Source organism: Fibrobacter sp. UWCM (assembly GCF_900129735.1).
Taxonomy (GTDB): Bacteria; Fibrobacterota; Fibrobacteria; order Fibrobacterales; family Fibrobacteraceae; genus Fibrobacter.
In genome coordinates this window covers 1-57,671 of record NZ_FQWR01000020.1, presented here as the reverse complement: position 1 = coordinate 57,671, position 57,671 = coordinate 1, and the positions used below count along the sequence as shown (strand labels likewise).

Here is a 57,671-nt window from a genome sequence, read left to right as displayed (position 1 = left end):
GTTACTGTCAATAATATATATGTGGCTGCTAGGTGATGCAGTCAGCTAAGGCGGTGGTGCCGGTGAGGCTCCGAAAAACCGTATGGTAAAAATCTCGTTCATTTTCATACTTCTAAATATAGTTTAAACCGGATGTCAAAAGCTGACAGTTTGTCAAATTTTTCTTGATGTTTTGTAAACTTTTGTTTACGTGTTGGCGTTTTTAGCTCAAAATGGAATGCTGAGCTAGTCTTCGTCTTCGCCGTTTTCCCAGTCCTCTTCCGCGTCGGACTTGGGAATCTCGATTTCATCGAGGTTTTTGCCCTTGGTTGCCTGGATGTAGGCCTCTGCCTCGTCCCAGCCGGTACGCATCACGTAGATGAGGTAGCGGAGTCCCTCGTAGCACTCGATGCCCTTGTGGTCCTCGAACAGTTCGTCGTAGTTCTCGCCCTCGTACACCGAGCCTGCGTCCTGCAGGTCGTCGAGTTCGCTCTCGTATGCGTCGGGTTCCATCCACCAGTCAAAAACGGATTGTTCCGTCTTGTAGACCATCGGCGCGCCCTCGCATTCGACGAGGGTATAGAAGAACGGCGCGCCCTTCGCGGGTTTCAGTTCTACTTCGGCCACCAGGATGGCGATATCCGGGCCCCCGCTGGCCTGGTCCACCCGGGCGTTAACGATCTGGTATTTCGTGTCCTTGATGACTGCGTGTCCCATAAGGGCCTCCTTAAAAAGCGTTCACTATATATATCGTAAGGAGGCTGGCGAATGTAAAGTGGAATCGGCAAATTTTTACCTTACCACTTTTCCTCCTCCATATCCTCCTCTTCCATATCGAGCATGTCGAGCTCGGTCTGGGTGGAGCATATCTCCTCCTCGGTGGCACTGTTGATGTGCATGAGGAGCATCACGTCTACGCAGTTGTTGTCGAGCCTGCTCAAAAAGCGGAGCAGGCGTTCGCGCGCCTCGGGGCCGATGGAGTTTATGTGCAGGTTGATGTTGCGGTCCGGTTCGGACTCTTCGCTGTCGGGGAACAACGGCCTGTGCTTTACCCCGAGCGTACCCTCGATCTGCTTCTTGAGTTCTGCCTGCAGGTGCTCTAGGCTCCGTATGTTCAGCGTGCTCTTCGTCTTGAATATGGCGGTGCTCTTCTCTACATATTCCTTGATGCGCGGCAGGTCTGCGACGGTGAGCCGCCCGTACACGCCGAGCGAGTGTTCGTTGAAAAAGTGCTGGTACGCGATGGAGATGGACTGCACCCTACTTTCGTGAATGTCGGCGAGGAATTTGCCTTCGTTGTTGCGGAACTGGAGCTGCAGGTTTTTCCCGCCCATGTTGACCGTGTAATATATGGCATACGCCGGGCTTACGCTCATCAGGTAGTCGATGACGGGCTGGTCTATCCAGGTTGTGGGCTTTTTCTTGAGAAAGTTGAACATGTGGCCTCCTTGTAGTTCGTTATCGCCGCAGGGGAGGCTTTTGTAAAGAAAATGGCTATTTTTTGCCGTGGTCGGTTTGACAGTCCGCCCTTCCGGTGCGATAAGATGGTGTAACTTCTTCCAGGAGGCTCCGATGCTCACTCTCCCCACGATGTCGCAGGTCATAGCATGGTTTGGCTGGGGGCACGGTGTGGGTGCCCTGGCGGGCATCAGCGCCATATTGACCGTGGTGGTGATTGTCGCGCCCGTGATTGCGGGGTTGCTCCTTTACGGCCTGGAACGAGCGCAGGTGGAACTTATCGGGCAGGTAAACCGCGATTTTGCCTACTTTTTCGTGAACTTCGTGACGTTCCCGGGAACTTTCGTACACGAGATGGCGCACCTGTGCTTCGGCGTGATTACGGGTGCCGAGGTTAACGAAATATGCATGTTCGAAAGCGGTCACGGCCAACTGGGGCATATCAGTTACTATGCCCGTGGTCCCTGGTTCATACGTGCGGTACAGCATGCCCTCATAGGGGTGGCGCCTACGGTGGTGGGCTTTACGCTGGGCTACTTCCTGCTCCGGTATATCTTTAGCGGTGGCCATTCCGTGCTGGAGTATATCGGGCTCTGGTACCTGGTGATTTCGCTTATCGACCATTCCACCATGAGCGATTCCGACCTGGAGGGCTACTTCCAGGGGGTGTGGATTTTTATTCTCCCCTTGTTCCTGCTGTTTTTCGGTCTGGGCTATTTTTAGCTAGCAAATTGCCGTTTTTGTGCAAATTTCGCCATTTTTGTTGTTGTGATTTACCCAACATCTTTTTGCCGTGACCCCAAAAAAGGGTGCCGGTACACCCCCTATTAATATATATTCAAGGGAAACAAAAAAAGGATGTGTATGAAAATCACAAAATTTGCATGGATGTTTGGTCTCGCCGCCGCGGTATCCGCTAGCGCGGCTGTCAGCGCTACTCCCGTTACCGAAGGGGCAACCGAGGGCGCGCAGAAGCTCTACAACTTCCTCGCCATGAACTACGGCGTCAAGACCGTCTCGGGCGTGATGACGGGCGACGTGAGTTCCGCTACCGTCAAGGAACTCCCCGACGTGATTTCGTTCCAGGAACATACGGGCAAGCTCCCGGCCCTCGTGGGGTTCGACTTCCTGTTCGCGACCGGCGTGAAGGCCAGCGATTCCTGGTACCAGAGCTACACGCAGATGGCCCTCGATGCGGCCAAGGACCTGTGGAGCCAGGGCGGCATTCCAGCTTTCACCTGGCACTGGAAGGATCCGAGCGACCAGATTGACGCGTTCTACACCAAGTCTGGCAACGACAAGGAATACACCGAATTCGACTTTACCAAGGGCTTTGCAGACCCCGCCTGCACGGCGAACTGCACCTGGAACAAGGAAAGCGAAACCTACAAGCAGCTCGTGAGCGACATCGACGAAATCGCCGACATGTTCCTTGGCTTGCAGGAGGCCGGCGTGGCCGCAATCTTCCGCCCGCTGCACGAAGCGAGCGGCAAGTGGTTCTGGTGGGGCACCAAGGGCGGTGCCGCTTTCCAGGCGCTCTACAACCTGGTCTACGACGAGATGGTCGGCGTGAAGGGCGTTAAAAACCTCGTGTGGGTGTGGAACCCCGAATACACGAGCGACAAGGACTGGAACCCGGGTGCAACGAAGTACGACGTGATTAGCCTCGACATCTACGAAGCGTGGGACTACACCACCAAGTACACCAAGGCCTATGCAGAACTCACCACGAACTACGGCACCGACAAGATTCTCGCCGTGTCCGAAAACGGCTCCATCCCCGACATGTCCGCCATGAAGGCTGGCAACACCGTGTGGTCATGGTGGATGCCCTGGTACCAGACCTGGGACGGCAAGTTCCTCGACCAGACCGTAGAGGCGGTATGGAAGGCGAACATGGAAAGCCCCTGCACCATCGACCTTGAAAGCATGCCGGGCTGGGACAAGTACACCGTTTCTACGACGCCAGTCGCCGCATGCGAGGCGGGCTACAAGCTCGGCGATCTTGACACGGTACGCGTTATCGAGGAAGTTCTCCCGGGCGACATGGCCACCAACGGCTGGCTGCAGGTCAAGCTTGCCGCCGGCAGTGACACCGCCAAGGGCAACATCGTAATTCTCGACAAGAACATTCCGGACCTCTCCACCGCGAAGACTCTCACGATGAAGGTCTACAACACCAATTCCATGTCGGGCATCTGGTTCACGGTCGCATTCCTCACGGGCGCTCCGGACTGGGCTTGGGCACAGCCCGATGGCTGCTGGGTGAACGCGGGGGATTCCACCCTTTGCGAGATTGACCTTACTACAACCGCGAAGGACCAGGTTGTGCTGGAAGGTGCCGACTACACGGCATTCATGGGCAACATCTCGAAGGTCTACCTCGAAGTGTTCGCGGCTGGCTTCAACGGTACCGTGTACTACGACGACGTGACGGTTGACGGTTCCATCCTCATCAACAATTTCGACAAGAAGCAGACCATCAAGGTGGAAGAGGGCAGCAACCTCACGGCGACGGTTATCCCGCCGGGAACCGACGCTGTCAAGACCGTGGCCGCCTCTGCCGCCAAGTTCGGCATCCAGGGCAACACGATTTCGCTTTCTACCGCGAAGGCGGGTATGGTATCGGTCGACGTGTTCGGCCTGAACGGCAAGCGCGTCGCGACACTCTACAAGGGCAACCTCGCTGCGGGCAGCTACGCGTTCAGCCTCGAGAACATGCCCAAGGGCAGCTACATCGTGCGCGTGAAGGGCGCAGGTATCGCCGCCACCAAGCCGGTGCTCGTGAAATAATTTTTACTCCTCCGATAGCGACCGCTCGCGCTAGATTCTAGCACAAAGTCGCTCCGGCTTACAATCCTCGCCCCTGCAGGTTAACGCCTGCGGGGCTTTTTTGTGTTTGAAAATCGCGGGTTTGGCGTTTCTCGCGTGCCCGGTGTGGACAAATCCGGCGATTTTTGTCAACACCCCGGGGCGAAAAATGTCCTTTTTGCGCCTGCGATTTATAGTTTTCGGGTAAACGCCTCCGAAGGGGCGTTTCGAGGAGTTATATGAAAAAATTGAGTTTTGCGGCTCTTTGCGGGGCCTTTTTGCTCGGTGGAACAGCCTTTGCGGCCCCGGGCCTCACGGTGAGCGGCACCGACCTGCTCTATAACGGCAAGAAAATCTTCTTTTCGGGCACGAACCTCGCCTGGAGCGATTACAATTCCGACGTGGGGGCATCCCCGCTGAACGAGAACGCCTGGCGCAAGGCAGTGGAAGGCACGCGCGCCGCGGGCGGTAACGCTATCCGCTGGTGGCTTTTCAACAACATGAGCCAGAGCCCCGAAATCGACCAGACGACGCACCTGGTTTCGGGCCTCAAGGAAAACACCATCAACAACATGAAGAAGGCCCTGGACATCGCCGAGGAATACGGCGTGATGGTCTCGATGTGCCTCTTCAGCCACAACCTGATGGAACCCAACCAGTGGGGACTTTACGACGAAAAGCTCGACATCACCGCGAACACGAACCTGTTCGAGGACGAGGGCACGCAGGCGTTTATTGACAACGCGCTCATCCCGGTGGTGAAGGCGATTGGCAACCACAAGGCGCTCATGACCTGGGAAGTCTTCAACGAACCCGAGGGCATGACGAGCGAATGCAGCGGCTGGACCTCCAAGAAGATGGCGCTTTCCAAGATTCAGGCATTTACGAACAAGGTAGCGGCAGCCATCCACACCGAGAACCCGGAACTGCTCGTTTCTACGGGTAGCGTGAACATTCAGTATCAGAAGCACTGGAACGACGCGGCCCTCGTGGCGGCGGGCGGCAAGGCGAACGGTACGCTCGACTTTTTCCAGACGCACTACTACCCGTATTACCAGAACGATGCGGTGAGCCCGTTCGTGAATACGGCAGCCCAGATGGCGAGCAAGTACGGTTACGATAGCAAGCCGATGATTATCGGCGAATTCCCCGCAAGCGGCTGGAAGGGCGATACCTATACCGCAAGCATGGCGGCAAAGACCCAGATTTCGACCGAGGAATGCTACCGCAAGGCGTTTGACGGCGGTTACGCAGGCGCACTCGCCTGGCAGTACATCGGCGACAAGACCGAATCGAACTTCGGCGGCTACACCTACACGATTGACCCCGCGCTTGACGCCATGAAGGCACTCGCCGCAACGGAAGAGGCGAGCATCAAGATAAAGGATGTAGCAATCAGCCAGGAAGGCGGCGACGGCAAGATGTCGGTGACCTACGGTGGCGATAACGCGCAGATTGAATACCAGAAGACATGGGACCTGAGCAAGGCCAGCACGTTCACGTTCGAGGTAACGAACAAGGGCGCAAGCGATGCCCAGCTGCACCTGATTTTCAAGCTGACGGATGCTTGGACCTGGACTCCGGTGAACGACGATGCTGGTGCTTGCGTTGTGCCCGCGGGCGAATCGACCGTCTGTTCCTTCGATATATCCAGCTTTGCCGACCGGAACCAGACTCTGAGCGTCGTAATCGCAAACTACGCGCCGGGCTACACCGGAACGCTCCTGTACGATAACTTCAAGGCGGGCGACCAGGTTCTCTGGGACTTCAACGAAGACAAGTACGATGCCTTCAGCCGCGGTTTCGAGAATACCGAAGAGATGATTCCCGAAATCAAGATTGTGTTCGGCGAAAGCTCCGTCGGGATTGAGCCCCGCGCGGCCGCAGTCAAGGCAGGCGTAACCCTCGGTATCGCCGGCAATACGATTTCGCTTGTCACCGCGAAGGCAGGCGACGTGAGTGTGGACGTTTACGGCATGAACGGCAGGCGCATCGCAACCCTCTTCCACGGCACGCTCGCGCAGGGCAACTACGCGTTCAGCCTCGAGAACATGCCCAAGGGAATGTATATCGTGCGCGTGAAGGGCGCGGGCATTACCGCGACGCAACCCGCGCTTGTAAGATAACGGTTTCTGACTCCTCGCCCCTGCAGGTTAACGCCTGCGGGGGTTTTTGAGATTGTGCGCAACTCAACAGGTTTTCTTTCTTTTTTCTTGTAAAAGTTCAATCGGGTCTTTTTTAGGGTATATTTAAAGCATAAAATGTATGGAGTGTTTATGGAATTCAGGTCTTTCGCGGCAATGGCCGCATTCTCCGTAGCGGTATCCGCTTTTGCCGCCCCCACAGTCTACGAAGCCGAAGCACAGCCGGGCGTAAATGCCGGCGATGTCTCGGCGGATTCTACCGGAGCGAAGTTCGTGACGAAGTCCTCCGGTACCGAGTTCACCTTCACGGTGAATGTCGAAGAAACCGCGATGTACGACATCACGACCAAGGTGCTCATCAAGCAGTACGACTGGACGACCTCCAAGATTCTCGTGAACGGTGTCGAGGCGGGCTCGATGCTCACCACCCCGCGCAACTGCGATTCCAGCTACGTGGTGGCGGCATCCGCCAAGATGCGTACCGGAGAGAACACGATTACCGTAGGGAACGGCGCCATCGGCGTGGACTACATTACCGTGGAACGCCATCCCGACCCTGTTTTCAACATCAGCGCACTTCCCGTAACGCCTAACGCGAGCGAGAGCGCCAAGAAGGTCAAGACATTCCTCCGCGACAACTTCATGAAGAAGACCGTGAGCGGCATGATGATTAGCGACCAGAACTTCAACTACGATTACGGCAACATGAAGCTTTTGAAGGCGGGCGAATGCACTCCGGCGGATTCCTGCAAGTTCAGCGACGAGGAAGTCTCGTGGAAGGGCCAGACCGACATTGCCGAGTTCTACAAGCGCAGCGGGCACTACCCGGCCGTGGGCGGGTTCGACATGCTCTTTGCCGCGGGCGGGCATCACGAGGAAGGCTGGTTCCGGGGCTACACCGAGAACAACCTGGTCATGACCGAGCAACTGTGGGAAATGGGCGGCATCCCGACCTACACATGGCACTGGAAAGTCGGGGAAGACACGATTTTCTACACGCAGCAGGAAGGCTACAGGAATGCGGGTTGCACCGAAGGCGTCACGAAGACGGCCGACAACAACACCTGTTTTAACTACACGAAGGCCTTCAAGGATTCCACCTGCAAGGAGATTGACGCGACTTCGCAGGTCTACAAGGACATCGTTGCCGACGTGGACATTGTCTCGGGCTATTTCAAGGAACTTGAGGAAAAGGGTATAGCCGTCGTGTGGCGCCCCCTGCACGAGGCCAGCGGTGGCTGGTTCTGGTGGGGCACGGCTAGCCCCGAGTGCTACGTGCAGCTTTACCGCCTCGTGTTTGACCGCATGGTGAATACAAATAAACTCACGAACCTCATCTGGGTATGGAACATCAATACCGACCCGAAATTCGGTTATGACTACAGCGCGCTCAATGCAGAATGGTACCCGGGTGACGAGTACGTGGACATTGTCGCGGTCGATATCTACGACCCGCTCCTCAACCACAATTCCGCTGCCAACTACTTCAACAAGATTGTGAGCGACGTCGGCACCAAGAAACTCATCGCCCTGAGCGAAAACGGCGCCATCCCGGATATTGACAGCATCGCCGAGGACAAGGCCTATTGGAGTTACTGGATGACCTGGAGCCAGACGTGGAGCGGAAACTTCCTTGAAAAGACTCCTGCAGACATGTGGAAAAGGAACCTCGACGATGAACGCATTATCGCGCTCGATGACATGCCCGGCTGGGGCAACGTCGTCGCCGACACCAGCAGCGAGGGTGCCATTGTCGCCCCGACCGCAATTCCTGTCGCGAAATATGCGGGCGTTTCGGATAAACTAAATATCCGCTTGAGCGGCAACACGCTCGAGATAGACGTGAGCGGCAATACGACGGCAAGCATCGCGCTGTTCGACATGCTCGGGCACAAGGTCGCGACGCTTGTCCAGGGCAACGTGCCCGCGGGCTCCACGCAGTTCGACCTGCAGGGAATCGCAAGCGGGAACTACGTCGTTCGCGCTAGGATAGGCGGCGCAAATTACGCCCAGAAAATCCGCGTGAAGTAAAGTTTTCTATCTTTGGGGGTATGGACAAGAAGCACCCCCTCTACTTTACTATTCACGGTCATTTTTACCAGCCCCCTCGCGAAAACCCCTGGACGGGCGTCATCGAGAACCAGCCGAGCGCGCGCCCGAACCACGACTGGAACGACCGAATAGCGAGCCAGTGCTACAGTCCCAATTCCGCAAGCCGCATTTTGAGCCCGCACGGGCATATCGTAGACATTGTCAACAACTACGAGTACATGAGTTTCAACATGGGCCCAACTCTCATGGGCTGGATCCGCACGAACACGCCGGATACCTACCGCCGCATCCAGGAAGCCGACAAGAAGAGCATCGAGAGGCTCGGGCACGGCAACGCAATTGCGCAGGTCTACAACCACATTATCATGCCGCTTGCAAGCGAGCAGGACAAGCGCACGCAAATCCGCTGGGGTATCGAGGATTTCAAGTTCCATTTCGGCCGCATGCCCGAGGCCATGTGGCTCGCCGAGACCGCCATCAACTTCGAGACGGTGGTGGAACTCATCAAGGCAGGCATCAAGTTTACCATCCTCTCGCCCACGCAGGCCGATAGCTTCCGCAAGTTCGGCGACGAGGAATGGACCGGGTGCAGCAACACCGACATCGATACGACGCGCCCCTACCGCGTGTACCCGCGGGACAAAGACGGCAATCTCGTATGCGACGGATACCTGGACGTATTCTTCTACAACCCGTGGCTTTCTTCTGCCGTAGGGTTCGAACACCTCCTGCGCGATGCCGGCACGTTCGGCAGGCGCATTGCCGACGCCTGGGACGAGAACCGCGAAGACGCACAACTCGTGAGCATCGGCACCGACGGCGAAAGCTACGGTCACCACGAGCCCTTCGGCGACATGTGCGCCGCCTGGCTCTACAACCGCTACGCTCCCGAACACAAGATGGTGCCGGTGAACTACGGCTGGTTCCTCGAGAAGTTCCCGCCGCAGCACGAGGTTATGCTCAAGAACTTCTACGGCGAAGGATGTGCATGGAGCTGCGCCCACGGCGTGGGCCGATGGTACCGCGATTGTGGCTGTTCGACCGGCGGCGGGCCCGACTGGAACCAGAAATGGCGCGGACCCCTGCGTGATGCCTTCAACCACCTGAAAAAGCTTGCCGACGACGTTTTTGTACGCGAGTTCGAGAAGATTTCGAAAATCGGCCCGTGGGATGCCCGCAACAACTACGTGCAGGCGCTCGTCGCTCCCGAAGACAAGTCCCGCGTGGAGCAGTTCCTCAAGGATACCGTCAAGGAACCCGAAAACGAGGCCATGTGCGCGAAGGCAATCCGCCTCTTGGAAATCCAGAAGTTCTGCCTGTTCAGCTTCACGAGCTGCGGTTGGTTCTTCAACGATATCGAGGGCCTGGAACCCGTACAGAACATGCGCTACGCCCTGCGTGCCATGGAACTGCTGGAACCGTTCCTGCCGTTCGGGCACAACATCAAGAGCGAGGTGCTGAGTATCCTTGCCCGCGCCACGAGTAACGAACACAAGTGGAACGGAGCCGAGGTCTTTACGCGCTACGCCGAAGACGCGGTCCCCGTGATTCTCAAGGAAATGGCCGAACGCGCCGCGATATTCCACCTCGAACTTGAACAGGATTCCGACAATTCGAACTCCCGCATGAAGGCGGAAAAGATTTCTAGCCGCAGGCGCCAGACACTCGTGCGCGTAACCTACGAAGACAAGTTTATCGGCGAAAAGCGAGAAACGACAAACCTCGTGATTACCGACGCCCTCGGGCGCGTGAACATCGTGGTGGCGATGGGGAGCATCGAGGAGAACGGCCTCAAGTTCGTGGAAAACCCGAATATGGGTACCATCGAACTCAGGAACCTGTTCCCGACCGCCTACGTGGTGCGTATGCGCGACCTCATGAGCGACTCGCTGAAGACCATCAACAAGCGCAGCACGCAGAAACATCTTGCGAGCCTCACGGAATCGTTCTCGAGTTTCGCGCTGAATCACGGCATCTCCATCGACAGCCTTGCCGACCCCGATCATACGCTGCCCGACACCATGCGAAAGATTCTCTCGCTCGAACTCAACGCCCGCATTCACCACGAGGCGCTCAAGCTGCTCGAAGGCCCGGACTCTAACCTCGTGAAGGAAATCCAGGGGCTCATGGACGAGGCGAACAGGCTCGACACGAACCCGAGTTTCGGCGGTACGGGCCGTATGTTCTTCCGCAAGCTGAGTGCCCTCATCGACGACGTTTACGCCAAGATCGACGAATCTACGGTCAAGTACATCACCGACCTCATCACGGTTGCCGACTGGCTCAAGCTCGGCATCGACAAAACGAGCCTCGAGAACAAGGTATTCAAGATTTACAAGCAGTTCAAGGAAGACCCGAAGGGCAAACTTGCTGCACTCAAGCCCATGTTCGGCTGGCTCAACTTCGAGGTGGACAATGTATAGGAAGTCCAGCAAACCGCTCATTTCCGCACGGGAGATAAACGAGCGACTGGACACGCTCGGCAAGGACGTGGCCGCGTTCGGGTGCGATATCGTAATCACCGTGCTTTCGGGCGGATTCATTTTCAGCGCCGATATCTGCAAGCGTATCGCGACGCCGAAACTGCAACTCGCCTTCATACGGGCGTCCAGTTACGGTAGCGGCACCGAATCGAGTGGGAACCTCAAAATCACGGGGCTCGAGAACATCGATATCCGCGACAAGAAGGTGCTCGTGATAGACGACATTCTCGATACCGGCAACACTATGTTCGGAATCAAGCAGGCCCTTGCCGGCATGGGCGCGAAGGAAATCAAGACCTGCGTGCTGCTCGACAAGCCCGCCCGCCGTACCGCGGACATAACCGCCGACTTCGCGGGTTTCGAGGTAGAAAACAAGTTTGTCGTGGGCTACGGACTCGACTACGCGGGCGACTACCGCACATTCCCCGAAATCTGGACGATGGAGGAAGACGATGGCAAGTAACGATTTTGAAGACGTCAGGCTGCATGCCACACAGACATTCGAAGCCGTCGAACGCAGCTACAACAAGATAAGCCGCGGCAAGCGATTCCTTATCAACGCTGCCGTGTGCCTCCTGTTCTTCATTGCGGGCTTTATCGTGAGCAAGGTCATAAACGACGTGCCCTCGCAGGGAATAATCGAGAAGGTGGCCGCGCAGCCCGACCTCAAGAACAAGTGCAAGGGCCGTTACGACCGCCCGATGGAATACGCCATCATGCACGAATGCGTGTTCGCGAAGGGCACGCCTTCCGATGACCTGAAACTCGTGCAGCGCATCAACTACTGCACCTGCGCGCTCCAGAACGTGCAGGCTCGCAAGCCCTACCAGAAGATGTTCGAGAACAACCTGGTCGACTTTACCTTCAAGATTCGCGAAGAGAACCTGTGCCAGGAAGAAAAGAACATCCCGGTGCTAGACAGCAACGACGCGGAGAAGTAGCAGACAGGCGGGGCTGGCGGTTGCACGATGAATACAAACTTGCAAAAAGCGGTTGACGGAACCCGCATCACTCCGGCGGAAGCGCTCGATATCTTGAAAAACGCCCCGTGGACTGAAGTGGTGGAAGCGGGAGACGCGATTCGCAGGCGCATGAACCCCGGAAACCGCGTGGGCTATACCGCGTTCCGCATCGTGAACTACACGAACGTGTGCGAGGTGACCTGCAGCTTCTGCAGTTTTTGCAGGCCGGCGCATAGCAAAGAAGCGTACGTGCTTAGTTTGGACGAAATCCGCCGGAAGACTCTTGAAGCGAAGGCGAAAGGCGCCGACCAGATTTTTTTGCAGGGGGGCGTGAACAAGGAAATTCCCCTGAGTTATTACACCGACGTGCTGAAGATGCTCTCGCAGGAAATGGGCGTGAAGGTGCGCGGTTTTTCGCCGGTGGAACTCGTGCGTATCGCGGAATTCAACAACATGCCACTCGACGAACTGCTCGACGTTTTGAAAGAAGCGGGCCTCAGTTCCGTTCCGGGAGCAGGCGCCGAAATCCTAAGCGACCGTATGCGCCAGATGCTGAGCCCGCGGAAACTTACCGCGCAGCAGTGGTGCGACACACTCGCCGCCTGCCACAGGAAGGGACTCCCCGGGAGCGCGAACATCGTTTTTGGGAGTGTCGAGACCGCAGAGGAAATCATCGAGCACCTGAACTACGTGCGGAGCACGCAGGACAGGGCGCCGGACGCCGCCCACGGATTCAAGAGTTTCGTGGTATGGACGTTCCAGCCGCAGACCGACAAGTTCCCCATCCGGCACGTGCGCGGCGACGAATACCTCAAGCTGCTCGCACTTAGCCGCATATTCCTCGACAACATCCCGCATATCGAGGTTTCGCTCCTCGGGATGGGCCTCTCTCTCGGGGAACTCGGGCTCCATGCCGGCGCCGATGACATCAACAGCATCGTGATAGAAGAAAACGTCCTGCAAAATCACGGCCTCACCACCATCGAGGCGGCAGAAAAGTTCATTACCGACGCCGGTTTTACCCCTTACCGGCGCAGTCTGAACTTCGACTGACGTTGCCGCGACCCTCGCATTTAGCTATATTTGACCGCGCTCGGGCAATTTCGCCCGGGTAAAACCAATCACCGGTTTGCGAGAGTCGCTTCGGTGGCGCGGTCCTGGGCCTGAGGTTCACCCCAAGTCAGGGCATCGCTTCGCGGCTTATTTGCATGCCGGGTAGTAACAACCGAAAAGGAATACATTATGGCAAATCTGCCTTCTGTTGAAGATCTGCTTGCTGCAGGCTCTCACTTTGGTCACCAGACTCAGCGCTGGAACCCGAAAATGAAACCCTACATCTTGGCCGAGAAGAACGGCATCTACGTTCTCAACCTGTCCAAGACTCGCGACCTCCTCGAAGAAGCCGCCAAGGCCGCCGCCAAGATTTCTGAATCTGGCAAGACCGTGCTCTTCGTTGGCACCAAGCCGACTGCCCGTCAGTGCGTGCTCGACGCCGCTGCCGCTTGCAACCAGTTCTCCGTTACCAACCGCTGGCTCGGCGGTATGCTCACCAACTTCCAGACGGTCCGTAAGTCCATCAAGAAGATCGACAAGATCGACGCCATGGAAAACGACGGTACGTTCCAGGCCCTCTCCAAGAAGGAAGTGCTCGACAAGAACCGCGAACGCGAAAAGCTCCTTTCCGTGTTCGGTGGCATCCGTGAAATGGTGAACCTTCCGGGTCTCCTGGTCGTGACCGACCTCGCCCACGAAAAGATTGCCGTGGCCGAAGCTCGTCGCCTCCACATTCCTATCATCGGCATCTGCGACACGAACGTCGATCCGACCCTCGTGGATTACCCCGTGCCGGCTAACGACGACGCCGTGAAGTCCATCAAGCTCATTGTGGACTACATCGCCGCCAACGTCAAGGCCCGCGTCGCCAACGACAAGAAGGCCGACAAGGAAGAACCCAAGAAGTTCGACAACGGCGAGGACAAGTAATATGCAGATTACCGCTTCCCTCGTTAACGAACTCCGCCAGAAGACTGGCGTGGGCATGATGCAGTGCAAGAAGGCCCTCACCGAAACTGACGGTGACATGGACAAGGCCGTCGAGCTCCTCCGCAAGCAGGGTGCCGCCGTTGCTGCAAAGCGCGCCGACAAGGCTGCCAAGGAAGGCCGCATCTACCTCGTGGAAACTGCCGACAAGGCTGCTGCGTTCGAACTCTCTTGCGAAACCGAACCGGTTTCCAACAACGATGACTTCGTCGCTCTCGCAAACCTCGCCGTCAAGGCCGTGGAAACGCAGGCTATCTCCTCCGTCGAAGACCTCAAGAACGCTGTCGTCGACGGCGTGAAGATTGCCGACCGCCTCGCCGACGTTCTCGTGAAGATCCAGGAAAACATCGACTTCCGCAAGTTCGGCGAACTCAAGAAGGTCCCGAATTCCGTGTTCGGTGTCTACAGCCACATGAAGGGCAAGATCGGTGTGATTACCGAGCTCGCTTTCGAAGGCTCTGCCGACGAAGCCGCCCTCAAGGCTGCCGCCAAGGACATCGCTATGCAGGCTGCCGCATTTGCTCCGGTTGCCCTGAACGATGCTTCCGTTCCGGCCGAAACGATCGAGAAGGAAAAGGAAATTGCCAAGGCCCAGATCGAAGCCTCCGGCAAGCAGACCAAGCCTGAGTTCATGCAGCGCCAGATCGATGGCCGCGTGGCTAAGGTCCTCAAGGAAATCGTTCTCGAAGATCAGGAATTCTTCATGTCCGAAAAGAACCCGAAGAAGCTCAGCGTCAAGGACTACCTCCAGGAAGTCGTCGCCAAGCAGCTCGGTCTTTCCAGCCTGAAGGTCGTGAACTTCATCCGCTTCGAACGCGGTAACTAGTTTGGACTTCGTCCTCGCGTAGAGGGCTTCATCCTCGCACAAAGGGTGTCATCCTCGCACAAAGGGTGTCATCCTCGCGAAGGCGAGGATCTTCAAACTTTAAATAGGTCGTCCCACTCCGGGGCGGCCAGTTTTTTTACTGAGATGTCGTTTTTGGTGATGTTATTTTATACGAAATGTGGCACACCCAGGTCCGTATCGCCTTCCTTTACTCTTGCGAGAATCTCGAGGCCGGTCATGTCGTGCATCATGGCGATGTTGTCGTCTTCCATTTCGAGGTTCCCGCTCATGCCGTAGCGGTTCACGATTATCCCGCGAACGGAAATGCCTCGCGACCTGGCGTATTCTACCGTCAGTACGCAGGCGTTTATGGAGCCGAGGGCTGCCGTTGTCACGATGAGCAGCGGGAGCCCGAGTGCCTTCATGATATCTTCGAGGAATATTCTTTGCGGGGCGATGGCTTGGTCGTTTGTTGCGCGAGATGCACAAGATGCGCCTGCATCGTAACGGATGGGGCAGATGATTCCGCCCGAGCCTTCCGCGAATATGAATTCGTGACGGGAAAGCGCCGCCTCGAAGTCGGCGGTAACCTTCGCGAGTTCCACGGGGTTGCCTTCCTTGCGGGCGGCAAGGTGCGGGGAAACCGCCTCCCTGTAGACATAGCTCACGAGCTGCTCCTGCGTGTCGGGGAGATTTGCTATGCGTTTCACATAATCGGCGTCACCCGCAATCCATTTGCCGTCGCGGAGTTCCGCCCCGCTGAGGGCCGCCTTGTAGTAGCCCGCGTCGATTCCGGAGTCGCGCCATTTTTTCACGAGAAGCGCGGTAATGAATGTCTTGCCGACATCGGTCCCGGTTGCAGTAACGAAATAACCCTTGGGTTTAGACGAAAGACGAGAGGCGAAAGACGAATGATTTTTGAGGGCCATAATGTTAATCAATGCTTTTTATGATTTGAGAAATTGCAGTTGCGGCGGTTTGCAGTTCCTCTTGCGTGTGCGTCGCCATCAGGCTTGCGCGTAGGCGGGCCTGCCCGCGGGCGACTGTCGGGTAGCGGATGGCCGGAATGAGTATGCCGCGCTCCTGGAGCGTGGCAGAAACCTCGAGGGCGCGGGCCTCGTCGCCAACGACTATCGGGACGATTGCGGAAGGAGAGGGCTGCACGCCCAGGCCCTCGCGCTTCAACGCTTCGCAGAAGAACTTTACGTTGTCCTGAAGCTGCCTTACGCGCTCCGGGTGGCTACCGATGTATCGCAGGTTGTTGCATGCGGCGGCGGCAATCGCGGGCGCCATTGCCGTCGTGAAAATGAAACTGCGGGCCTTGTTGCGGAGGAAATCAATCAGTTGCTGCCTGCCCGCCACGAAGCCGCCCTCGGCGGCGACGGCTTTGCTCAATGTGCCGACGGTAACGTCGGCGTGAGCACAGCCGTAGTGTTCGGCAAGCCCCCTGCCGGTCTTGCCGACCACGCCCGTGGCGTGCGCCTCGTCAATCATGAGCAATACATCCTGTTCGCGGGCGACGCGCAGGAGTTCCGGCAAGTTCGCGAGGTCGCCATCCATGCTGAAGACGGCGTCGGTCACGATAAGCCCGCGGAAGGGCCGCGCATCTTGTTTCGCCTCTTGTTTCGCATCTTGCCCGCGAGAGCGTGCTTCAAGTTTCGCCTCGGCAATCGCGCGTTCCAGGTCCGCGATGTCGTTGTGCCTGTAGACCTTGCAACTGGCGCGTGAAAGCCTAATCCCGTCGATGATGCTCGCGTGGTTCAGTTCGTCGCTGAATACAAAGTCGTTCTTGCCGCAGAGTGCAGAAATTGTCCCCACGTTCGCCATGTATCCCGTGTTGAACGTGATTGCCGCCTCTTCGCCCTTGAACTGCGCAATGCATTCCTCGAGTTCGTCGTGCGGGGTCTTGTTGCCCGTGGTGAGGCGCGCGCCGCCGCTCCCGGTGCCCCATTGCAAAACGGCGTCGGCCATGCTGCGCTTGAGTTCGTCGATGTTGGACAAATCGAGGTAAGAATTGGATGCGAGCAGGAGCGTGTCGGTGGGGGCATGTCCTGAACCATTGCACGCGATTTTCACGTGCGACGCTTCCGGCGAAACGATGTGACGTAGGGTGCGGTAAGTGTTGCTTGCCCGCGCTGATTCTAGTGCGTCTTTCGTAAAAGAGTCTAAAATTTGTTCGTTCATGCCATTCTGCCGTCTACATCCACCAAGACTTTCTTCTTCTGTAAATAATCAATACACTCTTCGGCGCTCGCCTTGCGGGAATCGAACAGGAAAATACGGCCTCCGTTCTCGTCGCCCGCTTCCTTCATTTTCATTATGCGCACGTAGCCGAGTTCCTTGCTGGCCACATAGCCCGTCACGTATTCCGGGTCGTCGCTGATGCAGATTTCCGCCACGATTCCGGGCGCGTTCGCCACCTTGGTCGCGAGCACGATGGCTTCGTTGAAGTGGTTCTTGCAGCTGTCCACCACGTTGCCCCGGAGAGCGTCCATGTAGGTTGCGCGCACACCGCGTGCCTGGTCGGGTTCCAGGCGCTTTCCCGTCGCGATATCGTAGAGCATCGCCCCGCGCATCGGGAATGTCTTGCGCAATAATTCCGGCAGTTTATTTGCGAATTCCCTTATCGCGTCAGTCCCGGCACCGCCGGCGGCACTGCCCACGGCTTCGCCAATCAGCTCGAATGCTTTCTCCAGCCCTTCCTGCCACGTTTCTACGTCCACGCGGGTCACGGGCAACGCCTTCAAAATGCGGATATCGCTCTCGTGGACCTTCTCAATTTTCACGTTGATGAAATCCGGGTCGCCCTTCGAATGCGTCATGGCACGGCGCACCATCGCAGAGCAGACCGCCTCTACGTTTTCGCGTGCGACGATGCGTTCAGCGCCGGAAATATGCTGCTCGTGCCTCTGTTCGCCTTCACCGACCTGCTGCGATGCGCGCATCTTCAAACTGTAATAATCCATAAAAAATCTCGCTCCGGGATTGCAGAACAGCACCCTTATTCATGAAATTCGTCTTCGCCTTCTACAACCGGCGCGGGCTCGCACTCGCCAATCAGTTTAATCGCCTCGCAGATGCGGTCGATTTCCGTATCGCTCGTAATGAACGGCGGCATGGTGTAGACGTAGTTGCAGAAGGGCCGTAGCCACACGCCCGTTTCGCGAATCACGCGCAGTATATCGTCGGCACTGGGTTTCGCCTTCAGTTCTAGCACGCCGATTGCTCCGAGTACGCGCACGTCGGCCGCGTTCTCGAGACTGCGGAGCGGTTCCAGGTTTGCATGGAGCCGCTTCTCGATTCGGGCGACACTGCCTGCGTAGTCGCGGTTTTCGAAAAGCGAGAGCGATGCAATCCCTGCGGCGCAAGCGAGCGGGTTTGCCATGTAGGTAGGCCCGTGCATGAATGCGGGAATCCTGCTGTTCGTGATGGTGTCCGCCACCTTCCCGGATGCAATGCAGGCCGCCATCGTGATGCTTCCGCCGGTAAGCGCCTTGCCGATGCACATGATGTCCGGCTTTATCCCCGCATGCATCATCGCGAATCTCGGGCCGGTGCGGTAGAATCCCGAGGCGATTTCGTCAAGAATCAGCAGAATGCCGTAGCGGTCGCAAAGCTCGCGGAGTGCCTTCAGGTAGCCCGCGTTGTAAAGCCACATGCCGTTCCCGCCCTGGAAAACGGGTTCGCAGATGACGGCCGCGATTTCATCCTTGTGCTGTTCGACGACGCGTTCCATCGATGCGAAATCCGCCGGATTCCAGGCCTCGTCGAATCTGCAGTTCGGGCGTTCCGCAAAAAAGTGCTGCGGCATAATCCCGCGGAAAAGCACGTGCATTCCGTCGGGGTCGGAGAGTGCCATCGCGCCCGCGGTATCGCCGTGGTAGCCGCCCTTGAGGGCCACCAGCTTGCAGCGTTCCGGGCGGCCCAGCGCATGCTGGTACTGCAGTGCCATCTTGGCACTGCATTCCACGGCGATGCTTCCCGAATCCGCGAAGAAAATCTTGTCGAGCCCTTCCGGCAGGAACTTCACCAGTTTCTCGCCCAGTTCAATTGCGGGCTCGTGCGTGAACCCGCCGAACATCACGTGGCACATCCTTTCGCTTTGCCTGCGTATCGCTTCCACGATTTCGGGCGCATTGTGCCCGTGCGCCATGCACCACCAGCTAGAAACTGCATCGATGAGTTTCAGGCCGTCTGCCGTCTCGATTGTCGTGCCGTGGGCTGATTTTGCCAAAAAACGCGCCGGTGTATTTTTCAGGGCCGCGTAAGGGTGCCACAAGTGTTCGCTGTCGAATTTCTGTTTCTTGTTTAAATCGCAATCAAAAAAACTATCCATTTCGAATGCAAATATAGTTTTTCCTAATTCCTGTTGTCCTTGGACAACCCTATGGTGCGGACCCTGCTACAGAAAACGCCATATAAAAGTATATTTAAAATATCTAAGGTGTGAGGTGATTATGGAAACGAAACTGTTTGTCGCGGGGCTTGTGCTTTCCGCGGCCAATGCGTTCGGGGCTGTCTACTACGTGGCCACCGACGGTAACGACAGCAATGCGGGTTCGCAGGCGAAACCCTTCGCCACGCTCAAGAAGGCGAATGCCGTTGTGGCTCCCGGTGATACCGTGTGGGTTCGCGGCGGGACGTACTACCTCAGGGATACCACGTATGCAAGGAACGACGGTATGTCGGCGGGGATACTCCTGAACAGGAGCGGTGAAAGTGACAATAAGCGAATCCATTATCTTGCCTACCCTGGAGAACTCCCGATTTTTGACGGAACGAACCTGATGATAGGGCAGGCCTACAGCCATACGGGTTCCGTCGATAGCACCATGTACACGTCGGCGATTCTAATCCAGGCGAGCTACCTGCACCTGAAGGGCTTCGAGGTCCGTAACGTCCCCATGAAATACAATTCCAACGTGGGCGTCTACATTTCGCGCAGCAAGCACATATTTTTGGAACAAATTAACAGTCACCACAACAAGGGTGCAGGTTTTTTCGTGAACGAGCGCGGCACCGGCAGCGGCGGCGGACATTATTTCCTCAATTGCGACAGCCACGACAACTATGACCCGAACGGGCGTCAGGGCGATGGGGAAAATGCCGACGGTTTTGGCGTGCATTACCAGACAACGGGCGATACCACGAAATTTTACGGTTGCCGGGCGTGGTGGAACAGCGACGACGGATGGGATTTTATCAGCCAGGAATTCCCGGTGGTCATCGAGAACAGTTTCGCAATGGGGCACGGCTACAGCGATTACGGCACAAAGCACCCGGCGAATGCGAACGGGAACGGTTTCAAGGCGGGCAGCAGCCAGGCTGGGACCGGGCGGCATATCATCAGGAACTGTGTCGCCTGGAACAACTACTCGTCGGGCTTCTATGCGAACCACAGCAGCGTAGGGAACTACTGGTACAACAACACCTCGTACAACAATCGCGGGAACCAGTTCAACATGTGGGCGAGTTCCTGGGATGCCGCCGGTAACAGGACAGACGGCGTGGTGCTTACCGGGGCGAACGCTCACGTGATGAAGAATAACGTCGCCTTCCCGAACAAGACCGCCTATATCGGCGGCGATTATGCCAGCGGCGAATACAATACCTGGAACCTGAACATCACTCCGGCAAATTCCGACTTCGTGAGCGTTGCGGATCCGAGCCTGACGACGACCGGGAAAGACATCTCGGCGCTGGCAGGTGCGCTTGGCCCGCGCAAGCCCGATGGCAGCCTGCCCGATGTCGATTTCCTGAAGCTGAAGAGCGGGAGCCAGATGATTGACCGCGGGACCGACGTGGGGATTCCGTTTGTGGGCAAGGCTCCTGACCTCGGGGCGTATGAATACGGGGTAGCGTCTTCGAGTTCAACGCCGGCGACTTCCAGCTCGGTGGCACTGACCTCCAGCTCGGCAGAAGGAACCACGTCGCTTGCGGGTAACCTGCCTTCGCGCGAATGGACTGCAGAATCGGTGCAGGTGTTCGACATGCAGGGGCGTTTCCTCGGGACCCTGCAGAACGTGGATGCCGCGAATATAGCCCGGGAATTGCGTTCCCGTTACGGGAATCCGGGCATTTACTTTGTCCGTGCAGGGCGGGGCTCTGCACTTGTGGCTGTCCGCGCCTTTTAGCGAAATTTCAAAAAATTGGTCGTTCCTCCCTGGGAACGGCCTTTTTTTTATGAAAAACGCCTTTTTCGCGATTACTTTGTGGTAAAAATGTAAGGAAATGGTTGCTTTATCCGAAATAATAGATTAGTTTAATGGTAAGAATAGCAAGAAGGTGTTCTTTATCAGGTGGCTTGGTTATGGCGATGCAAGGCTCAATTGGAAATCCGGAATTCGAAGGCGGTATCGTCGAGTTCCTGAACACGGACAAGGTGGATCCGTTTGTCATATTCGATGCAGATACGCATGAAATCTATATGGTAAGCGCCTCGGTGTCGCGAATCTGGAAACCCGCAAAGGATTTTGAACCGGGCATAAAGCTAGAGGAATACTTCTTCACGGAAGATGAACTAGCCAGGATTTCTGTTGACGAGATTCTGGAAAGGAACGAGTCTATTTTCCATAGCCCGCGTACGGGGAAGTACGTAATCCTGAACCAGTCCCAGATTCTCTGGCGTGGGAAAAACGCCGTCTTTTTACGTATAAGTGAACGTACCGACCGCTATTTCGACCCCTTGACGGGGCTACCGAACATGGAATATGGCCGCCTGTGCGGCGAGAACTTCATCAATGATATCAGGGAGGCGGGCGGTACACCCGGACTAGTGTTCTTCGATATCGTGGGGATGAAGCTTTACAATAGCGCGAACGGTTTCCACAGGGGCGACGAGTTCCTGATATACTTTGCGTCATTCCTCAAGAAACGGTTTGGGAACGACCTGATTTGCCGTATCGCGAACGACCACTTCGCCGTGGTGACGGATATCTGCAACATCGAGGGCAAGCTGAATGAAATTCGGGGGTGCGTCAGGGGAGTCGTGTCGAAGATATCGATGGACCTCTATGTCGGCGTCTGCGAAATAGAGGAGTTCGGCGAATTCTTGGAAGCGACCGAGAAGGCGAAACTCGCCTGCAGTATCCAGAAGGGCAAGGGCGATAGCTTTATCCGCTATTACGACGAACGGCTGCACAAGGATTTGTTGCTGCAGAACTACGTGATAAGCCATGTGGACGAGGCTATTGCGAACGGCTACATCAAGATATACTACCAGCCTGTGGTCCGCACGATTACGGAAACCTTCTGCGGCATGGAGGCGCTTGCTCGCTGGATAGACCCGCAGTACGGATTCCTGAATCCGGGCGTTTTTATCGGGGCACTCGAGGATTCTAGACAAATTCACAAACTCGACAGCCACGTCATAGAACTTGTCTGCAAGGAAATGCGTGCGGAACTTGATAACGGCCGCCCGGTGGTTCCCGTCTCGTTCAACCTTTCCCGCCTGGACTTTGTCGGCTGCGACATTTTCGAGGTGGTCGAAAGGGCGCTTGCACAGTATGGGATAGACCACGAACTTATCCGTGTCGAGATTACGGAGAGCATCATGGCGTCGGACGCGTATATCCAGCGGGAAATAGAGCGGTTCCGCCTTGCCGGTTACGAAGTCTGGATGGACGATTTCGGGAGCGGATATTCCTCGCTGAATACCCTCAAGGACTACAAGTTCGACGAGCTCAAGATAGACATGGCGTTCCTCTCGAACCTGAACGAAGTTTCCCGCATCATTATCAGTTCGATGGTGCGCATGGCGAAGTGCCTGGGCCTGAAAACGCTGGCAGAGGGTGTCGAGACACAGGAGCAGATGGACTTTCTGAAGGAAATCGGCTGCGAGAAGGCGCAGGGCTACTACTATGGCAAGCCGCAACCCCTTGCCGATACCATGAAGCACATGGAAACAACGGGAATACTGGCCGAGAATCGGGAAATGCGGGGCGTTTTCTCGAAACTGGGTGCACTCGACTATCTGGTGGAAACGCCCATGTCGATAATGACCTACGAAAACGGGGTGTTCAAGTTCCTGTTTGCGAACAAGCAATACGAGGAACAGCTCCGGAGCCTCGGTTTTACGAGCAAGAAGGAAGTGGAAGACGCTTCGAACAATCCCCAGAATCCGGTGTACTACACGCTGCGCGAAGGGGAGAGAATGGCCTACATGTCGCCATGCGAAATGACGTATGCAACTCACGGGGTCTATGTATTCGTGAGGGGGAGCTTGGTTGCCGATATCAACGGCTGCCACATATACAACCTGATGCTGCGCAATACGCACGTGAGCGCCTACGACGGGTCGTCTAGCCAGAAGCGCTCGATTCTCCCGGCGAGAATGAAAACCGTCCTGCTTGCCGATAGCAATCCGCAGAGCAGGGCATTCCTCGAGAGCGTCTTGCGGGCGGATTACAACATGCTTCTCGCCAAGGATGGGGAGCAGGCGCACAACCTGTTGCTGGAACACAGGAACAACATTTCCCTTGTATTGCTCGATGCGAGCCTCCCGAAGATGGACGGCTTCAAACTTATCCAGGAATTCCAGGGGAGTGGGCGCGACATGCAGATACCCTTTGTCGTGATGACGGATAACCTGGAACTTGCGAAGGAAAGCATCCGCCTGGGCGCATACCAGTTTATCCTCAAGCCTATTACAGACAAGGGAATGATAAAGGCGAAGATTTCGGGCGCAATCAAGAATGCGGAAGTGTTGCACCAGGTGGCGTTGAACTATATGGAATATGTTCCCGGAGGAATCATTCTTATCAATGCCATGACGGGCAAGATCCTTTACGTGAATGCCCGAGCGCTTGATATATTCGAATGCGAAAGTGCAGAACAGTTCCGTGATTTTGTCGGGGCGAATTTCAGGAATGCGATTCTGCCCGAGGATTACGCGAAAGTTGGCGAAGAACTTAAGGAACAGTTCCAGAAAGATAGCGGCCTGACAAAGCAAATCTCTTACCGCACGAGAACGGGCAAGGGGAACATCAAGCGCATATACCATGTGGGCCGCGTCTACAAGGATACGCCCTATGGCCACATATTCTCGGCGTTTGTCTCGGAAGACGATATCGCGATGAAAAATTACTTTACCCGTAAGGACGCCTTTGCGAAGTTCCTTGCATCGGGCGAGGCGACGCACACGAAGTCGTACGATAAGGGGTACAAGGGATTCCTATTCTGGAACCTGACGAAGAACTCCCCGGTGCTCCGGATGGACGGCGTGTCGTATATCCCCAAGGAAATGGCCGAAACGTACACTTACGAAACGCACTACAGCTACCTGAGTTCCCTGATGCTGAAGAGCGAAGATAATGTGCGCAACGCGATGGACTATACCCGCGAACGGCTGATTCTCGATTACCTGAACAAGTGCATGGTGCACCCGCTTGACATAAGCTACGACATAGACGGCTACCAGTTTACCATCCGTTCAACCTTCGACATGATGATGGACCCCGATTCGGGCGACATTATCCTGAAGCTCGTGAACGAATGCATAAGGACGACGAAGGACGGGTAGGGCCGTTGGCTTCGGGTTTGCTAAATTGTTCATAATGAAAAAAGAAAGATCCATGCTGAAAAGGCTTTTACCTGTTTGCATAGTTGTGCTTCTGCTTGTCGCCTGTTGCAAGTCCATAATGCCTCCTGGGTGATGATGGTAATATAGGAGTTTTTTTCCTTCCGTTTGAACAATCAAGTATTTCTTGACGGTTGGATTGTGCTGATGTTTTTTTTTCAATTTTGGACGCGCCAGTGGGGAACACACATAAAACAAGAAAGCCCCGACTCGTAATGAGTCAGGGCTGAATTCTCTTTGTTTGGATTTAACATTCAATCTTTGAAAAATCAATATCCTTGTAGAATTCGCTGACTTTGGAGATGTCGAAATCTTCCCTGTCAAAGATATTGTTTTTTAGCCCTGCTGAGATTACTTCGTAAAGAGTTTCTTTGAGAGGGGGCAAATCTTCAAGCAACATAGACCGCTTCTTCCAATGCGTGGCGAACAATGATAGGGCTTGCGTGCTTTTGAATGACCAGGTCAACCTTTTTGCCGGTTCTCATTTCGAGTTCTTCTCTCAGACCTATCAAGTCATGGTAGTCTTCGAAATCGGAAACAATCAAGTCGATGTCGTTGGGCTCGTCGCTTCTTGTTGATGAACCGAAAATGCCAACATTCTTCAACCGGTACTTTGCCAAAAGTCCGTGCTGTTTGAAGACATCCTTGATTTTATTCGCCATTGCCATACTTTTAATATACATTTTTTTCAATGGAAGGAGCAATAATACGGCTTGACCCCGTAGGGAAAACGCCCACAAACAAAGCAAAAGACCCCGGCATTCTTGCCGAGGTCTTTAATTGTTTTATGGATTGACGGCTTTGCCGTCCGTGGCTACGGCTCACCAATAAAAATATGCTAGCATATTTTTGCTGGATTCGCCTTGCACACTATTCTATCGGAGCTTCGCTCCTCCAGAATGACACCAGGGCGCGCGAACGCCCTACCGTCAATTAAGCCTTCCTATAGCTTTCCATCGCTTCCACGTTCACGCTCTTCACAAAGTTGTAGTGCTTTGCGACTTCCGCTTCGGCGAGGTTCAGGTACACCTTCATGCTCTTTTCGAACAGTTCAGGTGCCTTGGTGGCGTCGCGGAGCATGAGCTGGCTCATCACGCAGTTGGCGGCGAGTTCGTAGAGATGGCGGCTGCAAAGGTCGGTGAACTCGTTGTTGTTCGCGGCCTTCACAACTTCGATGGCTTCGTTGAACTTCGCGTCCATGGCCTTAGCGCGGGCCTTGAGGCTCTCGTATTCGGCGGCCACTTCGCCCGCTTCCAGTTCCTCGAGCATCTGGCTGTAGGTACCGGTGGTGATGTGCGGGAGGGCGGCAACCGTCTGCAACTGCGTCGTGCCTTCGTAAATCGAAGTAATACGTGCATCGCGGTAGAGGCGCTGGCAAGCGTATTCGAGCATGTAGCCCGAACCACCGTGAACCTGGATACAGTCGTAGCTGTTCTGGTTTGCGTATTCGGAGTTCATGCCCTTCGCAAGCGGCGTGCAAGCAGAAGCGAGCTTCTGGTAGAGCTTGAGTTCTGCCTTCTCCTCGTCGGTGAGCTTGCGGGTGCGCTCGATGTCCTCGAGGCCCTTGTAGATATCTACATAGCGGGCTGTCTGGTACAGGAGTGCGCGGCCTGCGTCGAGGCGTGCCTTGATGTTCGAAATCATCTCATAGACGGCCGGGAAGTTCACGATGGCCTGGCCGAACTGCTTGCGGTCCTTGGCGTATGCCAATGCTTCGTTATATGCCATCTGGCTGATGCCCACGGACTGTGCGGCAATGCCGAGACGGGCGCCGTTCATGAGGGCCATCACGTACTTGATGAGGCCGAACTTGCGGCGGCCACAGAGTTCAGCCTTCGCGTTCTTATAGACAAGTTCGCAGGTCGGGCTTCCGTGAATGCCGAGCTTGTTCTCGATGCGGCGCACGTTCACGCCGCCGTCGCGCTTGTCGTAAATGAACATGGAAAGGCCACGACCGTCGTGGGTGCCTTCTTCGGAGCGGGCGAGCACCAAGTGAATGTCGGAGTCGCCGTTCGTGATGAAGCGCTTCACGCCGTTCAGGTACCAGCACTTGTCTTCTTCGCTGTAGGTGGCCTTGAGCATCACGCGCTGCAGGTCGGAACCGGCATCGGGTTCGGTCAGGTCCATGGACATCGTCTCGCCGGCGCACACGCGCGGGATAAAGCGGGAACGCTGGTCCTCGTCGCCGAATTCATACAAGGTCTCGATGCAGTCCTGGAGGGACCAGATGTTCTCGAAACCGGCATCTGCAGAGGCGATCATTTCGTTGATGGCCGTGTAGGCGGTAATCGGGAAGTTGAGGCCGCCGAAGCGGCGCGGCATGGTGACACCGTTGAGGCCAGCCTTGCGGGTGGCTTCCAGGTTCTCGTAGGTCTTGCTTGCGTAACGCACGCGGCCGTCTTCGCAGTGGGGGCCTTCGGCGTCCACGTCTTCGGAGTTCGGGAAGATGGTGTTCGCGGTGATGTCGCCTGCGACTTCGAGCACGCGGTTGTAGCTGTCTATCGCGTCGGCGTAGTCTTCCGGCGCATAGTCAAAGCTGTCCTTGTCGGCGTAGCCGTTTTCCTTGAGTTCCACGATGCGCTGCATCAAAGGAGAGCTTTCAAGGTTGAACTTAATCTCTGGATGGTCTGTGTAAAAATTCGCCATAACGCCTACTTGTTGTTTGCCTTGTAATACTTGATCATCTTCGGGATGACCTCTTCGACGGTGCCGTTGATCACGTAGTCAGCGATAGCGTTGATCGGGGCGTCGGGGTCGGAGTTCACGGAGATGATGATTCCTGAATCCTGCATGCCGGCGAGGTGCTGAATCTGGCCGGAGATACCGCAGGCGATATACACCTTCGGGCGTACGGTCACGCCGGTCTGGCCAATCTGGCGGTCATGATCGGCAAAGCCCGCGTCGATAGCGGCACGGCTTGCGCCCACTTCGGCGTGGAGTTCCTTCGCCAGTTCGAACAGCATGTCGAAGTTTTCCTTGGAACCCATGCCGTAACCACCGGCGACCACGATGGGTGCACCCTTGAGGTTGTGCTTGGCCTTTTCCACATGGCGTTCCAGCACCTTGACCACGTATTCCGTTTCCGGCACGTACTTAGCCACGTCGTGCTTGATGACTTCGCCCTTGTAGTTCGGGTCCACGATTTCCTTCTTCATCACGCCTTCGCGCACCGTCGCCATCTGCGGGCGGTGTTCCGGGTTCACGATGGTAGCGACGATGTTGCCGCCGAACGCCGGGCGAATCTGGCAGAGCTGGTTTTCGTAGAACTTCTTCACGCCGCCGATGCTCATTTCGAAGCTGTCGATTTCGAGTTCGGTACAGTCGGCGGTAAGGCCGCTGTGCATGGCGCTGGAGATGCGCGGGCCGAGGTCACGGCCAATCACCGTTGCACCCAGCAGGCAAATCTGCGGCTGCTCTTCCTTGAAGAGGTTCACCACGAGAGAAGCGTGCGGGTTGGTGGTGTAGGGGAAGAGCCCCTCGGCGTCGAACACATGGACCTTGTCCACACCGTAGGGGAACACCTGCTTTTCAATTCCGTCGAGGCCCTTGCCTGCGCAGATGCATTCGAGCTGAACGCCGAGCGTGTTGGCGAGCTTGCGGCCCTTGGACAAAAGTTCGAGGGAAACATCGACAACGGTCGTGCCCTCAATTTCGCAATATACAAATACGTTATTCATAGGCTAGCCAATAATCTTCCCGTCTAAAAGTTCCTTGATAAGTCCTTCGACGTCGGCGTCGCTTGCTGTGAGCGTGCGGCTTTCCTTCGCCTTGAACACGATGTTCTTGACAGCCTTCACGTTCGTCGGAGAACCGGCCTTACCGATCTGGGCAGGGTCTGCGTCGATGTCGGCGGCGCCCCACTGCGGAATGTTCAGGTAGGGCTTCTTCGCGATGAGGGCTTCGTACTTTTCGGCATCTTCCGGCTTGCGTTCGGCAACCACAGTCGCATTCTTGAACTTCATGAGGCGCTTTGCGTTGCGCGGACGGCACGGGGCCGCACTTCCGTTCACGGTCACGACCAGCGGGAGCGGTGCTTCCACCGTTTCCACGCCACCGTCGATGTGGCGGCGGATCACGACCTTGCGGGCCTTTTCGTCGAGGGAGAGAATTTCTTCGGCGTAGGTCACCTGGGTGAGGCCCAGCTTTTCTGCAATCTGCGGACCGACCTGTGCGGTATCGCCGTCGATAGCCTGGCGGCCACCGAGAATAATGTCGTAGTCGCCAATCTTCTTGACGGCCTGGGCGAGCGTGTAGCTCGTAGCGAGAGTGTCAGCACCACCGAGCGGGCGGTCCGTCACCACGAAACCTTCGTCGGCACCGCGGTACAGAGCTTCGCGGATAACTTCGGCAGACTTCGGGAGACCCATCGTCAGCACAGAAATGGTGGAACCCGGGAACTGGTCCTTCAAACGAAGGGCTTGCTCCAGGGCGTTCAGGTCTTCGGGGTTGAAGACCGCGGGCAATGCGGCACGATTGATGGTTCCCTGCTCCGTCATGGCATCGGGGCCCACGTTTCGTGTATCAGGTACTTGCTTAGCAAGCACAACGATTTTAAGACTCATTATATCCTTATAGTGTTGAATTTACGTTTTATGTTTTGCTGTGTACAAGATAGAAATTATCGGGTGCCTCGCCCCGACCTCCAGTAGAGGTCTTTCCCACGTCATCTCCGCATAAGAAAATTGACGTTTTTTTGTAATAAAATCGCTGACCGGCGTTTTTGTCCCCCGTTTCGACCTATTGCGCCAAAATACCTGTCGGGCGTATATTTGTGGCATGAATGCCCGCCTGTCAATGAATGAATTTACATCTTGCACACTTAAACTTGAAAATAAGTGTGTGAGTTGTGTTTACTTTTTACACGAAAAGTTGTATATTTTCGTTATAAAAGTAAACTTTCTCGGGGGTAGTATCATGAAAAAAGCAATTTTAGATGCGGCAAAAAGGAACGGAGATATGTTGACTACGGCGCAGGCCGTTCGTTATGGAATCTCAAAGACCATGCTTGCTAAATACGTTGAGCAAAATAAACTAATCCGTGTTAGGCACGGCCTGTATGCCTTGCCAGACTCAATTATTGACGATGTGTTTGCGTTGTACTTACAAAATCCGAATATAGTTTTTTCGCATGAAAGTGCTCTTTTTTTGAACGGCCTTGCCGAAAGGACTCCTTTCAAACAATCGGTGACTGTTCCGTCCAATAGGGTTCTTCCAAAACCCGTCAAGGAACAGTGCTCATGCTTTTACATCCGGCCAACTTATTTCAAATTAGGCCTAACCCGTCGCAAAACGACGTTCGGAAACGATGTCCCCTGTTATGATGCCGAACGGACAGTTTGCGATATTGTTCGGAGCCGTCGACGCATCGACGAAGAAACGGTTGTTGCCGCTATAAAAAACTATGCTCGTTCCGTTCAGAAAGATTTGTTTAAACTCTACGAATATTCAACCACAATGTCTATTTATCCGACAATAAAACAGTACATGGAGGTGCTTATTTGAAACAACGTACTCCGAATGCGACTCGGCTTAAGGCTAAAATAAATGCTTATGCAAAATACAATGCAATTTCTGCGCAAGTTGTTATGCAGAATTTTATGTTTGAACGACTTGCCGAAAGAATTGCTCGCTCAAGATATGCATCAAACTTTGTAATCAAAGGTGGTTTGCTTTTATCCTTAATTCTTGGTTTGGATAAACGTACAACGATGGATATCGATACGACAATCGTCAACTATCCGATGTCCTATGATAAAATTATTGAAGCGATGCAGGAAATTATAAAGATTGATTTGAATGATTGTGTTACGTTTGAAATTGTATCTTCGGATGCTATAAGAAAAGATGATGCCTATGGTGGATATTGTTTGAGAATGAATGCTTTTTTTGAATCTGTAGTGACGCCTCTTTTTATTGATATTACGACAGGCGATTCAATTGTTCCGGCGCCAGCAATATTTGGATATAGAAAAATTTTTTCTGATGAACTTTTCCTTGTGTATTCTTACCCCATTGAAACGGTGCTGGCTGAAAAGCTGGAAACCATCGTGACGAGGGGCGCGTTCAATACACGCCCGCGCGATTACTATGATGTTCACATGCTGACAAAGTCTGTTGGGTTTGATGTCGAAATGTTGAAGCGCGCCTTACTTGCTACCTCGAAACACCGCCAAACGATGGATATTGTGACGCAGGAATATGCTCAGCGTTTGGATGTTATCTCACAAAGCGACAATGTTCGCCGCTTATGGGAAAAGTATTGCAAAACATTTAATTATGCCAAGGGGATTCCGTTTGAAACGGTCATGGAATCGGTGCGGAACCTGCTCAATAGCGTCCTGGCATAGCGATTTCTATTTTGCCACTTCCACGTAAACGCCCTTGGGCAGGTCGGGGAGGGTGCCGTTGGCGTTGCGCACCCCTACGGGCTGGCCGAGCACGTTGAATATCCTGTTCCCGGGCTTGCCGTAACGAGCCTTCTCTATATTGCGGATGATGGTGGTGCCACCTTCGATTGTCACCTTGATTTCGAAGGTGACCTGCTTGCTCCCGTAAACGAGCGCTTGACGCATGGTGAAGGTGTCCCCGCCCTTGACCTTGTTCGGCATGTGGCCGATTTTCGTGGTCATGGTCGTAAGGTCCACGTTGGAGAACACGATGCTGGTGCCGTTCGGGTCCCAGGTCGCGATTTTGCCGTCCTTGTCAAACCAGTGGCCGGTGCCTTCGCCGGTCGTTTGGCTGTTGAGCGTTCCGTCGGGTTCTACGCCATAGAATTCTACTTTGTCTTCAATTTCGGTCCGCTTGATTCCGAAGATGCTCGCAACTTCATTGCCGTTCAGGTCGAGCGTTACGGGCGCATAGTTGTCGCTTATCGGGAGTGTCGTTTCGAGCGCGATTTTCTGGACGGTGATTTCGACAGAACTGCTGGATGCAGGCTCCGACGAACTGGACGAAGGCTCGGTGCAGTTCTCGCCGATGCAGAACGTGAGCGTCTCTCCGGGCGTCCCGATGTCGGTGATTTTCAATCCCGTCTTGGAACCGTTATACCAGCGGATAGCGGGGTAGGCGTCATCTGAAAATTCCGCGTTGGTTCCGCTCTTGAAGAACGTGTTGGCGGTGCTGCCCGGGCTTGGCCACTGGTCGCCGGGATTGTCGCTTGATTTGCCTGCGGCGTTCGCGTGCACGATTCGGAGTCCGAGCTTGTCTGCAGCGGAATTGCCTTCAATCGAAAAATCGTAGTGTTGCATCAAGAGCCCGCTCCCGGCGAGTACCTTGTTGCGACCTTTGTTTTGTACGTAAGACCAGACGAGGCCTTCCTGGTTCGGCCTTGCGGGGTTCTTGTAGCGGTAGCAGAATTCACCCGGTTTCGTGACCTCGAGGCCTGTTACGTTGTCTACATCGTCGCTCGTGATGTCCACGAACGGAATCCAGCCCTGGTCCGCACGGTAGAAGTCGTTTATCGCCACCGGGTTCAGGTCGTTTGCGCGGTTACCCATGGTGCAGTAGTCGCCGTACCAGTAGAGGTCCGGCCAGCCGAAAATCATGTGCCCCGATTCATGCACAAAGACGTATATCGAAAACTTGCCCGGCATGTCCGTCATCTGGTGGTGCGTGAGCTTTACTCCGTCACGCCTTTCGCTGGACCATCCGGAATGCGGCCACAGGCCCTGCCCCCATGTCTGTCCGGGGCCTGCATACACGATGTTTATGGCTTCGGTGGTGCCGTCCTTGTCGTTGTCGTAACGTGAAAAATCGACTTGTGAATCGAAATACGCGAAAACTTCTTTCATCAGCGAATCGGAACCCGAGTATCCCTGCAAACCTTCGTACCAGGATTTGGGATGTTTTGCGCGGTACCAGCCGTAGACTTCGTTCGTGAGGTCCAGCTGCCCGTTGGAAACGTCGAGGTAGTAGTCGCGCACGGAACCGTTGCAGCCATCCCTGTTGAAGCCTTCCTTGTTGAGCCATTCCTCGACGTCGCTCACCGTAACGGGAGCCGCCTGGTCCGAGAAATCTACGAGCAGGGTAAGGCTGTAGATTTTGCCCTTGGGTGCGGCGTAGTGGCTCTTGGTCGTGACCGCTGTCGTTTTCATGAGGGTGCGGTTGTTGAACGTGGGCATGGCCTCGGCGGGCCATTCCTGGACGCGCTTCCCCTGGTACACGATGTCGGCGAACGCCATCGCGGGCAGCATCAATGCGATAAGACTAAAAAACGGAATCCTGTTTTTCATAAACATCCCTCTGCGAGAATCATACACCCGGTACTAATATATTCTTTTTTGGGACGAAACGGTTGCCTGTAGCAAAGAATCCGTGTTAAAGACGTGTAATAATTTGTTGTTTGTTTTTCCTCCCCGCATTTTATTACATTTTCCCTGAAACATGAGCCTGGATCCTTCGGCTTCATGCCTTGCGGCATTACGCTCAGGATGACAAGGTGCAACAAATAATTGGTAGACTATGAAATTTAAAAGAATTCTCTTGAAGCTCAGTGGCGAAGCCCTCGCAGGCGAAAAGGGCCACGGTATCGACAATACTATTCTCTCCGACATGGCATCCGAAATTGCCTCCATCGTCAAGCAGGGCGTGCAGGTCGCGCTCGTGATTGGCGGCGGCAACCTTGTCCGCGGTATTTCTGCATCTGCAGGCGGCATGAACCGCGCCCAGGGCGATGCCATGGGCATGCTCGGCACCGTGATGAACGGCCTCGCCATGCAGGACGCCCTCGACAAGCAGGGAATCGACTCGGTGGTGATGTCCGCCATCCGCATGGAACCGGTCTGCGAATTCTTCGACCGCCGCAAGGCTTTGAAGCTCCTTTCCGCGGGCTCTGTGGTGATTTTCTCCGCCGGTACGGGCAACCCGTTCTTTACTACTGACAGCTGCGCCGCTCTTCGTGCCATCGAAAGCGAATGCGACGTCATCATGAAGGCCACCAAGGTCGACGGCATCTACACCGCAGACCCGGTCAAGGACCCGACAGCCACCCGCTTCGACGACATCAGCTACAAGGAAGTCATTTCCCGCGGCCTCAAGGTCATGGATACCGCAGCCGTCGCCCTCTGCATGGAAAACAACATGCCCATCTTCGTGTTCAAGATGGAAAAGGGCAATTTGACCCGCGCGGCCATCGAAGGCGACCTCGGCACGCTGGTCCACTGCTAGGGATTTTTACTTATATTTAACTACGGAAACAAACCATCAACTCTTAACTAACTAGTGACTAATGACTAGTGACTAGGAACGAACTATGGCAGACTATACCGAAAAAATGGACAAGGCCATCGAGGCCACCGAACGTGAATTTGCGAAGGTCCGCGCCGGCAAGGCGACGCCCGCGATTTTGAACGACGTGCGCGTCGACTACTACGGAACCCCGACCCCGATTTCGCAGGTGGCCAAGGTCTCTGTGCCCGAACCGCGCATGCTTCTCGTGACCCCGTGGGAAAAGACCATGGTGGACCCGATTGACAAGGCTATCCTCGCCGCGAACATCGGCCTTACCCCGATGAAGGACGGCAACTGCATCCGCGTGTCGCTCCCCATCCTCACTACGGAACGTCGCCAGGAACTTGCGAAGATCGTGCGTAAGCATGCCGAAGAAGGCCGCGTGGCAATCCGCAACATCCGCCGCGATGCGAACGACGCCATCAAGAAGAACAAGGACCTGCCCGAAGACGAAGTCAAGAAGCAGCAGGACGAAATCCAGAAGGCGACCGACAAGGCTATCGCGCAGATTGACGCGCTTCTCGCCGAGAAGGAAGCGGACATCCTCAAGGTGTAGTCCGGGGCGGCCGTGGCGAACCAGCTCAGACATGTTGCGATTATCATGGACGGCAATGGGCGTTGGGCCCGTAGCCGCGGGCTAGAACGTTTTCTCGGGCACCGCAAGGGCACGCAGGCCACCATCGACGCGGTGGAAGTCGGCGTGAACCTGAAGCTCGAGCACATGACCCTCTACGTTTTCAGTTCCGAGAACTGGGGCAGGCCCAGCAAGGAAGTGGATTACCTGATGAACCTCCTCATCGAGATGGTGGTGAAGGAAATCCCCGACCTCATGGAGAAGAACGTGAAGCTCAAGGTTATCGGGAACATGGAACGCCTGCCCGAAAAGCCGCGCGCATCGCTCCAGTCCGCCATCGACAAGACGGCGAACAATACCGGCATGCAGCTGAACCTCGCCATATCCTATGGTGGACGCCTGGAAATCGTGGATGCCGCGAAGGCCATCGCCACGCAGGTGCAGGCGGGTACGCTCAAGATCGAGGACATCGACGAGAACGTGTTCGCGAAGAATTTGTATTTGAAGGGCGCTCCCGATCCGGACCTGGTTATCCGTACCGGTGGCGAGTTCAGGCTTTCGAACTACCTGCTCTGGCAGGCCGCCTACAGCGAGTTCTACGTGACGGACACGCTGTGGCCCGACTTTACCAAGGAAGAGTTCCTGAAGGCCGTTGAGTTTTTCAAAACCCGCGAAAGAAGGTTTGGGAAGGTGTTGCATGAGTAACTTGGCTCAGCGTTTGTTGACGGCGTTTATCGCCATTCCTATAGTGTTCGTGTTGCTGTGGTTCTGCGACTACAGCCGTATTGGCCTCATGTGCTTCCTTGCGGGCGTGGGCGCCTGGGAATGGGCGGGCATGGTCTCCAAGATGTACAAGGGTCCCGACATGCGCTACCTCTCGTTTGCGGCAAGCTTTGCCCTCACGCTAGCCTGGGCGCTCGCCTCGGGCGGATTCTTCGGGCTGACCGCCGTGCCTTACGTTGTCGGGATGACGGCGATGATTGTGTTTGGCCTGTATATCGCCATCGCCTACGCGAAGGTCGAAATCGATCACATGTTCCCCTGGATGGTGATGCACCTTGCGGCCCCGCTCTACCTCGGACTTTGGGGTGGTATCAACGTGCAGATGATGGGCAACGGACAGGGTCTCGAACACTGCTATCCGTTTATCCTCGTGATGACCTCCGTGTGGCTGTGCGATACGGTCGCGTATTTCTTCGGAAAGTTTGCGGCAGGCAAGGGACCCTTCGGACGCCATCCGTTCGCTCCGAACATCAGTCCCAAGAAGACTTGGGAAGGCTCCATTGCCGGTTCTGTCGCAACTATCGCGTGGGTCGCCTACTGGGCCAAGTGCAGTTCCGCCCTTGCGGTTTTCGACGTGCGGCTCGACTGGACGCTCGCGGTCGTGCTCGGGCTCCTGATTACTGTCGCGGGCCAGGCGGGTGACTTGCTGATGAGCGCCCTCAAGCGCTGGAGCGGCACCAAGGATTCGGGCAACCTGTTCGTGGGGCACGGCGGCGTGCTCGACCGCTGCGATTCCTTCTACCTCGCGGCCCCGATGCTCGTGCTGCTGATGGATTTCTTCAAGAATATTGCCTAAAAGTCAAGGAAGAAAAATGAAAAAGTTTCTCGTTTTTGCCTTCGCCGCTGCTATGACTCTCGCTGCTTGTGGTGATGATGATTCCAATCCGACTTCCGGGGAAAGCAATCCCGCTACGGATAACGGTGGCAAGAAGGATGACGGCAAACTGGATGCGGGCTGCAACTTCGCAAAAGAAGATAATGTTTGGAAGTACAAGTATTCAACTTGGGAATACATCGACGAATATACCTGGGTTGACGAGACGACGGTGGATTACAAGGCATATATGAAAGCGTACCACATGGAAGACGACGACACGACCTATACGGACGTGAACCGCGACGAGTTCTTCGAAAAGGTTATGGAAGATTGCCTGTTCTACCAGAACATGGACAACTAGCGCTTTATTCCGTGTTCCGCCATGTAGATGGCGAGATAGTCGATAACTCCTGAATCTGCTCCCTTCACGGGAACATACCGCAGGTTGTTCTGCGAGTCGATGATGACTGCGAGACCTGCGATGTAGTTTATCCAGTGATAGTCCTCGTGATACTTGAGGGCGACCTTCCCTCCGGAACCGAACACGGCCAGGGGCATCACGAAAATATCGTGCGATACCATGATGCTCACGCGCTTCCACTTGGGCAAGTTCTTGAGGATGACTTTCTCCATGAATTCCTGGGCGCGGGGCGCAAGTTCGTAGAGTGCGTCGGGGTAGGGTTCTCCGTATGCCCAGTGGGCCATGAGTTCTACGGAACTGCCCTGCATGCCGAGCTTTGAGGCGTATTGAGCGAGCGAGTCCGCAGAAATTTTCAGGAACCAGTTGCCGGTAATGTCGTAGTTCGTGATGAGCTTCGGGAGGTTCGCTTCTCCGCGCCCCTTTGATATGTTGTTCGCAGTCTCGTTCGTGCGCACGAATCCCGAGGTGATGTAACTGAATTCCTCGTCGCTCTTGAGTGTTGCTCCCAAATCCTGTGCCATCTTTACGCCGTTTGCGGTGAGTTCCGTCTCGATGGTCACGGCGTCTTCGCGTTCGGAATGGCGTATGATGAAAACCGCCTTCTCGCTAGGCGCTAGACTCCTGTAGACATCGGCGACCGTCGCGAAGCCGTCCTTGTCGAGCGCGATTTCCGTTACTGCGGGCGCGGAACCGGAGGATTCTGCGGAACTCGAAGATTCCGGAAAGGGTTCCACCGAAGAGGAAGACTCTGCCGGAGAGGCGTGCGGCGGGTCGTATTGCCCGCTGGAAAAGCGAGCCGGAAGGGCCGATGAGGATGTGGTGGCTACAGGCCCTTCCGGTGAATCTTGCGCAGATGACCCCCCAAACAATTTGTCGGAGTCAGAAATGTCAAGGCCGTCTGCGCTCGATTCAATTTCGGTTGGCTGCGTGTCGGTTGACGACGTGCCCGAATCGTTGCAGGCAACGAATGCGCCTGCAGTGAAGATGGCGAGAGTGAAGGCGCGCATCATGAACCCCACTGGTATTCGCCCGCCTCGTACACCGGGTTTTCACCGTTGAAGCCGCGCGGTCGCTTGATCTTGTCGTCGAATACGGTCTTGTTGAAAATGCGGAAGTCCCCGCGTTCGTAGCTCTGGAACGAGATGTGGCAGAATATGGGCCCTGCCGGCATGTACTCGCTGTAGCTCATGGTGCGTTCGCCCGCGGTGTAGAGGTAGTTGAAGTACTTGCCGTTCAGGACGATGTGTAGCCCGATGTTCCCGACGGTGAACCAGCGCCCCTTCGCGAGGATGTTCTCGTGATGCGTGTCGTCGTAGTCCATCACCACGAATTCGGCGTCACCGTTTTTATCGAGATGGAAACGGTACTTGTGGTTGCCCCCGCAGCAACGTCCGTCGAAGAACCAGGTGTATCCGCTCGCGGCGGCGATGCGCGGGTCGCGCACGCTCGTGTCGGGGTGGGCGAGCTGCTCGTCGGTCACGAGGCGCTCGGGTTCCACTGCGGCAATTAGCTGTGCAAGTGTTTTCGGGTTGCTTGCGGATGTGAGCGTGACCTTGTTTTTCGCCTCGCTCATGGAGCGGCGATACAGGCGGTAGGGAATGCCGTCGTCGCTGATCATCGTCATTTCGTCCTGGCTAAAGATGTAGTAGGCGTATGTCTTAGTGCCGCTCCGTGTGACCACGTTAAAGCTACGGTTATTGAGCGTGTACCATTGCCCCGACACGTTCGGGAATCCCGATACTACAGCGTTGCCGTCTTCGGCGATGACTACGGTGTAGTCGTCGCTTATCCATGCCTCATCGGCCGCGGTAATCAGGCGGCAGTCGCGGTTCTTGTCGCCCTGGCAGGCTGCAGCCGAGGGGTTCGCCGCTTCGCAGGGGTTCACCATGCCCGGTGGGAGTTCCGCCGACATGCCGATACGGAAACCCATGTCGGCGGCGCCATCGCGGCTGCGGATGGCGCGACGGCTCACCCGCGCGAATTCCGCCGGTTCGCCGTAACTCCCGCCGCGGCGCGTCTTGTTCCCGCTACCCGTGAGTTGCACCGGATTTACCTTGTCGCCCGCGGTATAGCCCACGAGCCAGTCGTACACCCATTCCCACGAGTTCCCGCTCATGTCGTAGAGCCCGAGCTTGTTCGGTTTCTTGGTTGCCACGTCGTGCGCCTTGCCGCCGCTGTTCTCGGAATACCATGCCACGTCATCGACACTGTTGCTGCCCGAAAACTTGAAGTTGTCTGCAACGCCGTCCTTGCCGCCACGTGCCGCGAATTCCCATTCGGCATCGGTCAGCAGGCGGTACTGGTGGCCCGAAAGTTGCCCGAGTTTGCAGGCGAAACTGTTCGCGTCGAACCAGCTTACGCCGATTTTGGGTGCCTTGTCCGATTCCCAGGTGTTTTTCTTGCCGCCCATCACTGCGTTCCATTGCCCGATGGTGACTTCGGTATTCGCGATGTGGTAGGCGTCTACCGTTACTTTGTGCGCAGGCGTCTCGTAAATCTTGTCCTGCTCGGCGCAGTTGTCGCACCCGCGCGTGTACGTGCCCCCCGCGACATACACCATGCTGAATACCGCGCCGTTTACGGTGTCGGAGAAGGTGGCCGGTGCCACGTAGGAGTATTCCGGACCCGCGCCGGTGCTGCTTGAACTGCCGGGCCCGAAACCGCCCGAACTGCCGGGAACGTTCCCGCTCGAGCCTGCAATGTTCGTGCTCGAACTGGGCGCCGAGCCTGCGCTTGTCGGCTCCGCGCCCGATGAGGCCGCGGGCAATTCTCCCGAAGAAACTGCGGGCATCCCTCCCGAAGACAGTTCGTCTCCCGGATAGTCGCCGGTATTGCCTGCAAATGAATTGGAAGAGAGTTCACCCTCTGGAACAGAAACGCCGTCGGAAGATTCCGAGCAGCTCCAGAACACCCCAGCGGCGATTATCGACGCCGCTAAAACACCCGAAAAGCGCATGCGCATAGCGCACCTCCTTCGAGTCCATAACCATTACCCGCTTTTAAAATAATCTAAAAATGTCGAATGCGTCTGTAAATTTTAGTAGATGTGTGGACAATTGCCGAATTCGCGCGAAAAGCCCGAATATTAATTTCTATTTTTTTGAAAAACAAAAGAGGCATTTTATGAAAAACGTCGTCCTTCTCGGTGCCACAGGCTCCATCGGTACGTCCAGCGTCGATGTCATCCTGCAACATTCCGACATTTTTAACCTGTATGCGGTCGCCGCGAACAGTAGCGTGCAGAAGGTTGCCGAAATCGTGCGCAAGTACAAAGTGGAACGCGTGTGCATGTTCGACCCGAACGCCGCGAAGGAACTCGAAGGGATTCTCGGTATGAAGGTGCTCGCCGGCATGGATGGCCTGTGCGAACTCGCCGCCGACCCGAAGGCCGATATCATCATCAACGCGCTCATGGGTGCGGTGGGCTGCCTCCCGACCATTACCGCCATCGAGCACGGCAAGCACGTGGCCCTCGCGAACAAGGAAACGATGGTCATGGCTGGCCCCGTCATCTGGGACAAGCTTGCGGAAAACCCGAAGTCGTTTATCACTCCCATCGATTCCGAGCATAGCGCCATCTTCCAGTGCCTCGAAGGCGGCAAGCGCGAAAGCGAAGTGGAATTTTTGGAAATCACCGCCTCGGGTGGTCCCTTCCGCGAATGGCCTATCGAGAAGTTCGAAACCATCACGGTGGCCGACGCGCTCAATCACCCCGTGTGGAGCATGGGCAAGAAGATTACCATTGATTCCGCCTCCATGATGAACAAGGGCCTCGAAGTGCTCGAAGCGCACTTCCTGTTCCATATCCCGTACGAACAAATTAAGGTTGTCGTTCACCCGCAGTCCATGGTGCATTCGCTCGTGCAGTTCCGCGACGGCTCCCTGATGGCGCAACTCGGCGCTCCCGACATGCGCATTCCCATCCAGGTGGCGCTCACGTGGCCCGACCGCCTGCGTCTCGAAACAAAGCGCCTCGACCTGCCGACGCTTGCAAAACTCACGTTCTTTGAACCGGATTTCAAGAAGTTCCGTTGCCTTGCCCTCGCGTTCGAGGCGGGCCGCCGTGGCGGTATCGTGCCCTCCATGATGAACGCCGCAAACGAGGTGCTCGTTGACCGCTTCCTCAAGGGGAACCTCAAGTTCACCGATATCCCGAAATACGTGGAAATGGTGATGGAAAAGGCTCCGGACGTGACCGGCCACCTCACGCTTGACCAGGTTCTCGAAGCCGACGCCGAAGCCCGCAGGCTCACCGCTTCGCTGATAAAGTAATTTTACAAAAGCGTGTTATCCTGAATGGCCCTTTTGCCCTGAAAATGGCAAAAGGGTTGTTTTTTTATACAACAAAAGATTGTTCCTTTTTGTGAAAAAGTAAAACACTTGATACAGTTTGGTTTATAATTCTTTAATAGACGGTCCTATACGGGCCGCCTTTCCTTATATTGTGTTCAGGTGTATGACAACTTTTCTTGCGCAAGAGAGGATGTTTTGAAAACGAATAGAATCAAGTTGGTCGTGCTTTCCGCGACCGTTGCCGCCGGTGTTTCGACGGCCTTTGCAGCCAATGCCTACATAAACCAGGTGGGTTACCGCCCTTCCGACCCCAAGCAGTTCTCGCTGGTGGGCGCCTCGGGCAATGTCGAAATCGTGAACGCGTCTGGCCAGACGGCCCTTTCCGTGACTCCGGGGGCAGCATCTTACTGGGATGCGAGCGGGCAGAATGTTCAACTCGTGGATTTCTCTGAACTCAAGACCGCCGGCAAGTACTCCATCAAGGTGGGCGGCCAGGTACTCCGCCAGGATTTGGTGGTCAAGGATAACACGTTCGAGGACGTGCTCAAGGCTGCCGCCAAGTGGTTCTACTACCAGCGCGCATCGATGGCTCTCGAGAGTCAGTATGCAGGCAAGTGGAGCCGTGCCGCGGGGCACACGAATTCTACGGTGGAACTCCATAACTCCGCCGGTTCGGGCTCTATCCAGTCTACCAAGGGCTGGTACGATGCAGGCGACTACGGCCGCTATATCGTGAACTCGGGCATTACCACCTACACGCTTCTCTCGCTTTACGAGCACTTCCCGAATTACTTCAAGAGCCTCAAGTGGAATATCCCTGCAGAGGGCAGCCTCCCGGACCTGCTTGCCGAAATCAAGTGGAACCTGGACTGGATGCTTACCATGCAGGCGAATGACGGCAGTGTGTACCACAAGCTTACGTCTCTCGGGTTCCCGGGCGACGTGATGCCTGCGCAGGACAACCTGAAGCTTTACGTTATCGGCAAGAGCGCCGAGGCCGCTTTTGACTTTGCGGGCGTGATGGCTGTTGCCGCCCGCGTGTACAAACCGTTCGATTCGAACTACGCAAACAAGTGCCTGGAGGCGGCGAAGAAGGCCTATGCCTGGGGCTCGAACAACATAAACGTGCACTTCACGGCAAACCCGTCCGATGTGTCGACCGGTGCCTACGAAGGCAATAACGCGAGCGACGAGAAACTTTTCGCCGGCACGGAACTTGCCATTACGACAAACGACGGGTCGTACAAGCAGTCGGGTACCACGGAGTATATCTCCTACTGGGGCGACATGAAGGGAATTGCCACCTACGGCAAGGCGACTCATGCGTCTGTTTTTAGTGATGCGGGCGAGGCCAAGCAGAAAATCCTTTCGACCGCCGACGGTTTCGTGAACCGCACCAAGTCCGGTTTTGGCGTGGTGATGGCGAAGGACGATTTTGTGTGGGGTTCAAACGCCGTGGCCTCCAATCAGGGGGTATGGCTCTTGCATGCCTACTACCTCACCGGCGACGAGAAGTATTATGCCGCAGCGCTCAAGGTGCTCGATTACCTGCTCGGCAAGAACCCGCTCGACATGTCTTTTGTGACGGGTTATGGCACCAAGTCTCCGATGATGCCGCACCACCGCCCGAGTACTTCGGATAACGTAACTGAGCCTATCCCGGGAATGCTCGTGGGTGGCCCGCAGCCCGGTGGCGAGGATGTCGGCTCCGCTGCAGAATGGAAGTGCGCCGACTACAGGACAGGTCAGGCAGCAACGGCCTATACCGACCAGCGCTGCAGTTATGCAACGAACGAGGTCGCCATCAACTGGAATGCCCCGCTTGCCTACTTGGCGGGCGCTCTCGAGGCGATAAACGCGGGCTTCGCTCCCGACTTTGCCGCTGCAGGAGTCGCGAGGAAAAATGCGACGGCGCAGTCTTCGTCCAGTTCCGCCCCGCAGGGCTCTAGTTCTTCTAGCGCGGTGCCTGCTTCGAGCTCTTCGCAGTGGCAGCCGCCGCAGTCCAGCTCGTCGCAGTGGAACCCGTGGAATCCGGCCAGTTCCAGCGCGACTACCGCAATTCGCGAGGTTGTGCCTGCCGCAATGCAGGGCGATGCAACACCGCGCCTCCGCGTGAAGGATTTCAAGCTTGTCGTCGAGAAAAACGGCAAACGCTATGACCTCCGCGGCAACAGGCTGCGGTAAACCATATTGTCATTGCGAGGGGCATCGCCCCGCGGCAACAGGCTGCACTAAACGTAATGTCATCCCCGACCTGGTCGGGGATCTTTGTTTTTTACTACATTGTCCTGTAATGGAATCCATTTTCTCCAACGTCGTGATGTTCATCCTGGGCCTCCTTGCGCTCAGTTTCCTTGTGACTATTCATGAACTTGGCCACTTCCTGGTTGCCAAGTGGAATAACGTCAAGGTGAACACGTTCAGCGTTGGCTTTGGCAAAAAGCTCATCCGCATCAAAAGGGGCGAGACGGAATACTGCATTTCGGCTATCCCGTTCGGTGGCTACGTGGCCATGGCGGGGGAAAATCCCGACACGCTCGAGGAGGGCGAAGTTCCCGACGAACGCGATTTCGTGGCGAAGTCCGTGGGGGCGCGCGCCGCGATTGCGTTTGCGGGCCCGTTCATCAACATCGTGTTCGCGTTTGCGCTCCTGATGGTCCTCTACATGGTGGGCGTGCAGGAACCTGCGACAAACGAGCTCATCGTGGGCTTTGTCGCGAAGGATTCTCCGGCACTCGCCGCGGGCATACAGCCGGGCGATACCATTACCGAGATGAACGGCAAGCCCACGCAGGGCTGGGACGATTTCCGCGAGCAGATTGGCGTGAGCCTCGGGGCGAACGTCCCCCTCACGGTACATCGCGGTGGCGAACCGCTCGCCATTACTGTCGTTCCCGAAGAACTCGTGATTCCCGCGCAGGATTCTACCGGTTCCGAAATCAAGATGGGCATTGGTGACATCGGCATCTACCCGCGCAACCGCGTCATCGTGCGCCTCCCGCCTGTTGAAGGTTCCGCCGCGGCGAATGCGGGCATTCAGCAGAACGACACGATTTTCGAGATCAACGGCGAGCACATCTCCCGTTACGAGGAGGTGGTGCGCATCATTGACGGGAGCAAGGGTGAAACTGTCAATGTGACCGTCATCCGCGATGGCGACACGCTTACCAAGCCGCTCACTCCTGTGTACAATGAGGAATACAAACGCTACATGGTCGGTATCCAGATGGGCTACGTGCTCTTCCGCGAAACGAAGATTGTGCGCCGCGGCCCTGTCGAGGCGTTTACCAAGACTTGTGCCACCAGCTGGAAAATGACTACGAGCATCTTCCGCTACTTCAAGCGCATGTTCCAGGGGCAGGTGAAGGTCGACGCGTTCTCCGGGCCGGTCTCCATTGTCGCCGTGATGGGCAACGTGTGGATGAGCGGTTTCCAGGAATTCCTGATGCTCCTTGCGCTCATCAGCATTAACCTGGGTGTAATGAACCTGCTCCCGCTGGCGATTACCGATGGCGGCCTGCTCATGTTCCTCGGAATCGAGAAGCTGCGCGGCAAGCCGCTTTCTACCAAGACGCAGACGGTCATTCAAAATGTGGCTGCCGCGTTCTTCATCAGCTTCTTCGTGTTCATCACGATACTTGACTTCGGCAAGCTTTCGCTATTCTTGAAATGACACGAAGTCGTCAGGAGACCGTATGATAGACAATGAAATTGAAAATCGCAGCAAGGTCATCGTGCGCACGAGCATCGTTGGCATCGCTACAAACGTGGTGCTCTCGGCATTCAAGGCCGCCATCGGCTTTATCACGGGTTCCATCGCCGTCACCCTCGACGCGGTGAACAACCTCTCCGACGCGCTCTCCTCGGTAATTACCATCGTGGGCGCAAAACTTGCGAATAAACTTCCCGACAAAAAGCATCCGCTTGGTTACGGACGCATCGAGTACCTGAGCGCCATGATCGTGGCCGCCATCGTGCTGTACGCGGGCGGAACATCCGCCGTAGAATCCGTCAAGAAAATCATCCACCCAGAAGCCGCCGACTATTCTACGGTCTCGCTGGTGATTATCGCCGCCGCCGTGGTGGTAAAGCTCGTGCTCGGCAAGTATGTTAAACGCCAGGGCGAACGCGTGAATTCCGGTGCGCTTGTGGCCTCCGGTGCCGATGCCTTGTTCGACGCCATCTTGTCTGCGTCGGTGCTTGCTTCTGCAATCGTGTTCGTGACGACGGGCGTTTCGCTCGAAGCCTACGTGGGCGTGCTGATTTCGCTGTTCATCATCAAGTCCGGCATCGAGATGCTCAAGGATACGCTGGACGATATTCTCGGCAAGCGCACTGACGGCGACACCGCCAAGGAAATCAAAAAAATCCTCACCTCCGAAAAACCCGTACGCGGCGCCTACGACTTGATTCTGAACGATTACGGCCCGAACAAGTCCATCGGCTCGGTGCACCTGGAACTGCCCGACACCATGACCGTCGAGGAACTGGACGTGCTTACGCGCAAGCTGCAACACCGGGTGTTCAAGGAAACGGGAATCCTGCTCGCGGGCGTGGGAGTTTATTCGTACAACACCAAGAACGACGAAGCCTCCAAAATCCGCAGCGATGTCTTGAAAATCGTGAAGTCCCACGAATGGGCGCTCCAGATGCACGGATTCTACGTGGATGTTGCCGAAAAGTCACTCCGCTTCGATGTGGTCATGAGTTTCGCCGTTGCGCCCGAAGAAGGCGTTGCGACCCTCACCAAGGAAATCGGCGAAGCCTTCCCCGAATACAGCGTGCACATCGCTCCCGACGTGGACCTGAGTTAGTCGGCTAGAACTTCAGCCGTTTGACGTTGTAGAAATATATCCCCGCGATGACTGCAATCGTGATGACCCAGCTGATGGGGTAGACGACCATCAGCGAGGCAAACGAGTTGTACCTGGGGAACACAAAAATCACCCAGAGGATGCGGATGCCGCAAACGCCTGCCATGCAGGTGAGCGCTGGCGGCAGGGACTTGCCCATTCCCGAAAGCGCTCCCGAAAATACGTCCAGAAAAACGTTGATGGCCAAGAGCCCCACCACCACGTACATGCGGATGGATGCGATTTCGATGATTTCGGTATTGGACGTGAATACGCTCAACATGGGCCTTGCGAAAATGCAGCAGAGAGCGCTCAATACGATGGTGGTGGAGCAACCGAGCAGGAGTGTCCAGCGGACCGTGCGGCGGCAGCGTTCCATATTCTTTGCGCCGAAGTTTTGCCCCACGAAGGTCACGCAAGCCTGCGAGAACGAACTCAGCCAGTAATACACCACGAATTCGTAGTTGAGGGCGATGGACGAGGCCGCCACTGTCGCAGAACCGAGGCTGTTGATGGCCGATTGCAGGCACACGTTGCTGAACGAGAATACGACGCCGCGAAGCCCCGTCGGGAGCCCCACGCGCAAGATGCGGCTCAAGAAGAAGGGCGTCACGCGCAACTTCCAGAACTCCAGCTTGAAAGGCCCTACCTCGTGCAGGAGCATGTAGAACAAGGTGATTCCGCTGATGACGTTGGCGATGACCGTCGCAATCGCAACGCCCGATACACCCATGCCAAAGCCCGCTACAAGTATCAAATTCAGCGCCACGTTCACGGCGCCCGCCACCATGAGCACGTAAAGCGGCCGCTTTGTATCGCCCTTGCTGCGCAGGATGGCGGCGATGAAGTTGTAAATCATCACGAAGGGCATGCCGGCAAAGTAGATTTGCAGGTAAAGTACCGCCATGTCCAAAACGTCTTCGGGCGTTGAAATCAGTTCGAGAATCGGCCTTGCAAAAAAGATTCCCACGAACGAAAGGAAAATCCCGCTGAAGAACGCCACCATCACCGACGTGTGGACGCTGCGGGTCACGGAGCGGTAGCTGCGTGCACCGATGGAGTTGGCCACCACCACGTTCGCGCCCACGGAAATCCCGACGAACAGGTTGATGAGCATGTTGATGACGAACGTGTTCGCACCCACGGCCGCGAGGGCCTTGTCGCCCGCGAACTGGCCCACCACGGCGACGTCCGCCAGGTTGAACATCTGCTGGAAAATGCTGCTCAGGGCGATAGGGATGGCAAACCTCAGGATTTTTCTCCCGAGGGGCCCGTTCAACATATCGATGTTCGTCTTTGATGCCGCCATGCAGTACCTTGAAAACGGGCGTAAATTTAGTTTTTTTATTCCTGGAATCGATTGTGAAGGCGCTCGTGAAGGTGCTGGCGTTGAACACTACATTCTCGTGAGCGAATACGGCAAGAACGGTGCCGATGCCGAAATCGTCGTATTCAAGAAACGGTAATGTTTAAGACATTACGCTTCTTTCCCGAGGACGGCGCGGGCGAGCTGGTCGGCGCACGAAGTTGGCTTCCCGCCGCAGGTGTTGCCCAAGAGCTTTGCCGCGATATCTTCGGCGCTCATGCCTTCGCAGAGCTTTGCAATCGCCTTCAGGTTGCCGTTGCATCCGCCCGTAAAGCGGATGTTTCTGATTTTGTCGCCGTCGCGCGTGAACTGGATGGTCGTCGCGCAAACGCCTCTGGTCTTGAAAGTCTCTTCCATAATAAACTCGTTGCAGGTTTGTTTGTTGTCATCCTCGACCGTCAGGGAGGGGATCCATTTTTTGATAAATATAGAATGTCTTGGCGCTGGGCGAGATGGCTTGGCAATCTCTAGCTGTTTTTATAGATTATAGCAACAAAGCATATCGCAGTGGATTAGGTATGAACTTGGAAAAATGTTGGAATAAATTCGGATAGGGACAAATTCAAAGGCTACAGAAATGTTTGGTATTTCTAAAATGAAATGGGTCAGGGAACCCCGGAACTACAGCATCAATCAGGAAAGCGTCGAAATTGTGACCGCCCCGCATACGGACCTTTGGCAAAGGACCTACTATCATTTCAGAAATGATAACGCTCCGGTTCTGCAGATTGAAACAGAAGAAAAGTTCTTTTCCTTTGTCGCCAAAACCGATTTTTCCGAAAGTCATCGTCGCTTCGACCAGTGCGGGGTGGCGCTGTATCTGGATTCGGAAAATTGGCTCAAGGCGTCGGTCGAATATGAGAATGAAAAATTCCAGCACCTGGGTTCCGTCGTGACAAACCGCGGGTATTCAGACTGGGCGACGACCGCGATTCCTGCAGACGTAAAATCCATGTGGTATAGGCTCAGCAGGCGCGAAGATGACTACTGCATAGAATGTTCTCGAGACGGGGTGCAGTTTTCTCAAATGCGGATTTGCCACATGCTCGAAGGAGCCGGAAAAATTCGGTTTGGCATATATGCATGCAGCCCGGAAAATTCCAGCTTCACGGCTCGATTTACGGATATGCAGGTGACGGAATGCGCATGGAAAGCGCACGACGGTCAACAACCGGATGCGTAAACGTAAATCTCCGCTAAATCGGCATCGAGCATCACCTTTACCCCGCGGATGGTATATATTCGCGATCCATAATACCACCTTTTCTGGTGCTGGGAGTTAAACTTTGTACACGGCCTTTTTCTCGGCGACTGTACAGGGCGTTATACAGAGTTTTAAGCCCATAGCCTTCAGCACACGCATGATGGTATCAAATCTCGGATGCGCGTCTTCTCTTAGCGCCTTGTACAAGCTTTCTCGATTCAGGCCCGCTGACTCGGCGATTTTTGCCATTCCGATTGACCGGGCTGCATCTCCAATGGCATGTTGCCAGAGGACGGGGTCATTTTCGGCAAGGGCTTCTTCCAAAAAGAGTTTTACATCTTCTTCTGTTTTAAGAAGGTCTGCGACATCCAAATCAGAAACTTCTGCATCACTTTTTTTCATTGTTCAACTCCTTTGCCTTGTCGATATCCTTTTGTTGCGTCGATTTGTCGCCGCCCGCTAGCAGCAGCACAACAATGTCGTCTTTTTTCGTGTAGTAGATGCGGTATCCTGGCCCATAGTGAATGCGCATCTCGTATATTCCTTCGCCAACAAATTTGAAATCTCCAAAGTTACCTAGTTTAATCTGTTCAATTCTGAGGTTTATTTTCGCACGGGCGCGCGCATCTTTGAGTTTGCCATACCACTTGGAAAAGTATTCCGTTTTCTTGATTTGAAGCATTCGCCCTCCTATAATGTAGCCAATCGGCTACAAATTGTCAATAGGGCAATGTGGGGGATTGCTAAATAAATCTCGGCCCCGGCCGCACTGGCCGCAACATCTTTCTTCATCGTCAACTCCTCTGGCATACAAGCGTCAAAAACGCCAAGGACTACACACTTGTGCACTAAATATAGATTCAAAAATACAGTTTGTCAATAGGCCCTCGCGATTTTTTTGAAGGGGGAAGTCTCCCCCTCGCTTCTGCCCCATGTCATCCCCGCGCAGGCGGGGATCTCCCTGTGGCATACGCTACCCCTTCTAGCGGGGACACCCCGCAACGCCCCGACTGCAAAAAAAACGAGATTTGCCTCAAAAAACTTAGGATTGCCATCTTTTGTCTTCAAAAAAGGGTATATTTCCCTTGTATGTCAATCAAGTTCATTTCGCCTAAAAAGTCCGTCAATTCCGCGTTTCTCAAGCTTCCTGTTCCCGTCGAAAAGATGGAGGATTTCAAGCTTTCGCTCAAGAATCTTTACAGCAAGCGGAATGTAGCACAGGACGAAGAATACCACAAGGGCGAAATCTGGAACTTTTTACGCAAGATTTTTGAACCCGATTATTCGGTGCAGGTCAACCGCCCGATAGACTTGTGCGTTTTTAACGGCAATACGGCAAGTGCAAAGCCTGCGGTGATTATCGAAGCGAAGTCGCCGACGAATGCGGCAGAAATGTTTTCGGCGGAGCATCCGAACGTAAAATCGTTGCAGGAACTCGTCTATTACTTTATGCTGGAATACGTGCATTCGGGCAATCACGAAATCAAGTGGCTCGCCATCACGAATTTTGACGAATGGTATTTTTTCGACGTTAAAGACTTTATCCGCTATTTTGGGAACAAGACGAAACCGATATACGATCAGTTCCTGAAATTCAAGGCGAATCAGATGAGCGGCAACAAGACCTCCGATTTCTACAACGAAATCGCGAAACCCGCCATCGACGATTTCCTCGCCTCCTGCGACATCAACGTCGTGCATTTTAATTTGGAAGATGCTTGCAAAAACGTCATTGCGAGCGAAGCGAAGCAATCTAATGCAGCGTGTCATCCTGAGCGGAGCGTAAGCGGAGTCGAAGGATCTAAAAAACTCCTCCCTCTTTTCAAATTCCTCTCCCCGGAAACCCTCCTCGCGAAGCCTTTCGCAAACGACAGCAACAGTCTCGACCGCAACTTTTATGCGGAACTCTTGCACATCATCGGCCTCGAAGAAGTAAAGGAAGACAAGGGCGGCAAGAAAGTCATTCAACGCAAGAAGCCCGCAAATCGCGACAAGGCAAGCCTCCTCGAAAGTGCCATCTATCAGCTCGAAGACGATTTCCCGAACAAGGAAGAATGCGAGGCGATGGCACTCCGTCTCTGCATCACATGGGTGAACCGCCTGCTGTTCCTGAAACTTGTCGAATCGCAAATCCTCATGTATCAGAAGGGCGATGTATCGTACCGGTTCATGAGTACAGACAAAATAGCGAACTTTGACGAACTGAACATTTTCTTTTTCAAGGTGCTTGGCAAGAAAATCGAGGAGCGCGACGAAGACGTACTCAAACGTTACCCGAATGTCCCTTACCTGAATAGTTCACTGTTTGAACCGACCGAAGACGAAAAGCACCTGAAAATCCGCGGCATTCCCGATGCCCAGATGGAAATTTTCAACAAGACCGTCCTGAAGGACGAACGCGGCAAACGCGCAAAAGGCTCGCTCCCGAATCTGGATTACATCTTCAAGTTCCTCGATGCTTACAATTTCGCTAGCGATGCCCAAGGCGGCGTGACCTCTACGAGCAAGACGCTTATCAATGCGTCGGTTCTCGGACTCATCTTCGAAAAAATCAATGGCTACAAAGACGGCAGTTTCTTTACGCCGGGGTTCATCACCGACTACATGGCCCGCGATGTGCTGGAACGGACGGTGGTGCAGAAATTCAACGAGAAAAAGTCCTGGAAATGCGAAAATTTGGAAGATGTCTCGGACAAGATTGAAGATATTTCAGAAGCGAATGAAATTGTTGATGACATCCGCGTTGCCGATGTCGCCGTGGGCTCTGGGCATTTCTTGGTGTCGGCCCTTAATCGCCTGCTTGCAATCAAATCGGAATTAAACATTTTGTGCGATGCGGACGGCAAACGCATCAAACGCCGCGACCTGATTTTGAAAGTTGATAACGATGAACTTTCTGTTGTTGATGACGAGGGCGAACCGTTTGAATACAAGCCCGGCAATGAAGAAAGCCAGCGGTATCAAGAAGCTTTGTTCAACGAGAAACGCCGCATTATCGAAAATTGCCTTTTCGGCGTTGACCTGAACCCCAACAGCGTGAACATCTGCCGTTTGCGCCTTTGGATTGAACTTTTGAAGAACGCCTACTACACCAAGGAAAGTGGCTACAAACAACTTCAGACCCTCCCGAACATCGACATCAATATCAAAGTCGGTGATTCGCTGCTGAGCAAATACCCTGTGCAGAACGGACGCTTGATTGCGGACTATCTTACTCGTGATGAACGAGCCGACCGCAAACGGGATAGCCTCAAGAATAGCCTTATTGAATACAGACAACTTGTGCAGGAATACAAAACGGGCAAGTCGCAGAGTTCCAAGATGATGCTCCGTCACAAGATTGCATCGCTCAAGAGCCGAATGGTTGAAGACGGGCAGATTGAAATGTTCGACGAATACAAGGGCACCGCGGGCGACACCATCGACTTTTCTAACTCGCTCGAATGGATGTTCGAATTCCCGGAAATCCTCGACGACGAAGGTCGCTTTACAGGTTTTGACGCCATCATTGGAAATCCGCCGTATATTCATTTGGAAGACATGAAGAAAACTTCTGAAATATATGGTTCAATGGGTGGAAAGGCGAGTCCAGTTTATACAACATACAATAAGCGAGGCGATATCTATTGCCTTTTTGTTGAAAGAGCGATGAGTTTGCTTAAAGAGAATGGTTTTGCGTCTTATATTATGCAGAATAAATGGATGCAGGCTAGTTATGGCAAGGAATTACGAGAGTTTTTCCTTAATGTTCGTTTGGAAAAGTTAATTGATTTTGGCGACATTCAGGTATTTGATGACGCTACGACATACCCTTGTATATTTGTTGCTCAAAAGGCTGCCCCTGCTACCGAATTAACGGCATCTACATTAAAGGAATTGGAACGTTCTGATTTTGCAAAATCCATAGATCAATTTGCTGAAAAATTCGCTTTGGAACATTTATCTAGTGATACTTGGACGCTCTCATCGCAATGGGAAAGCGATTTACTACGTCGCCTTGATAATGAAATGATTACTCTGGGCAAATATGTAGGTGGGGAAGCTTATAGAGGTGTTTTGACGGGATTGACGAAGGCTTTCTTAATTGATGAAAATACTAAAAAGAAAATTATTGAAGAAGATAAGAATGCCGAACAGGTAATACATCCTTTTTTACAGGGACGAGATGTAAAAACTTATGAGGTGCCAAGTGTTAATCATTATTTGATTCTTTTCCCTAAAGGTTTTTCTTCTAAGTTTTTTGTAAAAGATGTCATTGCGAGAGAAACGAAGCAATCTAAGTGTAATTTAAATGAAGATGATATGTGGAAACTCCTTGAAAATAGTTTTCCATCTATTACTCGATGGCTTGCTCCATTTGCAGAAGCCGGTAAAAAGAGAGGCGATAAAGGTGATTATTGGTGGGAATTAAGAGCATGTGATTATTACGATGAATTTGCTAAGCCCAAAATCATGTACCAAAAATTCCAAGTAAAGCCTTGCTTTGTTTATGATGATCATGGTTTGTATTGCAATGATTCCATGTGGATAATCCCCACAGAAGACAAGGCTTTGCTTGCTCTGCTAAATTCTAAAATGGCATGGTGGCTAATGAAGAAAAAATGCACCCAAATCCAGAACGGTGTGCAACTCATCTGGCAATACCTCTCCAAAATTCCCGTCCCCCGCGAACTCCCGCAAGAACTCGCCACCCTCGCCGACCAAATCATCACCGCCAAGAAAAATGGCGAAGATACAACAGAATTAGAAACCCAAGTCAACACCCTCGTCTATCAACTCTACGGCATCACCGATACCGAAGAAATTGAAGCCGTGGAGAAGAGGTAAACAGAAGGATTTCTTTATGACAGAAATAATAACGTTTATTATAGGAACGATTGTTGGTCTTGTTGGTGGTATTTTGCCGACAATTCTTTCAAATCGTCGTGAAGAAAAATGTTTAAAAAGAGAAAAACTTGAGGAATTATATAAGGCTATCACGAATTGGTATAATAATGCTAGTTCTGTAGTGATTTATTTGATTCCTGTTTTTGAAAAGGGGTATGATTGGAATACATATTATGATCAGTTCACATCGCATATTGAGAATAAGGGAGAACATATAAGAAGTGAAATAATTATTTCTTTGTATTTTCCTTCAATGCAAGAACCGTATAACATGTTAAAGAAATCTGTTCAGGAATTAAACTCTTTCATTGAGAGAAAAGTGAAGCATGAGTATACGTTAGGTCACGATATCAACCAATATAGGGAACCCTGTGCAAAAAAATTTGATACCTGTAATAGTAATTATGATAAATTAACTTCTCTTCTAAAAAACGAAGCGTCAAAATTAAGATAATATATTTGTTGATTCGGAATATAAAGGATAGTATATGACTGAAATGCAAAACAACATAGCTATGCTAATTGATGTTGACAATGCTCAACTTTCAAAGATTGAAGCGATTGTTCTAGAAGTGTCCAAGTTTGGTAGAATTGTAGTTAAAAGAGCATATGCAAACTGGACAAAAGAAAATTTGAAAAACTGGGACGTTGAACTCAGAAATCAAGCTATCAAGCCTGTTCATCAAGTTGATTATATCAAAGGGAAAAATGCAACTGACATGGCTTTGATTATTGATGCAATGGATTTTCTTTATAATTCCGATTATTATGGTTATGCTATTGTTTCTAGTGATAGTGATTTTACGCCTTTAGCGACGAAATTACGTGAAGCGGGAAAATTTGTCATAGGCATCGGAAGAAAAGATACGTCTAGTGCATTCGTAAAAACTTGCGATACATTTGTTTATCTTGAAGATTTGCAGAATAATGTGAATGATGTGACCTCTATTTCTGAAGAAACTAACTCAGATGAAATAAATGTGAAGAGTGGTAAGAAAAAGAACGAAAAATCTAAAGAACCAGATGTTTTTGCGGAACTAGATGAACTTCTCAAAATTGCAGCAGAAATTGAATCTTATCAAGATGCTGATGGATTTGTGAATATTAGTTCTGCTGGTTCTTACATCAAACGTGTAAAGCCTGATTTTGATATCAAAAAATATGGCTTCGCGAAACTCCCTAAATATCTGGAATCTAAGCCGAAAAAGTTTGAGGTTAAAAGGACGAAGGGTAAAGGAACTACAATGGTATGCTTGTATAAATTGAAACAGAAGTAGCAAGAAATACACGAGCTATTAAAAAAGCGGAGAATTGATGTACAACATGAATCAGAAATTTATATACCCAAGTAGATTGACAATTATTATGCGGACTTTACTTGCGAGGTATTCGTCAAAACCTGAATTATCAGCATTAAAAGAAATTATTGAAAAAGCTAAATCAGAACTTGAACTTAATGTTGATTATGACGATTATGATGGAGGAATATACTATCATAAATTGATATTAACAGTTCCATTTGAAACTTATAAATTAATTGGAATTTCTTCAAAAACAATTGAAAATACTATTCAGCAAGATATAAATGATATCGGTAAAATTTCTGGTGAGGAAATTTGTTGCGTTTCAATACTTGTAAATGAAGCTTCCTTTCCAAATGAAAAGAAAAATGTTGACGAATCAATGTGGGAAGAGGGTTTTCGTGTTTTTATTAGCCATAAGGTTGAAGATAAATCAAAAGCTACGGAATTGAAAAAATCTTTAGCGAAATATGGTATAACAGCATTTGTTGCTCACGAAGATATAGATACTAATAAGGAATGGCTTGCTACCATAGAAAATGCGTTGCTTTCAATGGATGCTTTTGTTGCTTTGATTACAAAAGGATACAATGAAAAATTCTGGACGCAACAAGAGATTGGATTTGCATATTGTATGAATAAACTGAAGGGAACACCTTTTGTTTCTATTAGAATGGGTGATGATCCTAAAGGTTTCTTTGGCCATGTTCAAGCTTATTCTCCGCATACAGACAGTTATGCTGACTCTCTATGTGAGCAATGGATTAATCATCCACGCATGATTGATTCCCTTATTGTTGCATTAAAAAAGAGTGAATGTTTTTCAGATTCAGCTAGATATTTTGAGTTGTTGAAAAGAACTACAAATATCACAGAACTTCAAATAAAAAATTTAATTGCCGTATATAATAAAAATGAATCAGTATATAGATGCTTTAAAATGAATGGGCAGGCGGGATCCGTATTAGATTTTATCAATGGCAAAACTAGTGAAAAGTATGAAATAAAATGGATTGGCAATGGTAAAAATCAGATAGTTGCGAAAACTTAAAAGGGGGAAATAAGAATATGTATGTAGAATTATCTAGTCGAAAAACTACTTTTACGCGAATGGCTGTATTAATACAGGCTCCGCTAAATGGGAAAGATTACTTAGATGGAGTAAGAAAAGATATTGCTTGTTGGAAGCGACATTTGATGTCATTGGAGGGCGGGGCATGGCATTCAAGTGAGATTTATGAATTGAAACACCCTTCGAAAGAAAACTTAATACAAGTTATGACTCTTGCAAGAGATTGTGATTTTGCGATAGTTGCTTTTTCGGGACACGGTTTTATAAAAAAGGATAAGTTGGGATTTCCAAAAACATGGGTCTATATTAATGAATCTGAGGATCAAAATGAGTGTGTTGTACCAGAAATGCTTCTAAATCCAGGTACGCCTCGTTGTTTAATATCATTGGATTGTTGTCGTCAATATGAAAAGAAATCCACTATTGTTGAGTCAATGGCTTCTTTTTCAAAAATCTCCGAAAGTATGGAAAAATATTATCGGAAACTCTATGAAAGTAAAATTGTGAAATGCGAAAAAGGATGTTGTAAATTGTATGGAGTAAGTATAAATGAAGAAGCTTCTGATGAAGAATCTTTTACTCAGGTATTGATGGCTGTGGCTGATTTGTATAAAGAAAAAAGAGAATCCGCCTCGATTAAAGAATGCATGATCGAAACAAAAAAATATTTTGAGGAAAATAATCCTCAGCAAAATCCTTCATACAATGGCGGTCGCCGTCTTAATCATTTTCCCTTTGTAATAGGAGAATAAACGATGTGTTTTTTTAAGAAAAAAAAGGAAGTCCAAGAATATCGCAAAAAAAGAATTCAGGAGGCTCAAGAACACTGGAAAAAAAACGGAGATAGTATCAATCCAGAAGAAATCATATTTGAAAAGTATCCTGATGAAGGATCTGAAGACAAAGATGAACAGATTGTATTTATAGATATAGAATATGATTTAGACTGGATTACAAAATATAATTTAGATGAAGAAAAAAGCAAGCTGGTCGATAAAGTGATGATGTTGACGGCTCTTCCTTATAAAAATTTATCTTTAGTGAAACAAAAATACTTTTTACGTTATCTTGGTCAAGGCATCGTTGCAGCATTTACTGGAAATGATGAGAATGTACACACATGTGTTCAACAAGCCAATGCTTTTCATAAAAAGGCAACCTTGGAGTGGAACCGTTTAATAGTTTTAATTACAGCATTGTTATTCTTCATTTATGGGATAATTGCTGCTATTTGTATATATCAGGAAGATATAAGGAATACGGTCTTGTTGGAATGTATTCTTTGGGGATTTATTGGATCTTTTTTGTCGATCTTATACAAGAATAGCTCAAAAAATGAAAATGCATCGTCATGTAATATTTTGCTTATTTTAGAAACAATTGCTAGAATGATTGCGGGATGTCTGTTTGGATGTTTTTCTTTCTATTTATTTAATAGTAATTTCCTCAAATTAAACGACATTTTCGTATCAACATCCTATAATTATATAGTATTGGCCTTTATTGCTGGATTTTCAGAAACTCTGATTCCTAGTGTTGTTTCGAAATATGAAAATAAGTTTGATAAAAATGAGGAAAAGTAATATGTTGAGAAAAGTGATTTTAATAGAGGGCTCGAATGTTAAAGATGAGGAAGAACTTCCTGGTGCAAAGGTAGATATCAAAAATTGGCTTTATTTTCTTTGTTCTTCTTGCGGGGGAGCTTTTGGTGCTAATGAGATTGTTGTTTTGCAGAATCCAACTCCTGATAGAGTTATTTCTGAAATGAAACATAATGAAACGATTTATATGATGGTTGTATTTTCTGGACATGGATTTCATTCTACGGAAGAAGATGAGGATTTTATATGCCTCAATCCTGATTCACAAGGCAATTCTTTTTTGAGCCTTTCTGATATTCAAGCGGTAATGCAAAAACAGGCAAAAAGAGGATTGCTGATTATGGATGCTTGTAGAGGCCTGCTTACGGGTGCTAGTGGAAAATGGATTGTCTCAGAACAAATGCAACCAGCATTGGAAAATGCTTCTCAGCGAACATTTGCAATGATAACAAGAGAAGTTAGAATGCCAACAACGGAATCTGTCCGTCGATTAGTCCGTGAAAAAAGAAGTAATATTGAAGCCTTGCATCCATATTGGCGAAGTTTTTATTTAAAAGAACGTAATATGGAGCTTTGTCAAAAAATTTTTCGTCGCAGAATATACATGAGGTTGTGGTGGAAATCATTTAGAGTCTTAAATTCTGGTTTTGTTACAATGAAAGCATGTGCTATTACGGAAAGTGCCCATGAATATGAATTTGAACAAGATGGTAGGCTGGGGGGACACTTTACGACAGCGTTACTTGATGCCGCTAGTTTGTGGAAAATGAAGCAGAACTCGTCATTTAGGGTGTATTCAACGATAAAGGCATTTGAAGATGCGAGAAGGTTGATTCCGAATTCTCGGTAACGTATATTTTCTTTCGCAAATTCCGCTAAGGGGGTAAAAAAATAGGATGTTCCAATTTTTAGATTTGAAATAACCACAAATCAAACACA

Annotated in this window: 50 protein-coding genes; 32 read left to right on the top strand and 18 right to left on the bottom strand. The window is 52.8% G+C overall.

Annotated features, from left to right (window positions below):
* Positions 1-225: 225 nt before the first annotated feature.
* Together BUB22_RS12290 and BUB22_RS12285 are read right to left on the bottom strand one after the other, a co-directional pair.
* The gene (locus BUB22_RS12290) at positions 226-696 is read right to left on the bottom strand and encodes a hypothetical protein (RefSeq protein WP_073115433.1); all 471 of its coding nucleotides are present in this window, start codon (positions 694-696) and stop codon (positions 226-228) included.
* An 80-nt stretch (positions 697-776) separates the two neighbouring features.
* On the bottom strand, positions 777-1,418 hold the full coding sequence (locus BUB22_RS12285) for a hypothetical protein (RefSeq protein WP_073115431.1): 642 nt from the start codon (positions 1,416-1,418) through the stop codon (positions 777-779).
* 67 nt (positions 1,419-1,485) lie between these two features.
* Between BUB22_RS12285 and BUB22_RS12280 the strand changes: the two genes are divergently transcribed.
* The 10 genes from BUB22_RS12280 (at position 1,486) to tsf (ending at position 14,755) form a co-directional block, all read left to right on the top strand.
* Positions 1,486-2,160 carry a hypothetical protein gene (locus tag BUB22_RS12280; protein ID WP_254794746.1) on the top strand — a complete coding sequence of 225 codons (675 nt, stop codon included), beginning with the start codon at positions 1,486-1,488 and terminating at the stop codon, positions 2,158-2,160.
* Between the two features lie 141 nt (positions 2,161-2,301).
* The gene (locus BUB22_RS12275; RefSeq protein ID WP_073115425.1) at positions 2,302-4,230 is read left to right on the top strand and encodes a glycosyl hydrolase; all 1,929 of its coding nucleotides are present in this window, start codon (positions 2,302-2,304) and stop codon (positions 4,228-4,230) included.
* A 257-nt stretch (positions 4,231-4,487) separates the two neighbouring features.
* Complete coding sequence (locus tag BUB22_RS12270) at positions 4,488-6,374, top strand: T9SS type A sorting domain-containing protein (RefSeq protein WP_083535525.1); 1,887 nt, start codon at positions 4,488-4,490, stop codon at positions 6,372-6,374.
* 150 nt (positions 6,375-6,524) lie between these two features.
* The gene (locus tag BUB22_RS12265; RefSeq protein ID WP_073115419.1) at positions 6,525-8,423 is read left to right on the top strand and encodes a glycosyl hydrolase; all 1,899 of its coding nucleotides are present in this window, start codon (positions 6,525-6,527) and stop codon (positions 8,421-8,423) included.
* 20 nt (positions 8,424-8,443) lie between these two features.
* Positions 8,444-10,867 (top strand): DUF3536 domain-containing protein, encoded by a 2,424-nt coding sequence (locus BUB22_RS12260; protein ID WP_073115417.1) that lies wholly within the window; start codon positions 8,444-8,446, stop codon positions 10,865-10,867.
* Positions 10,860-11,390, top strand: coding sequence for a hypoxanthine phosphoribosyltransferase (gene hpt, locus BUB22_RS12255; protein WP_073115414.1), 531 nt, complete (start codon positions 10,860-10,862; stop codon positions 11,388-11,390). The genes BUB22_RS12260 and hpt overlap by 8 nt, the downstream gene beginning before the upstream one ends.
* Positions 11,380-11,868 (top strand): hypothetical protein, encoded by a 489-nt coding sequence (locus tag BUB22_RS12250; RefSeq protein WP_072807883.1) that lies wholly within the window; start codon positions 11,380-11,382, stop codon positions 11,866-11,868. Before hpt ends, BUB22_RS12250 begins: the two co-directional genes overlap by 11 nt.
* A 27-nt stretch (positions 11,869-11,895) precedes the next feature.
* Entirely contained in the window at positions 11,896-12,942 is a 1,047-nt protein-coding gene (locus tag BUB22_RS12245) for a CofH family radical SAM protein (RefSeq protein WP_073115411.1), read from the top strand.
* Between the two features lie 189 nt (positions 12,943-13,131).
* Positions 13,132-13,872, top strand: a complete 741-nt coding sequence (gene rpsB, locus BUB22_RS12240) for a 30S ribosomal protein S2 (RefSeq protein WP_072807887.1) — start codon at positions 13,132-13,134, stop codon at positions 13,870-13,872.
* A gap of 1 nt (position 13,873) precedes the next feature.
* Positions 13,874-14,755, top strand: a complete 882-nt coding sequence (gene tsf, locus BUB22_RS12235; protein ID WP_072807889.1) for a translation elongation factor Ts — start codon at positions 13,874-13,876, stop codon at positions 14,753-14,755.
* Positions 14,756-14,922: 167 nt separating this feature from the next.
* Here tsf and bioD read toward each other — a convergent pair whose 3' ends face one another.
* From bioD to bioA, 4 genes are read right to left on the bottom strand one after another with little or no spacing between them, the layout of a single operon-like run.
* The gene (bioD, locus tag BUB22_RS12230) at positions 14,923-15,684 is read right to left on the bottom strand and encodes a dethiobiotin synthase (protein WP_072807891.1); all 762 of its coding nucleotides are present in this window, start codon (positions 15,682-15,684) and stop codon (positions 14,923-14,925) included.
* A 4-nt stretch (positions 15,685-15,688) separates the two neighbouring features.
* Positions 15,689-16,939: an aminotransferase class I/II-fold pyridoxal phosphate-dependent enzyme gene (locus tag BUB22_RS12225; RefSeq protein ID WP_073115408.1), complete on the bottom strand. Its 1,251-nt coding sequence runs from the start codon at positions 16,937-16,939 to the stop codon at positions 15,689-15,691.
* Positions 16,936-17,721, bottom strand: a complete 786-nt coding sequence (locus BUB22_RS12220) for a 6-carboxyhexanoate--CoA ligase (RefSeq protein ID WP_073115405.1) — start codon at positions 17,719-17,721, stop codon at positions 16,936-16,938. The genes BUB22_RS12225 and BUB22_RS12220 overlap by 4 nt, the downstream gene beginning before the upstream one ends.
* A gap of 35 nt (positions 17,722-17,756) precedes the next feature.
* Positions 17,757-19,091 carry an adenosylmethionine--8-amino-7-oxononanoate transaminase gene (gene bioA, locus BUB22_RS12215; RefSeq protein ID WP_073115403.1) on the bottom strand — a complete coding sequence of 445 codons (1,335 nt, stop codon included), beginning with the start codon at positions 19,089-19,091 and terminating at the stop codon, positions 17,757-17,759.
* A 121-nt stretch (positions 19,092-19,212) separates the two neighbouring features.
* Here bioA and BUB22_RS12210 point away from each other — a divergent pair, with 121 nt between their 5' ends.
* A complete protein-coding gene (locus BUB22_RS12210) occupies positions 19,213-20,889 on the top strand; it encodes a right-handed parallel beta-helix repeat-containing protein (protein WP_073115400.1) in 1,677 nt (558 codons plus the stop codon).
* Between the two features lie 176 nt (positions 20,890-21,065).
* Positions 21,066-24,275: an EAL domain-containing protein gene (locus BUB22_RS12205; RefSeq protein WP_073115397.1), complete on the top strand. Its 3,210-nt coding sequence runs from the start codon at positions 21,066-21,068 to the stop codon at positions 24,273-24,275.
* A gap of 304 nt (positions 24,276-24,579) precedes the next feature.
* Here BUB22_RS12205 and BUB22_RS16775 read toward each other — a convergent pair whose 3' ends face one another.
* The 5 genes from BUB22_RS16775 to BUB22_RS12185 all read right to left on the bottom strand — a co-directional run bounded on the left by BUB22_RS16775 (position 24,580) and on the right by BUB22_RS12185 (position 28,894).
* Positions 24,580-24,732, bottom strand: a complete 153-nt coding sequence (locus BUB22_RS16775; protein ID WP_175547292.1) for a hypothetical protein — start codon at positions 24,730-24,732, stop codon at positions 24,580-24,582.
* Positions 24,722-25,000 (bottom strand): nucleotidyltransferase family protein, encoded by a 279-nt coding sequence (locus BUB22_RS12200; protein ID WP_139258987.1) that lies wholly within the window; start codon positions 24,998-25,000, stop codon positions 24,722-24,724. The genes BUB22_RS16775 and BUB22_RS12200 overlap by 11 nt, the downstream gene beginning before the upstream one ends.
* A 265-nt stretch (positions 25,001-25,265) precedes the next feature.
* Positions 25,266-26,978 (bottom strand): acyl-CoA dehydrogenase family protein, encoded by a 1,713-nt coding sequence (locus BUB22_RS12195; protein WP_073115392.1) that lies wholly within the window; start codon positions 26,976-26,978, stop codon positions 25,266-25,268.
* A gap of 5 nt (positions 26,979-26,983) precedes the next feature.
* Positions 26,984-28,009, bottom strand: coding sequence for an electron transfer flavoprotein subunit alpha/FixB family protein (locus BUB22_RS12190; protein ID WP_072807905.1), 1,026 nt, complete (start codon positions 28,007-28,009; stop codon positions 26,984-26,986).
* 3 nt (positions 28,010-28,012) lie between these two features.
* Complete coding sequence (locus BUB22_RS12185) at positions 28,013-28,894, bottom strand: electron transfer flavoprotein subunit beta/FixA family protein (protein ID WP_073115389.1); 882 nt, start codon at positions 28,892-28,894, stop codon at positions 28,013-28,015.
* Positions 28,895-29,246: 352 nt separating this feature from the next.
* On the opposite strand from BUB22_RS12185, the gene BUB22_RS12180 reads away from it, so the two are divergent.
* A complete protein-coding gene (locus BUB22_RS12180; protein WP_073115459.1) occupies positions 29,247-29,834 on the top strand; it encodes a type IV toxin-antitoxin system AbiEi family antitoxin domain-containing protein in 588 nt (195 codons plus the stop codon).
* Complete coding sequence (locus tag BUB22_RS12175) at positions 29,831-30,679, top strand: nucleotidyl transferase AbiEii/AbiGii toxin family protein (RefSeq protein WP_073115387.1); 849 nt, start codon at positions 29,831-29,833, stop codon at positions 30,677-30,679. Before BUB22_RS12180 ends, BUB22_RS12175 begins: the two co-directional genes overlap by 4 nt.
* Positions 30,680-30,685: 6 nt before the next feature.
* Here the strand turns inward: BUB22_RS12175 and BUB22_RS12170 are convergent, their stop codons facing one another.
* Complete coding sequence (locus BUB22_RS12170) at positions 30,686-32,563, bottom strand: M6 family metalloprotease domain-containing protein (protein ID WP_073115456.1); 1,878 nt, start codon at positions 32,561-32,563, stop codon at positions 30,686-30,688.
* 229 nt (positions 32,564-32,792) lie between these two features.
* On the opposite strand from BUB22_RS12170, the gene pyrH reads away from it, so the two are divergent.
* The 5 genes from pyrH to BUB22_RS12145 all read left to right on the top strand — a co-directional run bounded on the left by pyrH (position 32,793) and on the right by BUB22_RS12145 (position 36,095).
* Positions 32,793-33,497: a UMP kinase gene (gene pyrH / locus BUB22_RS12165; RefSeq protein WP_072798184.1), complete on the top strand. Its 705-nt coding sequence runs from the start codon at positions 32,793-32,795 to the stop codon at positions 33,495-33,497.
* Between the two features lie 85 nt (positions 33,498-33,582).
* A complete protein-coding gene (gene frr / locus BUB22_RS12160) occupies positions 33,583-34,116 on the top strand; it encodes a ribosome recycling factor (protein ID WP_072807914.1) in 534 nt (177 codons plus the stop codon).
* A gap of 12 nt (positions 34,117-34,128) precedes the next feature.
* Complete coding sequence (locus tag BUB22_RS12155) at positions 34,129-34,839, top strand: isoprenyl transferase (RefSeq protein ID WP_072807916.1); 711 nt, start codon at positions 34,129-34,131, stop codon at positions 34,837-34,839.
* The gene (locus tag BUB22_RS12150) at positions 34,832-35,713 is read left to right on the top strand and encodes a phosphatidate cytidylyltransferase (protein WP_072807918.1); all 882 of its coding nucleotides are present in this window, start codon (positions 34,832-34,834) and stop codon (positions 35,711-35,713) included. Before BUB22_RS12155 ends, BUB22_RS12150 begins: the two co-directional genes overlap by 8 nt.
* Positions 35,714-35,729: 16 nt before the next feature.
* Positions 35,730-36,095, top strand: a complete 366-nt coding sequence (locus BUB22_RS12145) for a hypothetical protein (protein WP_073115384.1) — start codon at positions 35,730-35,732, stop codon at positions 36,093-36,095.
* Here BUB22_RS12145 and BUB22_RS12140 read toward each other — a convergent pair.
* Together BUB22_RS12140 and BUB22_RS12135 are read right to left on the bottom strand one after the other, a co-directional pair.
* The gene (locus BUB22_RS12140) at positions 36,092-37,165 is read right to left on the bottom strand and encodes a histidine phosphatase family protein (protein ID WP_139258986.1); all 1,074 of its coding nucleotides are present in this window, start codon (positions 37,163-37,165) and stop codon (positions 36,092-36,094) included. The two genes, BUB22_RS12145 and BUB22_RS12140, sit on opposite strands and share 4 nt — an antisense overlap.
* On the bottom strand, positions 37,162-39,117 hold the full coding sequence (locus BUB22_RS12135) for a formylglycine-generating enzyme family protein (protein ID WP_073115379.1): 1,956 nt from the start codon (positions 39,115-39,117) through the stop codon (positions 37,162-37,164). The genes BUB22_RS12140 and BUB22_RS12135 overlap by 4 nt, the downstream gene beginning before the upstream one ends.
* 161 nt (positions 39,118-39,278) lie before the next feature.
* Between BUB22_RS12135 and dxr the strand changes: the two genes are divergently transcribed.
* The 4 genes from dxr (at position 39,279) to BUB22_RS12115 (ending at position 45,262) form a co-directional block, all read left to right on the top strand.
* The gene (gene dxr / locus BUB22_RS12130; protein WP_073115377.1) at positions 39,279-40,427 is read left to right on the top strand and encodes a 1-deoxy-D-xylulose-5-phosphate reductoisomerase; all 1,149 of its coding nucleotides are present in this window, start codon (positions 39,279-39,281) and stop codon (positions 40,425-40,427) included.
* A 216-nt stretch (positions 40,428-40,643) separates the two neighbouring features.
* Entirely contained in the window at positions 40,644-42,632 is a 1,989-nt protein-coding gene (locus tag BUB22_RS12125) for a glycoside hydrolase family 9 protein (RefSeq protein WP_073115375.1), read from the top strand.
* A 109-nt stretch (positions 42,633-42,741) separates the two neighbouring features.
* On the top strand, positions 42,742-44,121 hold the full coding sequence (gene rseP / locus BUB22_RS12120; RefSeq protein ID WP_073115373.1) for an RIP metalloprotease RseP: 1,380 nt from the start codon (positions 42,742-42,744) through the stop codon (positions 44,119-44,121).
* Positions 44,122-44,143: 22 nt separating this feature from the next.
* Positions 44,144-45,262, top strand: coding sequence for a cation diffusion facilitator family transporter (locus BUB22_RS12115; protein WP_073115372.1), 1,119 nt, complete (start codon positions 44,144-44,146; stop codon positions 45,260-45,262).
* Positions 45,263-45,266: 4 nt separating this feature from the next.
* Here the strand turns inward: BUB22_RS12115 and BUB22_RS12110 are convergent, their stop codons facing one another.
* A complete protein-coding gene (locus tag BUB22_RS12110) occupies positions 45,267-46,610 on the bottom strand; it encodes an MATE family efflux transporter (RefSeq protein WP_073115369.1) in 1,344 nt (447 codons plus the stop codon).
* On the opposite strand from BUB22_RS12110, the gene BUB22_RS16770 reads away from it, so the two are divergent.
* Positions 46,609-46,767: a hypothetical protein gene (locus BUB22_RS16770; protein WP_175547290.1), complete on the top strand. Its 159-nt coding sequence runs from the start codon at positions 46,609-46,611 to the stop codon at positions 46,765-46,767. The genes BUB22_RS12110 and BUB22_RS16770 overlap by 2 nt on opposite strands.
* Before the next feature lie 11 nt (positions 46,768-46,778).
* Here the strand turns inward: BUB22_RS16770 and BUB22_RS12105 are convergent, their stop codons facing one another.
* A complete protein-coding gene (locus BUB22_RS12105; RefSeq protein ID WP_072799897.1) occupies positions 46,779-47,024 on the bottom strand; it encodes a TIGR03905 family TSCPD domain-containing protein in 246 nt (81 codons plus the stop codon).
* Between the two features lie 238 nt (positions 47,025-47,262).
* Here BUB22_RS12105 and BUB22_RS12100 point away from each other — a divergent pair, with 238 nt between their 5' ends.
* Positions 47,263-47,850: a DUF1349 domain-containing protein gene (locus BUB22_RS12100; protein ID WP_254794745.1), complete on the top strand. Its 588-nt coding sequence runs from the start codon at positions 47,263-47,265 to the stop codon at positions 47,848-47,850.
* 96 nt (positions 47,851-47,946) lie between these two features.
* Here BUB22_RS12100 and BUB22_RS12095 read toward each other — a convergent pair whose 3' ends face one another.
* On the bottom strand, positions 47,947-48,273 hold the full coding sequence (locus BUB22_RS12095) for an addiction module antidote protein (RefSeq protein ID WP_073115364.1): 327 nt from the start codon (positions 48,271-48,273) through the stop codon (positions 47,947-47,949).
* Positions 48,260-48,553: a type II toxin-antitoxin system RelE/ParE family toxin gene (locus tag BUB22_RS12090; protein ID WP_073115362.1), complete on the bottom strand. Its 294-nt coding sequence runs from the start codon at positions 48,551-48,553 to the stop codon at positions 48,260-48,262. The genes BUB22_RS12095 and BUB22_RS12090 overlap by 14 nt, the downstream gene beginning before the upstream one ends.
* Before the next feature lie 407 nt (positions 48,554-48,960).
* Here BUB22_RS12090 and BUB22_RS12085 point away from each other — a divergent pair, with 407 nt between their 5' ends.
* The 7 genes from BUB22_RS12085 to BUB22_RS12055 are packed head-to-tail and all read left to right on the top strand — an operon-like array spanning position 48,961 to position 57,582.
* Complete coding sequence (locus BUB22_RS12085) at positions 48,961-52,698, top strand: type IIG restriction enzyme/methyltransferase (protein WP_073115359.1); 3,738 nt, start codon at positions 48,961-48,963, stop codon at positions 52,696-52,698.
* A gap of 16 nt (positions 52,699-52,714) precedes the next feature.
* The gene (locus BUB22_RS12080; RefSeq protein ID WP_139258985.1) at positions 52,715-53,212 is read left to right on the top strand and encodes a hypothetical protein; all 498 of its coding nucleotides are present in this window, start codon (positions 52,715-52,717) and stop codon (positions 53,210-53,212) included.
* Between the two features lie 34 nt (positions 53,213-53,246).
* Entirely contained in the window at positions 53,247-54,035 is a 789-nt protein-coding gene (locus BUB22_RS12075; RefSeq protein ID WP_073115347.1) for an NYN domain-containing protein, read from the top strand.
* A gap of 46 nt (positions 54,036-54,081) precedes the next feature.
* On the top strand, positions 54,082-55,110 hold the full coding sequence (locus BUB22_RS12070; RefSeq protein WP_175547291.1) for a toll/interleukin-1 receptor domain-containing protein: 1,029 nt from the start codon (positions 54,082-54,084) through the stop codon (positions 55,108-55,110).
* Positions 55,111-55,169: 59 nt separating this feature from the next.
* Entirely contained in the window at positions 55,170-55,883 is a 714-nt protein-coding gene (locus BUB22_RS12065; RefSeq protein WP_073115342.1) for a caspase family protein, read from the top strand.
* A 3-nt stretch (positions 55,884-55,886) separates the two neighbouring features.
* Complete coding sequence (locus tag BUB22_RS12060) at positions 55,887-56,714, top strand: hypothetical protein (RefSeq protein WP_073115338.1); 828 nt, start codon at positions 55,887-55,889, stop codon at positions 56,712-56,714.
* A 1-nt stretch (position 56,715) separates the two neighbouring features.
* Entirely contained in the window at positions 56,716-57,582 is an 867-nt protein-coding gene (locus tag BUB22_RS12055) for a caspase family protein (RefSeq protein WP_073115335.1), read from the top strand.
* The last annotated feature ends 89 nt before the right edge of the window (positions 57,583-57,671 follow it).

Coding starts and splice junctions, on each gene's coding strand:
- BUB22_RS12220 (WP_073115405.1), bottom strand. CDS start 17,721: ATGGATTATTACAGTTTGAAGATGCGCGCATCGCAGCAGGTCGGTGAA.
- tsf (WP_072807889.1), top strand. CDS start 13,874: ATGCAGATTACCGCTTCCCTCGTTAACGAACTCCGCCAGAAGACTGGC.
- BUB22_RS12275 (WP_073115425.1), top strand. CDS start 2,302: ATGAAAATCACAAAATTTGCATGGATGTTTGGTCTCGCCGCCGCGGTA.
- BUB22_RS12180 (WP_073115459.1), top strand. CDS start 29,247: ATGAAAAAAGCAATTTTAGATGCGGCAAAAAGGAACGGAGATATGTTG.
- BUB22_RS12190 (WP_072807905.1), bottom strand. CDS start 28,009: ATGAATAACGTATTTGTATATTGCGAAATTGAGGGCACGACCGTTGTC.
- BUB22_RS12150 (WP_072807918.1), top strand. CDS start 34,832: ATGAGTAACTTGGCTCAGCGTTTGTTGACGGCGTTTATCGCCATTCCT.
- BUB22_RS12055 (WP_073115335.1), top strand. CDS start 56,716: ATGTTGAGAAAAGTGATTTTAATAGAGGGCTCGAATGTTAAAGATGAG.
- BUB22_RS12085 (WP_073115359.1), top strand. CDS start 48,961: ATGTCAATCAAGTTCATTTCGCCTAAAAAGTCCGTCAATTCCGCGTTT.
- BUB22_RS12095 (WP_073115364.1), bottom strand. CDS start 48,273: ATGAAAAAAAGTGATGCAGAAGTTTCTGATTTGGATGTCGCAGACCTT.
- BUB22_RS12110 (WP_073115369.1), bottom strand. CDS start 46,610: ATGGCGGCATCAAAGACGAACATCGATATGTTGAACGGGCCCCTCGGG.
- pyrH (WP_072798184.1), top strand. CDS start 32,793: ATGAAATTTAAAAGAATTCTCTTGAAGCTCAGTGGCGAAGCCCTCGCA.
- BUB22_RS12270 (WP_083535525.1), top strand. CDS start 4,488: ATGAAAAAATTGAGTTTTGCGGCTCTTTGCGGGGCCTTTTTGCTCGGT.
- BUB22_RS16775 (WP_175547292.1), bottom strand. CDS start 24,732: ATGTTGCTTGAAGATTTGCCCCCTCTCAAAGAAACTCTTTACGAAGTA.
- BUB22_RS12140 (WP_139258986.1), bottom strand. CDS start 37,165: ATGATGCGCGCCTTCACTCTCGCCATCTTCACTGCAGGCGCATTCGTT.
- BUB22_RS12100 (WP_254794745.1), top strand. CDS start 47,263: ATGAAATGGGTCAGGGAACCCCGGAACTACAGCATCAATCAGGAAAGC.
- dxr (WP_073115377.1), top strand. CDS start 39,279: ATGAAAAACGTCGTCCTTCTCGGTGCCACAGGCTCCATCGGTACGTCC.
- frr (WP_072807914.1), top strand. CDS start 33,583: ATGGCAGACTATACCGAAAAAATGGACAAGGCCATCGAGGCCACCGAA.
- BUB22_RS12080 (WP_139258985.1), top strand. CDS start 52,715: ATGACAGAAATAATAACGTTTATTATAGGAACGATTGTTGGTCTTGTT.
- BUB22_RS16770 (WP_175547290.1), top strand. CDS start 46,609: ATGCAGTACCTTGAAAACGGGCGTAAATTTAGTTTTTTTATTCCTGGA.
- BUB22_RS12185 (WP_073115389.1), bottom strand. CDS start 28,894: ATGAGTCTTAAAATCGTTGTGCTTGCTAAGCAAGTACCTGATACACGA.
- BUB22_RS12250 (WP_072807883.1), top strand. CDS start 11,380: ATGGCAAGTAACGATTTTGAAGACGTCAGGCTGCATGCCACACAGACA.
- BUB22_RS12060 (WP_073115338.1), top strand. CDS start 55,887: ATGTGTTTTTTTAAGAAAAAAAAGGAAGTCCAAGAATATCGCAAAAAA.
- BUB22_RS12210 (WP_073115400.1), top strand. CDS start 19,213: ATGGAAACGAAACTGTTTGTCGCGGGGCTTGTGCTTTCCGCGGCCAAT.
- BUB22_RS12065 (WP_073115342.1), top strand. CDS start 55,170: ATGGCTGTATTAATACAGGCTCCGCTAAATGGGAAAGATTACTTAGAT.
- hpt (WP_073115414.1), top strand. CDS start 10,860: ATGTATAGGAAGTCCAGCAAACCGCTCATTTCCGCACGGGAGATAAAC.
- BUB22_RS12290 (WP_073115433.1), bottom strand. CDS start 696: ATGGGACACGCAGTCATCAAGGACACGAAATACCAGATCGTTAACGCC.
- rseP (WP_073115373.1), top strand. CDS start 42,742: ATGGAATCCATTTTCTCCAACGTCGTGATGTTCATCCTGGGCCTCCTT.
- BUB22_RS12135 (WP_073115379.1), bottom strand. CDS start 39,117: ATGCGCATGCGCTTTTCGGGTGTTTTAGCGGCGTCGATAATCGCCGCT.
- bioD (WP_072807891.1), bottom strand. CDS start 15,684: ATGGCCCTCAAAAATCATTCGTCTTTCGCCTCTCGTCTTTCGTCTAAA.
- BUB22_RS12260 (WP_073115417.1), top strand. CDS start 8,444: ATGGACAAGAAGCACCCCCTCTACTTTACTATTCACGGTCATTTTTAC.
- BUB22_RS12070 (WP_175547291.1), top strand. CDS start 54,082: ATGAATCAGAAATTTATATACCCAAGTAGATTGACAATTATTATGCGG.
- BUB22_RS12195 (WP_073115392.1), bottom strand. CDS start 26,978: ATGGCGAATTTTTACACAGACCATCCAGAGATTAAGTTCAACCTTGAA.
- BUB22_RS12225 (WP_073115408.1), bottom strand. CDS start 16,939: ATGAACGAACAAATTTTAGACTCTTTTACGAAAGACGCACTAGAATCA.
- BUB22_RS12075 (WP_073115347.1), top strand. CDS start 53,247: ATGACTGAAATGCAAAACAACATAGCTATGCTAATTGATGTTGACAAT.
- bioA (WP_073115403.1), bottom strand. CDS start 19,091: ATGGATAGTTTTTTTGATTGCGATTTAAACAAGAAACAGAAATTCGAC.
- BUB22_RS12200 (WP_139258987.1), bottom strand. CDS start 25,000: ATGGCAATGGCGAATAAAATCAAGGATGTCTTCAAACAGCACGGACTT.
- BUB22_RS12205 (WP_073115397.1), top strand. CDS start 21,066: ATGGCGATGCAAGGCTCAATTGGAAATCCGGAATTCGAAGGCGGTATC.
- BUB22_RS12105 (WP_072799897.1), bottom strand. CDS start 47,024: ATGGAAGAGACTTTCAAGACCAGAGGCGTTTGCGCGACGACCATCCAG.
- BUB22_RS12115 (WP_073115372.1), top strand. CDS start 44,144: ATGATAGACAATGAAATTGAAAATCGCAGCAAGGTCATCGTGCGCACG.
- BUB22_RS12170 (WP_073115456.1), bottom strand. CDS start 32,563: ATGAAAAACAGGATTCCGTTTTTTAGTCTTATCGCATTGATGCTGCCC.
- BUB22_RS12285 (WP_073115431.1), bottom strand. CDS start 1,418: ATGTTCAACTTTCTCAAGAAAAAGCCCACAACCTGGATAGACCAGCCC.
- rpsB (WP_072807887.1), top strand. CDS start 13,132: ATGGCAAATCTGCCTTCTGTTGAAGATCTGCTTGCTGCAGGCTCTCAC.
- BUB22_RS12145 (WP_073115384.1), top strand. CDS start 35,730: ATGAAAAAGTTTCTCGTTTTTGCCTTCGCCGCTGCTATGACTCTCGCT.
- BUB22_RS12265 (WP_073115419.1), top strand. CDS start 6,525: ATGGAATTCAGGTCTTTCGCGGCAATGGCCGCATTCTCCGTAGCGGTA.
- BUB22_RS12090 (WP_073115362.1), bottom strand. CDS start 48,553: ATGCTTCAAATCAAGAAAACGGAATACTTTTCCAAGTGGTATGGCAAA.
- BUB22_RS12245 (WP_073115411.1), top strand. CDS start 11,896: ATGAATACAAACTTGCAAAAAGCGGTTGACGGAACCCGCATCACTCCG.